Below are 56,982 nucleotides of genomic sequence, written 5' to 3'. Positions count from 1 at the left end.
GGCGTGACCGACGAGCACGTCACCGGCGTACAGCGCGGCGCAGCGGCCCGGGTGCCAGGGCTCGTGCCGGTCCGCGCGGACGTCGAGGGTGACGCCGGCCTCGGCGGCCACCATCCGGGCCGCCTCGACGGCGTCCGCCCAGTCGGCTCCCCTGCCCTTGCCCCACCAGCCGGACGGCTCGAACTCCCCGGCCAGCACGACCCCGACCCGCAGCGGCTGGGCCGGCAGCGCGGACTCGATCGAGGCCAGCTCCTCCGGGCTCGGCCTGCGGTCGACGCCCAGCACGGGGGCGACGGCGGGCGCGTCCGGCGAGGGCCGGTAGACCAGGCCCGTCTCGAACAGCGCCACATCGCCGAAACCCCGGCCCACGTTGCGGACCAGCGTCTTGAGCAGGCCGGGCAGCAGGGTGGTCCGCATCAGCGGCTCGTCCTCGCTGAGCGGATTGGCCAGCCGTACGGCCAGGCGGCGCGCGTCGGCGGCGGGCAGTTGCAGGTTGTCGAAGTCGCGCTCCCCGCTGAACGGGTAGGAGAGGATCTCGACGTAGCCGGCGGCGGCCAGTGAGCGGCCGACCCGGCGGCGCAGGCGCTGGCTCTCGGTGAGACCGGCACCCGCGGGGGCGGCGGGCAGGATCGAGGGCAGGTTCTCGTAGCCCTCCAGCCGGATGACCTCCTCGGCGAGGTCGTTCGGGTCGGTCAGGTCAGGCCGCCACGAGGGTGGGGTGACCACCAACATGTCGTCGCCGGTGACCGCGAGCTTCGCGGCGATCCCGTCGGCGGCGGTGCCGGTCTCGGTGGCGGAGCTCTCGACCGCGCAGCCGACCTGCTCCAGGCGGCGGATCACCGTCTCCCGGTCGTAGACGGTGCCCGCGACCCTGCCGGGGTAGCCGCTCGGGATCGCGACACGGACCGGCTCGACCTCCACCTCGGCGTGGGTGACGCCCGGCTGGATCGTGCCGCCGCCCAGCTCGGCCAGAAGCTGAGCCGCACGCCAGGAGGCGTACAGCGGAAGCTCCCGGTCGACGCCCCGCTCGAAGCGCTTGGATGCCTCGCTGACCAGGTTGTGCCGGCGCGACATGCGCGCGATGCCACTGGCGGAGAAGTGGGCGGCCTCGATCACGATGTCGGTGGAGGCGTCGGAGATCTCGGTGTGCAGGCCGCCCATGGTGCCGGCCATCGAGATCACGCCCGACCCGTCGGTGATCAGGATGTCGTCCGGGTGGAGCTTGCGGACCACGTGGTCGAGTGTCTCCAGCGTCTCGCCGGGCTCGGCCCTGCGCACCACGATCTCACCGGTCAGCCTGGCGGCGTCGAAGGCGTGCAGCGGCTGGCCGAGCTCCAGCATGACGTAGTTGGTGACGTCGACGGCCAGCGAGACCGGGCGCATACCGGCGCGGGTGAGCCGTGCGCGCATCCACAGCGGGCTGCTCGCCGACGGGTCGAACCCGTGGATCTCGCGGAGCACGAAGCGGTCACAGGCCGACGGGTCGGCGATCGAGGCCGGGTAGGCGGAATCTGACGCGACGGGCGGGGAGACGTCCGCCGGGTCGATGAACGCCGAGTCGAAGGCTGCGGCGGCCTCGCGGGCCACACCCCGGATGGAGAGCGCGTAGCCGATGTCCGGGGTGATCTCAAGCTCGATCACGTCGTCGCGCAGGCCGAGCAGCTCGACCACGTCGGCGCCGATCGGAGTGTCCCCGGGCAGCACGAGGATGCCCGGGGAGGACTCGGCCACCCCGAGCTCCGCCTCCGAGCAGATCATGCCGTCCGACAGGCGTCCGTAGGTCTTGCGGGAGGCGATCTCGAACCCGCCGGGCAGCACGGCGCCGGGCAGCGCGACCGGGACACGGTCGCCGGCCTCGAAGTTGGTCGCACCGCAGACGATCTCGCGAGGCGCGGCCTCCCCCACCTCGACCTGGCAGTGGCGGATGGGCTTCTTGAAACCCTCCAGGGTCTCGATGGAGAGCACCTCGCCCACCACGACGTTCTTGATGTCGTGGCCGTAGGAGATGACGGACTCCAGTTTGAGCCCGGCCGCGGTGAGCTTCTCGGCGATCTCGTGCGCCGTGACGGCGGGGAGATCGACGTACTCCCGCAGCCATGAAAGCGAGACCTTCATCAGACCTCCATTCCGAAGGGGAGCGTGAAGCGGACGTCTCCCTCGACCATGTCGCGCATGTCCTCGGCGTTGTGGCGGAACATCAGGGTGCGTTCGACGCCCATGCCGAAGGCGAAGCCGCTGTAGCGGGCGGGGTCGACGCCGCAGGCGATGAGCACCCGCGGGTTGACCATGCCGCAGCCGCCCCACTCGATCCAGCCCTCCGACTTACAGGTGCGGCAGGACGGGTTTCCCGGCACCGCGGAGGCACCGCGGCAGACGAAGCACTTCAGGTCCATCTCGGCCGAGGGCTCGGTGAACGGGAAGTAGTTGGGCCGGAACCGGGTGGTGATGCCCTCACCGAACATGACCTCGGCGAACCGGTCGAGGGTGCCCTTGAGATGGGCCATGGTCAGGCCCTCGTCGATCGCCAGCCCCTCGACCTGGTGGAAGACCGGGGTGTGGGTGGCGTCAAGCTCGTCGGTGCGGAACACCTTACCCGGCGAGATCACGTAGATCGGAAGCTCCCTGCTGAGCAGCGCCCGGATCTGGACGGGAGAGGTCTGGGTGCGCAGCACCTTGCCCGAGTCGACGGACTCCACGAAGAAGGTGTCGTGCTCCGAGCGCGCCGGGTGGTCGGCGGAGATGTTCAACGCGTCGAAGTTGAACCACTCCCCCTCCAGCTCGGGACCCTCCGCCACCTCGTAGCCCATCGCGACGAAGGCGTCGGCTATGCGCTCCTGGAGGGTGGTCAGCGGATGCCTGGCGCCCCGGGAGGCGCGGCCAGAGGGCAGCGTGACGTCGACGGTCTCCTCGACGAGGACCCGCTCGTCGCGCTCGGCCTCCAACTGCGCCTGCCGTTCGGCGAGAGCGTCGGCGACGGCTTTGCGGGCGCCGCCGATACGCTTGCCCGCCTCGGCGCGGGCCGCCGGGGGCAGGGCGCCGATCTCGCGGTTGGCCAGGGCGATCGGTGAGCGGTCACCGGCGTGCGCGAGGCGCACCTGCTTGAGTTCTTCGAGGTCGCGCGCCGCCTTGACGGCGTCGATCGCGTCGGCCTGCATACGCGCCATCTCATCGGCGTGCAGCGGGGTCACCTCGACCGGGTCGTAGTTTGACAAGAGAGAGCTCCGAATCCAGGGCTTGAGCGGCCACGAGTCTAGTCGGGTAAGCCCACCGGGCTGGCATTCACGCTCAGGCGAAGTCAGGGGTGCCGGTGGGCACCATAAATCGAAACTCGGCGCCGCCCTCGGGTCCGCGCTGTACGGAGATGGTGCCACCGTGAGCCTCGATCAGCCCCTTGACGATGAACAGGCCGAGCCCGGTGCCGCCGCGGCGGCGGGCGTTGCCCCGCCAGAACTGCCGGAAGACGCGCGTGACCAGCTCGGGCGGGATGCCCTCTCCCTGGTCACGGACGGACACGGTCACTCCCCATTCGCTCGGTTCGACGACTATTGTCACCGTACCGCGCCCGTGCCGCACCGCGTTTTCCACCAGGTTGGCAAGCACCTGATCGATCTTGTCCTGGTCGAGCCAGGTCTCGGGCAGCTCACCGCGCACCTGGAGCAGGAAGCGGTCGTCCGGCTCACCCGCCGCCACCCGCCCTGCGATGACCTTGGAGATCCTGGCCGGGATGTCGACCACCTGGCGATGGATCTCCAGCCGCCCCGACTCGATACGCGAGACGTCGAGCAGCTCGGTGATCAGCCTGGTCACCCGGTCGGCGTCGGCGTTGACCGTCTCCAGCATGACCAGCTTCTGGTCGTCGGTGAAACGGGTCCACTTGGCCAGCAGGGTCGCGGTGAACCCCTTGACGCTGGTCAGCGGGGAGCGCAGCTCGTGGGCGACCGTGGAGACCAGGTCGGCGCGGCTGCGCTCCAGGCGGGCACGGGCTCCGGTGTCACGCAGCGTGATGACCACCCGGACCACCTCGCCGCCCCGCCGGGGCTCTCGCACCAGCCGGGCGGCCACCAGCATCTCCTGGCCACCGAGGGTGCGCAGCGGCAGCTCGGGCTGGCGGGTGCGGGTGCGCAACCCGCCGTAGGTGTCGAGCCACTTCCACCAGTCGCGCCCGTCGTGGTCGTGGAAGGAGAACACGTCGCGCAGGTGCCGCCCCGCGGCCTGCTCGCGGGTGACCCCGGTCAACCGGGCCGCGGCCCGGTTGACGGTCAGCACGTGGCCGTCTCCATCGGTCACCACGAGGCCGTCGGGAAGCTCGTCGACGTCGATCACAGAAGCGGGATCGGTGCTCCGCTCGCCGGTGTGTTCGCCGTGCACGACCCCGCCTCCTCGACGCTACATGGCCGACAATAGCGGGTTTCCCGCGTCGTACGGCAGCCTCGAGGCGGGGGGCGTCACCTGGCGCCGGGACCGGTGCGCTGAGACCGGGCAGATGCGTACAGACAGACCGCGGCGGCGGTCGCGAGGTTCAGGCTCTCGGCCCGCCCGTAGATCGGAACCCGGACGACGTCGTCGGCCAATCCCAAAATCTCCTCGGGAAGCCCCCAGGCCTCGTTGCCGAAGATCCAGGCCGTCGGGCCGGACAGGTCCATGTCGTCCAGGGTCTGCTTGCCCGCGCCGTCGGCGGCGAGCACCCGCAGCCCGGAACCCTTCAGGTGCTCCACGACCCGGGTCACATGGACACCCGTGGTGACCGGGAGATGGAACAGGCTGCCCGCGCTGGCCCGCACGCACTTGCCGTTGTAGGGATCGACCGAGGCGTCGGTGAAGACCACCGAGTCGGCCCCCGCGGCGTCGGCGGTGCGCAGCACCGTGCCCGCGTTGCCCGGGTCGCGAACGTGGGCGAGCACGGCCACCAGCCTGGCGTCGGAGGTGACGGAGTCGTTCAGGGGCACGTGCACGAAGCGGCACACGGCCAGCAGCCCCTGGGGGGTGACGGTCTGGGCCAGCTCGGCCATGACCTCGCCACTGGCCCGGAAGAGGGGCACCCCCGCGACGGTGGCGGCGGCGATGACGTCGGCGTGGCGCAGCTCGGCCTCGGCGGTGGCGAACAGCTCCACCACGACGCCGTCCAGCGCCAGCGCCTCACGGACCGCCTGTGGCCCCTCTGCCAGGAAGGAGCGGTCTCGGTCCCTGAAGGCCCGCTTGGTCAGCCTCCGCGCGGCCTTGACCCGCGGTGACTTGATATTGGTCAGCTCAGACCCGGCCATGCCCGTCCCCCAAGAATGCGAATGCGGCCCGCAGCGTCATCGCTGCGGACCGCATGGTCGTCAGTGTCTCGCTCAGCCGGCGACCGGCGCGTTCACGTCGGCCGGGAGCGCCTTCTTGGCGGCCTCGACCAGCGTCGCGAACGTGGCGGCGTCGTTGACCGCGAGGTCAGCGAGGATCTTGCGGTCGACCTCGATGGAGGCGAGCCGCAGGCCCTGGATGAGCCTGTTGTAGGTGATGCCGTTCTGGCGGGCAGCGGCGTTGATGCGCTGGATCCAGAGACGGCGGAAGGTGCCCTTGCGGTCCTTGCGGTCGCGGTAGGCGTACGTCATCGAGTGGAGCATCTGCTCCTTGGCCTTGCGGTACAGCCTGGAACGCTGACCCCGATAGCCCTTCGCCCGCTCGAGAACGACCTTGCGCTTCTTCTTGGCGTTGATCGCCCGCTTCACGCGTGCCATGTGTATCTATCTCCCCGGGGGCGGTTACTTAGCGAGCAGCTTCTTGATCTTCTTGGAGTCGGCGTCGGAGAGCACGACCTCGGGCTTGAGACGACGCGTCAAGGTGGACGGCTTGTGCTCGTTGTAGTGCGCACGGTTGGCGCGGCGGCGCACAAGCTTGCCGGAACCCGTGAGCCTGAACCGCTTCTTCGCACCGCTGTGCGTCTTCATCTTCGGCATCTCAGCCGTCTCTCCCTCGATCGTGCCGATGTCCCGGGCCGGTAACCCAAGTCAAGGGCATGCCTGACTACGAGACCGGACCCGGTCTCGACGTGATATCGCGACTACCTGACGATCCAGGCTATGCGAGTTACTCCTGCGGGGCCGCCACCGCTCCGTTGACGGACACCTCGTCGTTGACGTGCGTCTCGTCGCCGGCCGGCGACCTGTCCCCCGAGGGGTTCTCGTCATGCCGCGCCTTGGCCGCCGCCTTCTCGGCCTTGGCCTCAGCCTTCTTCTTGTGCGGGCCGATCACCATGATCATGTTTCGGCCGTCCTGCTTGGGCTGGGACTCGACGAAGCCGAGCTCCGTCACGTCCTCCGCCAGTCGCTGCAGGAGCCGGAAGCCCAGCTCGGGCCGGGACTGCTCCCGACCACGGAACATGATGGTGACCTTGACCTTGTCGCCGGCCTTGAGGAACCGCACCACGTGACCCTTCTTGGTCTCGTAGTCGTGCGGGTCGATCTTCGGCCGGAGCTTGATCTCCTTGATGATGGTGTACGCCTGGTTACGGCGCGCCTCGCGTGCCTTCATCGCGGACTCGTACTTGAACTTGCCGTAGTCCATGAGCTTGCACACTGGCGGGCGAGCCGTTGCCGCGACCTCGACCAGGTCGAGGTCGGCTTCTTGAGCCAGCTTCAAAGCATCGCCGATGGAGACGATGCCCACCTGTTCGCCGTTCGGGCCCACGAGGCGGACCTCGGGCACGCGAATGCGGTCATTGATGCGGGGCTCGGCGCTGATGGGGCCTCCTAGGTTGCGATCCGCGACCTTTCTTACGAAAGGTCGCAACATGCTCGATCGTGCCGGGAAGTCGCAGAACACGCACCCGGTAAAGGCGCGTCGAACGCAAGATGCCCCGCACGTCACGCATGCGGGGCCACATGAACTCGAAGGCTTTATGCCGTTAAGCTCGCCGGAAACCTACCCGGTGTGATCCTGACCTGTCAGCCTTGCGGCCGACGAGGTGGGAGGATGACCTCCGCTTGCGCGTCCAGCAGGAACGCCGGACCGATCGATTAGTTACTCTATCACAACGACACACTCACCCAGAATCATTCCGTTGGAGCGGCACGCCTGACGATCTCGCTCTTCCCCGCCTCGCGCATCGCCTCCACCGGCACGTCCGCGCGGCCGGTCATCATCTCGACCTGCCGGACCGCCTGGTGCAGGAGCATCGGGAAACCCCCGACGACAGTCCCGCCCCGCTCGGCCACCGCCGCCGCCGTCCGGGTGGGCCAGGGTGCGTAGACCACGTCGAAGAGCGCCGGCACGTCCGCCAGCGACTCGGTGAAGCCGTCGGCCGCGCCGGAGGGCAGGGTCGAGACGACCAGGTCGACCCCCAGCGCGGTGTCGAGCTTGTCGAAGGTCTGCACCGTCAGGCTCATGTCCAGCCGCTCGGCCGTCTCGACGGTCTCCGCCGCCCTGGACGGGTCACGGACCACGAGGGTCGCCTCGCCCAGACCCAGCTCGCGCAGGGCGGCCAGCGCGGAGGAGGCCGTCGCGCCCCCGCCGAGGACGGTCGCGGAGGCGGGCAGGGCCACGCCCGCCTCCGCGAGCGCCCGGACGATGCCGTACACGTCGGTGTTGTGCCCGTGCCGGGCGCCGTCGCGCAGGATCACCGTGTTGGCCCCACCCACCTGGAGTGCGAGCTCCGAGACGGTGTCGAGCAGCGGCAGCACGGCCCGCTTGAGCGGCATGGTGAGCGAGAGCCCCGCCCAGTCGGCGTCCAGCCCGTCGAGGAGGCCGGGGAGCCCGGCCTCGTCGCACTCGATCGCCTCGTACCGCCAGTCGTGCAGGCCCATGCCCTCGTAGGCGGCGCGGTGCAGGTACGGGGAGAGCGAGTGGGCGATCGGTGACCCCAGGACCGCCGCTCTCAGCATCCGTTCCCCTTGTTTCTCTCGTACTCGGCCTTGAGCGCGAGGAAGTCCGTCTCCGTCGAGGCGAACTTGGTGATCTGCCGCGCCGGGCAGGTGGTCACGAACCAGACCCAGTCCCCCTTGGTGGGGTTGAGCGCCGCCTGGATGGCGTCGTCTCCCGGGTTGGCGATCGGTCCGGGAGGCAGGCCCTCGAACCTGTAGGTGTTGTAGGGCGAGGAACTCTCAAGATCCTTGTGGGAGGACTCGATGCCGTACTTGTTCAGCCCGTACATCACCGTGCTGTCCATCTCCAGCTTGCGGCGGGGATTGCCGTCGAGCCGGTTGTAGATGACCCGGGCCACCTTGCCCATGTCCTCTTTGGTACCGGACTCGGCCTGGACGATGCTGGCGATCGTCATGATCTCGTGCGGGGTGTGCCCGAGTTCCTTGGCCTTACCCTGCAGGTCGTCCTTCTCCGCCGTCTGGGTGAAGCGGTCGACCAGCGCGACCAGGATGTCGGAGGGCGTCATCTTGGGCCTGATCTCGTAGGTGGCCGGGAAGGCGTAGCCCTCCAGCCTGCCCCTGGCGTAGGACGGCAGGCCGAGCTTCCGGCTGTTCTTGGCCGCCTGCTGGAACTCCCTGAGCGGCTTGCCGGTCTTCTCGGCGAGTTGCTTGAGGGTGTCGCTCAGGCGCAGCCCCTCCTTGAGGGTGACCCTCTCCAGCAGCCGCTTTTCCGGATCGAGAAGCTTGACGGCCTCCGCGGCCGCCATCTGCTTGCGCATGCTGTATTCGCCAGGCTGCAGGGAGGAGCTCTTGCCCGCCTGGGCGACGGCGTTGACGAAGGCTTTGACGCTCTTCACCACGCCCTGCTCCTCCAGGGTCTGGGCGACGTCGGAGGCGTTCTGGCCGTCCTTGATCTCCACGACGACCTCGCCGGACCCAGGTCCGGTGTAGTCGTCCGGGGTCATCACGTCGCGGACCCAGGTGTAGCCGTAGAAGCCGGCGGCACCGATGCCGCCGAACAGCACGATGACCGCGAGCATGGGGGCGAGGAAGCCGCCCCGGTTACGGCGGCGCTTCCTACGCCGGCCGCGCCGGCCACCGGAGTCGCGTCCTGAGGACGCGCGAGATCTTCGGCCCGGCCGACCTTCGTCGTCGGAGCCGACCAGGAAGTCCATATCGAGATCGTTCATAGAGACGCTGGCCAATCTCCCGCTAGGGACGGCCTGGCGTCAAGCGGGTGTGCCAAACCGAAGGAAAGCACCCGGCCAGACCTCCCGGTGTCCCGGGAGTGGTCGTCTGGTTCGCGGGTACGGGGCGCCGCATGCGGCGGAACGGGGGGTGTTCCGCCGGGCATCAACGCTTCCCGAGGTATCTGTTCAGCTCTTCCCGGTATCTCACAAACTCACTCTCTTTGTCAGTGAATTTCGTGATTCTATGCTCCGGATCTGTGGTTACGAACCAGAACCAATCACCTTGATCTGGCCGAAGTGCCGCGATCAACGCCTTCTCCCCGGGGTTCGCGATGGGTCCGGGGGGCAGGCCAGGTCTGCGATAGGTGTTGTACGGAGACCTCACCTCGGTGTCCTTCTCGGACACCTCCAGGGTCCTGCGCCTCTGCGCGTACAGCACCGTGGTGTCCAGTTGAAGTGGCGTTCCTGCCCTGATCCGGTTGTAGATCACTCTAGCGATCTTCGGATAGTCCGGGTCCCGCCCACCCTCCGCCTGGACGATGCTCGCCATCGTGACGGCCTCCAGGGGGGTCAACCGCTTCCTGGCGGCCCGCTCCTTGAGGTCGAGTTGCTCGGCGACCTGTTTGTAACGTTCCACCATCGCGACCAGCACGTCCTGAGCGGTCGTGCCGGGCTCGATCTCGTAGGTGGCGGGGAACAGGAAGCCCTCGGCGTTCCTGGCGTACCGTGGCAGGCCCAGCGCCCGCACGTCGTCCGCGGCTCTGGCCAGGTCGGCCCGGCGCATGCCGGTGCCCTCGGCGAGCCGGTCGAGCAGTTCGGGCAGGCGGAGCCCCTCGGGGACGGTGACCCTGAGCAGCATCCGCGACTCGGGCGTCACCAGCATGCCGAGTGCCGAGCGGGCGTCCATGCCCCTGCGGAGCCTGAAGTGGCCGGGGTGCAGGCTGCCCGTCCTGGCCTGCTCCTCCGCCGCCCTGACGAACGCCCTGGCACTTGCCACCACTCCGGCGTCGGCCAGCGCCAGCCCGATCGCACCGGCACTCGCCCCTTCGGAGATCTCGACGACGACCGTGCCGGACCCCGGCCCCTCGAAGTCGGCGGGCATGAGATAGGGGCGGACCACGACGAGTCCGGCCGCCGTCCCGGCGGCGGTGGCGAGCACCGTCGCCCCGGCCACCAACAGCCATATCGGCCGCGGCCGGCTCACCGAACGGTCCCGCCGCCCGGTGGCGCGACAGGGCTGCCGGGAGGCCTGCCGGTGGCGCGTTCGGCGTCCAGCGCCGCCTGGAGCAGCACGACGGCGGCAGCCTGGTCCACCACACCGCGCTGGTTCTTCGCCTTCACCCCGCTGGCCCGCAGTCCCTGCTGGGCGGTGACGGTGGTCAACCGCTCGTCGAACATCCGCACCGGGACGGGCGCCAGCCGAAGTGCGATCCGGTTCGCGAAGTCACGGGCGACGGCCGCCGCCTGCCCCTCGCGCCCGGAGAGCGAGGTCGGCAGGCCGACCACCACCTCGACGACCTCGTACTCGGCCGCGATCTCCGCGAGCCGGTCGAGGTCGCCCTTGCCACGCCGGACGGTCTCCACCGGCGTGGCCAGCAACCCCGAGGGATCGCTTCTGGCCACGCCGATACGGACCGAGCCGGCATCGACGCCCAGCCGAATGCCGTTTCTCATCATCTCTGTCTCCACCCTCGTACCGGCCACGGCTCGAGAGTGTCGTTCCCCATCAGGTGAGCGTCTGCGTGATCGCCTGCTCGACGGCCGCGAGCGCCTCGTCGATCGCCTCGGGGCGCACACCGCCTCCCTGAGCGACGTCATCCTTACCGCCACCGCCACCTCCGAGTGCCTTCGCGGCGACGCCGACCAGACGGCCGGCCTTCAGGCCGCGGTCGCGTCCCACCTCGTTGACCGCGGCCACGACGACCGGCCGGTCATTGGGGACACCGGCGACGACGACGACCGCAGCGCGGTCGCTCGGGAACCGGCCGCGCACGTCGAGTGCGAGTTTACGCAGATCATCAGGAGATGTTCCATCAGGCGCACGGTGCGTCACAACGGAGACTCCATGCAGATCACGGGCGTTTCCCGCCATCTCCCCCGCACCGGCGAGCGCCTGGGCCGAGCGCAACGTGGCCAGTTCCTTCTCCGCGGAGCGCAACCGGGCGACGATGCCCTCGACGCGTTCGGGGAGCTCTTCCCTGCGCGCCTTGAGCTGCTCCGACAACTGGGCGACGAGCACGCTCTCCTTGGCCAGGAAGCGGAACGCGTCGAGGCCGACCAGGGCCTCCACCCGGCGCACACCCGCACCGATCGAGGCCTCACCCAGCACCTTGACCAGGCCCAGCTGCCCGGAGCTGGCGACGTGGGTGCCACCGCAGAGCTCACGGGAGTACTCACCGACCTCGACGATGCGGACGGTGTCGCCGTATTTCTCACCGAACAGGGCCAGCGCGCCCATCGCGCGGGCCTCGGCCTGGGAGGTGTGGAAGGCGTTGACCCGCAGGTCGTTGATCAGGACCGCGTTGACCTCATCCTCGACGTCGCGCAACACGCTGGGCGACACGGCGCCCGCGGCGGTGAAGTCGAAGCGGAAGCGGCCCGGCGAGTTCTCGGAACCGGCCTGCGCCGCGGTCTCGCCCAGCGCGTTGCGGAAGCCCCGGTGCACCAGGTGGGTGGCGGTGTGGCTGCGGGAGATGGCCCGGCGCCGCTCGACGTCGATCTCGGCCTGGGCCGTCTCGCCCACCCGGATCTCCCCGGTACGGACCTTGCCCCGGTGCACGACGAGGCCGGCGACCGGGGACTGCACGTCCACGATCTCCACCTCGGCCCCGCCGGTGCGGATGAGGCCCTGGTCGGAGAGCTGGCCGCCGCCCTCGGCGTAGAACGGGGTGCGGCTCAGCACGACCTCGACCGCCGTACCCGCGCCCGCCGCGGCGACGGAGGCGCCGTCGACGAGGAGGCCGGCGACCTCGGCCTCGGCCGTCACGTGGTCGTAGCCGAGGAACTCGACCTTGCCGGCCTTCTCCAGGATCTGGCCGAAGACCGAGATGTCGGCGTTGCCGGTCTTCTTGGAGGCGGCGTCGGCCTTGGCCCGGTCGCGCTGCTCCTTCATCAGCCGGCGGAAGCCCTCCTCGTCGACCTGCAGCCCCTGCTCGGAGGCCATCTCCAGGGTCAGGTCGATCGGGAACCCGTAGGTGTCGTGGAGCTGGAAGGCCTGGTCGGCCGCGAGCGTGCCCCGCCCCTTGCGCTTGGTCTCCTCGGCCGCCACGTCGAAGATCGCGGTGCCGGTGCGGAGGGTACCGAGGAAGGACCCCTCCTCCGCGTCGATGACGCCGTGGATCTGCGGGGCGTCGGCCCTGAGCTCCGCGTACTGCTGGCCCATGACATCGACGGTCACCGCGGTGAGCTCGTGCATGTAGCGCTCCTCGCCCGCGCCGAGCAGGCGCAGGTTACGGATGGCACGGCGCAGGATGCGGCGGAGCACGTATCCCCGGCCCTCGTTGGAGGGCAGCACCCCGTCGGCCACGAGCATCACGCCGGTCCTGACGTGGTCGGCGACGACCCGCAGCGAGACGTCGGCGCGCTCGTCGCGGCCGTAACGCGTCTTGGTGAGCTCCGCGGCCCGGTCAAGGATCTTGTACGTGGTGTCGATCTCGTAGATGTTGTCGACGCCCTGCAGGATCGCCGCCATGCGCTCCAGGCCCATGCCCGTGTCGACGCTCTTGGCCGGCAGTTCGCCGACGATGTCGAAGTCCACCTTGCTGCGGACCGCACCGAGCTGGAACTGCATGAAGACGTTGTTCCACACCTCGAGGTAGCGGTTCTCGTCGACGATCGGGCCGCCCTCGCGCCCGTACTCGGCACCGCGGTCGTAGTAGATCTCGCTGCACGGCCCGCCGGGACCCGGCACGCCCATGTGCCAGTAGTTGTCCGCCAGGTCACGGCGCTGGATGCGCTCCAGCGGCACTCCGGCCTTCCTGTGCCAGATGTCGGCGGCCTCGTCGTCGTCGAGGTAGACGGTGACCCAGAGGCGGTCCTCGGGGAAGCCGAACCCGCCCTCGGACTCGGGCTTGGTCAGCAGCTCCCAGGCGAACGGGATCGCCTGCTCCTTGAAGTAGTCGCCGAAGGAGAAGTTTCCGAGCATCTGGAAGAAGCTGGCGTGCCTGGTCGTCTTGCCGACCTCGTCGATGTCGAGGGTCCTGACGACCTTCTGCGCGCTGGTGGCCCGCTTGTAGGGCGGCTTCTGCTGGCCCAGGAAGTAGGGCTTGAAGGGCACCATGCCCGCGTTGACCAGAAGCAGCGTCGGGTCCTCGGCGATGAGGCTGGCCGAGGGCACAACGGTGTGCCCACGCTCCTCGAAGAAGCGCAGGAAGCGGCGGGCGATCTCTGCCGACTCCATGTCAGCGGCCATCCTTTACGTTGGAGTGATAGGGGTTTTCCACAGTGTCGAGCCCGAACCTGGATCGCAACTCGGTTTCCCGCTCGGCCGCCCCCCGCAGGGCGTCCTCCGCGAGATCCCGCGCCTGCTCCAGGACCCCGCCCGCGTTCCGAACGGCCCGGCGGGCCAGGTGGTTCGGGTGCAGTGCCTGAAGCTTACGCATGACCCACAGCGCGCCGAACGCGCCCAGGCCCATGTAGAACAGCCTGCGGATCATCTCCGCCGCCTTTCCAGCGCCTGCGCGGCGGGCCTGGCGCGCCTGCGGGCACCCACGGCCCGGCGGACACCGTGGGTGAGGGCCGCGACCTTGATCAGCGGCCCGGTGACCAGGTTCTGGGTGACGTCGCTGACCTTGGCCACGTGCCCGCTGACCTGCTTGACGTCCCTGGTGATCGCCTCGATGGCGACCAGCTGACGGTTGGTCTCGCCGACGGCGGCCGACACGTCCTCCAGCAGCGGCACGACGCGGTCGCCCAGCTGGGAGACCATCTTGGTGGTCTCGGTGAGCAGGCGGGCCAGCCTGACCATGACGACGGCCATGAAACAGACCAGGATCGCCCAGGCCATCGCGACGATCAGCCCCGCGACCTCTCCTGCGGTAAGCATGTGCGGACCCGTCCCCTCATAGGTGACCCCGGCCATGGTCGGGTGGATTGGCAAAACCCTATCGTGCCCGATATCACTCATCCTCACTTACCGCGCGCGACCGGACCACGCCTTCGGGGCCGGTCGGGCCTTTCGGGGAAGGCCCGCCGCCGAAGGACCCGGGTGCTCTTCGGACCGCACGGAGTTCACGGTGCCTCCGCGCCCACGCCCGGCCCGCCCTCCGTGCCGTACGGGGAGCGCACGGTCCGCGGGCCGTACCCGAAGGCGTCCACGCACAGCTGCGCGAACCGGTCGGCCCCGGGGAGCATGAGGGCCCAGCCGGCCAGCGCCCAGCCGAGGTGGATATGGGGGAGGAGCCGAGGGAGTGGCTGGGGGTTGATCTGGGCATCGTCAACCTCGCCACCGACTCCACGGGTGAGTCCTACAGCGGCAAGGGGGTACGGGCGGTGCGGCGGCGTAACGCCCGCCTACGGGCCCGCCTCCAGGCCAAGGGCACGAAATCCGCCAAGCGGCTGCTGAAGAGGCGCCGCCGTAAGGAGCCGCGGTTCGCCCGCGACGTCAACCACGTCATCTCCAAACAACTGGTCGGCAAGGCCAAAGACACCCGCGCCGGGATCGCCCCGGAAGACATTCAAGGCATTCGGGACCGGGTCACGGTTCGTAAGGCTCAGCGTGCCGACCTGAACTCCTGGGGTTTTCATCAACTGCGCACGTTCGTGACGTACAAGGCCGCCCTGGCCGGGGTGGTCGTACGGCTGGTGGACCCGCGCAACACCTCCCGCACCTGCCCAGGCTGCGGTCACCTCGACAAACGGAACCGTCCTACCCGGGATGGGTTCCGGTGTGTTTCGTGCGGGCTCGCTGGCCCGGCGGACTACTTCGCGGCGATCAACATCGGTCGCCGGGCAGTGCGTCACGCTGCCGACGACGCGGCCTGAACCGTCGAATCCATCGACGGCAAGGAGCTGCAAGCTCGGCCCCCTCGGGGCCGAGAAGCTGACCCATCTCGACGCCGACCGCTCGCGCACCGAGGCCTGTTCAACCTGGCCGGACGGGTCGCCCCACGCGCCAGGCTGCTGACCATGCGCTTCCCGCGCCGGCGCGCCCCGCTCGCGGAGCGGGGCCGCCCGGCCGGGTGAGCCCTCGAGCCGGAGCCGGGCAGGGGGAGCGGGACGACCTGCGAGATCGTACGTGGCGGGGAGCCGGGCGAGCGGTACGGCAGGTCACTCTCCGCGCAGGAAGGTGCGGATCCTGGACCAGCGGTCGGCGAAGCCCGCCTCGGCGCCGTGCCGGGTGGGCCGGTAGTAGCGCCGGTCCCTGAGCTCCTCGGGCGCGTACTCCTGACAGACCAGGCCGTGCTCGAAGTCGTGGGGGTACTTGTAGCCCTTGCCGTGGCCGAGCTTCTTGGCTCCCGGGTAGTGGGCGTCACGCAGATGGTCGGGGACATGGCCGATGTTGCCGCGCCGCACGTCCTCGGAGGCCGCGCCGATGGCATTGATCACCGCGTTGGACTTGGGGGCCAGCGCGCAGTGGATGACCGCCTGGGCCAGGTTGAGCCGCCCCTCCGGCAGGCCGATGAACTCCACCGCCTGGGCCGCGGCCACCGCGACCTGCAGGCAGGTGGGATCGGCCATGCCGACGTCCTCGGAGGCGAAGATGACGATCCTGCGGGCGATGAACCGGGGGTCCTCGCCCGCCTCGACCATCCGGGCGAGGTAGTGCAGCGCGGCGTCGGCGTCGGAGCCCCGCATGCTCTTGATGAAACCGCTGATCACGTCGTAGTGCTGGTCGCCTTGACGGTCGTAGCGCACAGCCGCCTTGTCCACCGCCCGCTCCACCACCTCGACGGTGACCTCGCCGTCGGCGGAGATCAGCGCGGCGGCCTCCAGGTAGGTGAGCGACCTGCGGGCGTCGCCGCCGGCCAGCCGCACCAGATGCTCGGCGGCCTCGGGCGCCAGGCGCACCCTTCCCTCCAGGCCACGCGGGTCGGCGACGGCGCGCTCCAGCACCACCCGGATGTCGTCTTCCGACAGCGACTCCAGGGTCAGCAGCAGCGAGCGCGACAGCAGGGGCGAGATGACGGAGAAGAAGGGGTTCTCCGTGGTGGCGCCGATGAAGGTGACCCAGCGGTTCTCCACGGCGGGCAGCAGGGCGTCCTGCTGCGCCTTGTTGAAACGGTGCACCTCGTCGACGAACAGGACGGTCTGGCGACCGGACATGCCCAGCTCTCGCCGGGCCTGCTCGATGGCCGCGCGGACCTCCTTGACACCCGCCGACACCGCGGAGACCTCCACGAAGCGGCGTTTGGTGACGCCCGCCACCACGTAGGCGAGGGTGGTCTTGCCGGTGCCCGGCGGGCCCCAGAGGAAGAGCGACATCGGCGCCTCGGCCTCGACGAGGCGGCGCAGCGGCGTACCGGAGCCCAGCAGGTGCCGCTGGCCGATCACCTCGTCCAGGCTCCTGGGGCGCATCCGCACCGCCAGGGGCTCCTGGCCGCGATGGGCCTCCTCCGCCGCCGAATCGAACAGGCTGTCCACTCCTGAGACAGTACCGCTGCCCGGCTACGCCTCAGTTCGCCCAGACGGTGACGGCCCCGCTGTGCCCGGCCCGCACCACGTAGTAGAGCGCGACGGCAGCCAGGACCACGGTCAGCGCCGAGACGGCCAGCCCCGCCCGACGGCCGAACCGGTCACCGCGCGAGACGTGGACGAGAGCCAGCGACATCACCCCGAGGGCGAGGGTGACGAGCAGCAGGGGGATGCTGAAGCTCGCGTGCTCGGCTATGCGTTCACCGACCTGCCCGCCAGCGGAGGCGAAACGGCCCTCCTCCAGCGACTCCCCGCTCTCCCGTGCCACGAAGACGCTCACCGGCACTATCGGGGCGAGCCCGACCACCGCCCAGGTGAGCACGGGCCGGGTGCGGGGCAGCAGCGCGTACACGGCGGCGAGCACCGCCAGGAGCGGGGTCAGGACCACGGCGGCGTGGACGACCAGGGGGTGGAGGGGCAGGCCGAGGATCTCGTCGAACATGGAGCGCTCCGGTGGTGCGTGGCTCGTCATCAGCAAGTACGGATCCCACCATGAACGGGTTATGGAGAGTGTGAAGAGATCCCGGTCTTTCCCCTCTGTCCCCATCCGGCGAATTCCGCCACTTACGTGCAGCACACCTTAGGGCCGGTACGCTTTCCGCCAGTCCGTAGTCATGTAACAGTAATCCTGGAGGACATAGCGGTGAGCGCCGAGGACCGCCAGAGCCAGTTGGCTCGGGAGCACAAGGAGCGGCAGGCGAAACGTGCTGGGCAGAAGAGCACGTCGAAGCGGAACGCCGTCATCGGAGCGGTCATCGCGGTGGTCGTCGTCGCGGGAGGCCTGTTCGCCGGGGTGAGGCTCCTCGGTGGTGACGGCAAGGAGGTCCAGGCCGCCGCGACGCCCGATGCGAGCAGCACACCGTCCGAGGACGCCGTCGCGACGCCCGAGCCGAGCATCACGGCCCCCCCGGCCCCCGTGACCTGTTCCTACCGCAAGGACACCAGCGGCAGCCCGATGAAGAACGTGGGCAGGCCGCCGGCCAAGCCCAACCTGAAGTTGAAGACCATGACGATCACCACCAACCACGGTGACATCGTGATCGACCTGGCGACCGCGCAGGCCCCCTGCACGGTCAACTCCTTCGCCTTCCTGGCCAGGAAGCACTTCTTCGACAACACCAAGTGCCACCGCCTGGCCACCCCGGAGAACTCCGGCCTGGGCCTGCTGCAGTGCGGTGACCCGCAGGCCAAGGCCGACGGCAAGAACCCCACCGACGGTCAGGGCAGCTCGGGCTACGTCTACGACAGCGAGAACCTCGGCGGGATCCCGTACACCAGGGGCACGATCGCGGTGGCCCAGGCGATCGACGCCGTCAACCAGAACGGCAGCCAGTTCTGGATCTCGCTGGCCGACGAGACCGACCAGGTGGAGAAGGCCTACACCCCCTTCGGCGTCGTCTCCCAGGGCCTGGAGATCCTCGAAAAGATCTACAAGGGCGGCTGGATCACCAACCCCGACGACATCACCGGCGACGGCGGCTCCAACGCTCCCAAGATCCCGGTGATCATCAAGACCGTACGGCTCTCCTAGCCGGATCCGCGGCGGCCCGCCGCCCGCGAGGCGCCCCGGTGGTCATCCGACCGCCGGGGCGTCTCGCGGTATCACCCCCGTACGACTCGGGGCGAGGCCGCCCGCCCGGGAGCCGGGACGCCGGAGCGGCCGGGTAAGGGACGTGGGGCCGGTGCCGTCCGGGGAAGCCCGGCACCCTCCGCCCGGCCGCGCAGGATGCCCGACAGGCCCGCGGAGAGCACCACCGGGGCCACCTGCCCCAGACACACCGAGGGCCCCCGGAACGTCGTCCGGGGGCCCTCGGTCACTCCTGGTGCGGACCTCGGATCAGGCGTCGGCCTTGGGCCTGCTGTCGACGCCGGCCTCCTTGCGCTGCTCCGCCGTGATCGGGGTGGGCGCGCCGGTCAGCGGGTCGAAGCCCGAGGCCGTCTTCGGGAAGGCGATGACGTCGCGGATGGAGTCACCTCTCGCCAGGAGCATGCAGATCCGGTCCCAGCCGTAGGCGATGCCGCCGTGCGGCGGCGGGCCGTACTTGAACGCCTCCAGCAGGAAGCCGAACTTGTTCTCCGCCTCCTCCTTGGAGATGCCGAGCACGTCGAAGACGCGCTGCTGCATCTCGGCACGGTGGATCCGGATCGAGCCGCCACCGATCTCCATACCGTTGCAGACCATGTCGTAGGCGTAGGCCAGGGCCTCGCCGGGGTGGTCCTGGAAGTTGTCCGCCCACTCGGGCTTGGGACCGGTGAAGGGGTGGTGCACCGCGGTCCAGCCGCCCTCGCCGTCCTCCTCGAACATGGGGGCGTCGACGATCCACAGGAAGTTCCACACCGACTCGTCGATCAGGTCGCAGCGACGGCCGATCTCCAGCCGGGCCGCGCCGAGCAGGTCACGGGAGGCGGAGGCCGCACCGGCCGCGAAGAAGATCGCGTCACCGGGCTCGGCACCCACCTTGGCGGCCAGGCCGGCCGCCTCGGTCTCCGACAGGTTCTTGGCGACGGGCCCGCCGAGCGTGCCGTCCTCCCCGACGAGCACGTAGGCCAGGCCCTTGGCGCCGCGCGACCTGGCCCACTCCTGCCAGCCGTCCAGCTCCTTGCGGGTCTGCGAGCCACCGCCCGGCATGACCACCGCGCCCACGTACGGCGCCTGGAACACGCGGAAGGTGGTGTCGGCGAAGAACTCCGTCATCTCGACGAGCTCCTGGCCGAAGCGCAGGTCGGGCTTGTCGGAGCCGTAGCGGGCCATGGCGTCGCGGTAGGTCATCCGGGGCAGCGGCACCGGCAGGTCGTAGCCGACCGTCTCCTTCCAGATGCGCCCGATCAGCACCTCGCCCAGGGCGATGACGTCGTCCTGGTCCACGAAGGACATCTCGACGTCGATCTGGGTGAACTCCGGCTGCCGGTCGGCGCGCAGGTCCTCGTCGCGGTAGCACTTGGCGAGCTGGTAGTAGCGCTCAAGCCCGGCGACCTGGAGAAGCTGCTTGAACAGCTGGGGCGACTGGGGCAGGGCGTACCAGTTGCCCGGCTGGAGCCGGACCGGGACGAGGAAGTCGCGGGCGCCCTCGGGGGTCGAACGGGTCAGCGTCGGGGTCTCGACGTAGACGAACCCGTGCTCGTTCATCACCTCGTGGGCGAGGTAGGTGGCCTTGGAACGGGTGCGCATGGCGTGCGCGACCTGATGGCGGCGGATGTCGAGGTAGCGGTACTTGAGCCTGGCCTCCTCTGAAATGCCGGCCGCGCCTTCAATGGGGAACGGCAGCGGGGCGGACTCGCTGAGCACCTCGACCTCGGAGGCGACGACCTCGATCGCACCGGTCGGCAGGTCGGGGTTCTCGTTGCCCTCGGGGCGGACCCGCACCTGCCCGACGACCTTGACGCAGTATTCGGCGCGCAGGCCGTGGGCGTCGTCCTCCTCGCGGAAGACCACCTGGGCGGAGCCGGAGGCGTCACGCAGGTCGATGAAGACCACGCCGCCGTGGTCGCGGCGTCGCCCCACCCATCCGGCGAGCGTCACCTGCTGCCCGGCGTGCTCCTCGCGCAGTGATCCCGCTTCGTGCGTGCGGATCATTTGTCCAGTCTCTCCTTCAACGTCGTGACGATCTCAGCGAGTGGTACGGCGGTCTGCTCTCCGCTGACCAGGTCCTTGACCTGCGCGGTCCCCGCGGCGATATCACGCTCGCCGAGGATCACCGCGTGGCTCGCCCCCGAGCGGTCGGCGCCCTTCATGGCGCCCTTGACACCCTTGCCGCCGAACGACATGTCGGCGGCCAGGCCCGCCCGGCGCAACTCGGTGACAAGAAGGAACATCCGGCGGCGCGCCTCCTCACCCAGCGGCACACCGTACACCTGTACGCGCGCCTGTTCGCCGTCGCCCGCGAACAGGCCCTCGGCCTCCATGGCCAGGACCGTACGGTCGACGCCGAGCGCCCAGCCGACGCTGGGCAGGGCGGGACCGCCGAGCATCTCGCTCAGCCCGTCGTAGCGGCCCCCGCCGCCGACCGCGGACTGGGAGCCGAGCCCGTCGTGGACGAACTCGAACGTGGTCCGCGTGTAGTAGTCGAGGCCGCGGACCAGCCGGGGGTCGTCGGTGTAGGCCACGCCGGAGGCGGTCAGCAGCGAGCGGACCTCCTCGTGATAGGCCTTGCACGCCCCGCACAGGTGGTCGACGACCAGCGGCGCGCCGGCCAGCCGCTCCTGCACCTCGGGGCGCTTGTCGTCGAGCACGCGCAGCGGGTTGATCTCGATCCGCTGCCGGGTGGGCTCGTCGAGGTCGAGGCCGCGCAGGAAGTCCTGGAGCGCGGCCCGGTAGACGGGGCGGCACTCCCTGTCACCCAGCGTGTTGATCAGCAGCCGGACCCCGGTGAGCCCCAGCGCGGCGTAGCCGTCGACGGCCAGCAGGATCAGCTCGGCGTCGAGCGCCGGGTCCTCGGAGCCCAGCGCCTCGGCGCCGACCTGCCAGAAGTGGCGGTAGCGGCCCTTCTGCGCCCGCTCGTAGCGGAACTGGCTGCCCGAGTACCAGAGCTTCACCGGAAGCTGCCCGTTGTGCAGGCCGTGCTGGAGGACCGCGCGCACCACCGAGGCGGTGCCCTCCGGGCGCAGCGTGATGGAGCGCCCGCCCTTGTCCTCGAAGGTGTACATCTCCTTGGAGACGATGTCCGTCGACTCACCGACGCCGCGCACGAACAGCGCGGTGTCCTCGAAGACCGGCGTCTCGATGTAGCCGTAACCCGCCCGGCGGGCGGGGGCGGTCAGCGCCTCGCGTACGGCGAGCGCCCGCTCCGAGCGCGGTGGGAGCCAGTCGAAGGTGCCCTTGGGCGCCTGCAAAGTCATTGTTTAAAGTCCCCTGCCGGGGCCGCGGTCGTGCCCGAGACCCGCGGGGCCTGCGCCCGCGGCCTGCTCCGCCTCCGCGAGATACGGATTGGTGGCACGCTCTTGGCCGATCGTGGTCTGTGGTCCGTGGCCGGGCAGCACCACCGTGTCCGCCGGCAGCGGCAGGCACTTGGCCGCCAGGCTGCGCAGGATGGTCGGGTAGTCGCCGCCTGGAAGATCTGTGCGGCCGATGGAGCCGGCGAAGAGCAGGTCGCCCGAGAACAGCACGTCGGGGATCTCCTCGGTGCTGGGCAACCTGAAGGTCACCGACCCCCTGGTATGGCCGGGGGTGTGGTCGACGGTGAGCTCCAGGCCCGCCAGCCGCAGCACCTCGCCGTCCGCGAGCTCGCGCACGTCGTCCGGCTCGGTGAAGGTCAGTCCCCCGAACAGTTGCTGTTTCGCGGACAGCGACATCCCCTTGCCGGGATCGGACAGCAGCGCGCGGTCTTCGGGATGGATCCACGCGGGAACGTCACGCGCGCCGCAGACCGGGACGACCGACCACATGTGGTCGAGGTGCCCGTGGGTGACCAGCACCGCGACCGGTTTGAGCCTGTGCTCGCGCAGCAGGTCATCGAGGTCGCCGACGGCGTTCTGGCCGGGATCGACGACCACGCACTCCTCGCCCGCGGCGGGAGCGACGACGTAACAGTTGGTCTGGAAGGACCCTGCGGGAAAGCCGGCGATGAGCATCTGCCTCAGCTGATCTCGTCAAGAATGCGGATGGGAATGTAACCGAAGGGTACCGGTGCGGGTCGGCGGGCTGCGAACCATTACCCATTGGCCGATACGATTCGCCCACCTCATTAAGTACGACTCGGCACTCGGGAGGGCGAAGCGGTGAGCGGCAGGGAGCGCCAGAAGCAGTTGGCGCGCGAGCACTACGAGCGGCAGACGAAGCGGCGCATCGAACGTGAGGCCAAGGTCGCCAGGGCCAAGCGCATCGCACTCATCGGCACCAGTGTGGTCGGTGTGCTGGCCGTGGCGGGCGTGATCGTCGCGACCAACGTGTTCGGGGGTTCCGACACGACGGCGACCGCCGATCCGGCACCCTCGGGGAACCCCTCTGAGACGGCCTCCGCGGACGCCGGCGCGCAGCCGACGGCCTTCGACGCGGCCGGCGGCACCTGCGGCTACGTCGCCTCGGAAGGCGGCACGACCAAGGACGTGGGCCTGCCTCCGGCGAAGGTCGACAAGACTCCCACGACGATGACCCTGAAGACCAATCAGGGCGACATCGTCATCGAGGTGTCGGCCGACAAGACGCCGTGCACCGTCAACTCCTTCGCCTTCCTGGCGCAGAAGAAGTACTTTGACGGCTCCAAGTGTCACCGGCTGGGCTCCGACCAGTTCCCGATGCTGCAGTGCGGCGACCCGCTGGCCAAGGCCGACGGCAAGAACCCCACCGACGGTCAGGGCGGCCCGGGCTACCGCTTCGTCAACGAGAACCTGGAGGGCGCCAAGTACACGCGCGGCGTCGTGGCCATGGCCAACAGCGGTCCCGACACCAACGGCAGCCAGTTCTTCCTCGTGTACGGCGACGCCCCACTGACGCCGGACTACACACCCTTCGGTACGGTCACCAAGGGCCTGGAGATCCTCGACAAGGTGAACAAGGCGGGCGTCATCACTCCGGGACCTGACGGCACCGGGGCACCGAAGGAAACCCTCGAAATCAAAGACGTGACAATGTCCAGCAAGAGCTGACGTAATACATACAAGGGGCGGTAAGTCCCGAAAGGCTGATGAAAGTGCGGGAGGACACGGTGAGCACCGACCCGTGGGGCCGGGTAGACGACGACGGCACCGTCTACGTACGTACGGCTGAGGGAGAACGGGCCGTCGGGTCCTGGCAGGCCGGCGAACCGGAAGAGGCACTCGCCTACTTCCATCGCAAGTTCGACGAGCTGGCCGGGCAGGTCACCCTGCTCGAACAGCGGGTCCGCGGCACCGATCTGCCGCCCGCCCAGGCGGAGGCGACCATCGTCAAGCTCCGTGAGGCGATCACCGACGCGCACGCGGTCGGTGACCTCGACGCGCTGCTGAACCGCCTCAACACCCTCACGGAGCTGGTCGCCCAGCGCCGGGAGGAGGTCAAGGCCGCTCGCGACGTGGCCAGGGCCGAGGCCAAGGGCGTCAAGGAGCGGATCGTCGCCGAGGCCGAGCGCATCGCCGACGACACCACCCACTGGAAGACCGGTGGCGAGCGGCTGCGCCAGCTGATCGAGGAGTGGAAGGCCGCCGAGCGCATCGACCGGGTGACCGAGGCGGCGCTGTGGAAGCGCCTGTCGGCGGCCCGCACGGCCTTCGCCAAGCGGCGCAAGGCCTATTTCGCGGGGCTGGACGAGCAGCGCGAGGGCGTGCGCTCCACCAAGGAGCGCATCGTGGCCGAGGCCGAGGCGCTGGCCTCGTCCACCGACTGGGGTTCCACCGCGTCGGCCTACCGCGAGCTGATGCAGGAGTGGAAGTCCGCAGGCCGGGCCTCCCGGGAGGTCGAGGACGAGCTCTGGGGCCGTTTCAAGGGCGCCCAGGACCAGTTCTTCCAGGCGCGTTCGGCCGTCTTCGCCGAGCGCGACGCCTCGCTGGCGGCCAACGCCGAGGTCAAGGAGCAACTCCTGACCGAGGCCGAGAAGATCCTCCCGGTCACCGACGCCCGTGCGGCCAGGAGCGCCCTGCGCGGCATCCTGGAGCGCTGGGAGGCCGCGGGCCCGGTCCCGCGCGAGCAGCGCGACCGGCTGGAGGGTGGCCTGCGCAAGATCGACGACGCGGTCCGCAAGGCCGAGGAGGCGGAGTGGAAGCGCTCCAACCCCGAGGCACGCGCCCGCGCCCAGAACACGGTCGACCAGCTGCGCAAGTCGATCGCGCAGTTGGAGGGCCGCCTGGCCAAGGCCAGGGACGCGGGCAGGGACAAGGACGTCAAGGACACCGAGGAGGCCCTGGCCGCCCGCCGTTCCTGGCTGGAGGAGGCCGAGCGCACGCTCGCCGAGTTCTCCTGACCCCTTTCGCGAGCGGCTGACGCGATCTGAAGGACCGACAGGGCCGCGGAGGGCTCCCGACCGGGGAGCGTCCTCCGCGGCCCTGACGTTCGCGACGGGGCGTCGGCGCCTCCCCTGCTCGGAGAATCCGAGGGCGCCCGACGCTCAGGAACCGGCGCCGCTGACCCGGTAGACGTCGTAGACACCCTGGATGTTGCGGACGGCCTTCAGGACGTGACCCAGATGCTTGGGGTCGCCCATCTCGAAGGTGAACTTGCTGATCGCCACCCTGTCCCTGGACGTCGTCACCGACGCCGACAGGATGTTGACGTGCTGGTCGGAGAGCGTGCGGGTCACGTCGGAGAGCAGGCGCGGCCGGTCGAGCGCCTCGACCTGCAGCGCGACCAGGAACACCGAGTCGTCCGCGGCGGACCAGGCGACCTCGACCAGGCGGTCGGGCTCGGACTTGAGCTGATCCATGTTGGGACAGTTGGTGCGGTGCACCGACACGCCATGCCCGCGGGTGACGAAACCGACGATCTCATCGCCGGGCACGGGAGTGCAGCATCGCGACAGGCGGACCCAGACGTCGGAGTCGCCTGCGACGACCACTCCGGCACCGCCACTGCCCCGGGGACGGCCGCGCAGCTTGGTCGGCACGGAGGCCTCGGCGATGTCCTCTTCCGCGCCGTCCACTCCTCCGATGGACGTCACGAGCTTCTGCACGACCGCCTGCGCGGCGATGTGGCCCTCTCCCACGGCCGCGTAGAGCGCGGAGACGTCCGGGTAGCGCAGATCCCTGGCGAGGGCCAGGAGGGACTCTCCGGACATCAGGCGCTGCAGCGGCAGGCCCTGCTTGCGCATGGCGCGGCCGATCGCCTCCTTGCCCGCCTCGATCGCGGTCTCGCGGCGCTCCTTGGAGAACCACTGCCGGATCTTGTTACGGGCCCGTCCCGACTTGACGAACTTCAGCCAGTCACGCGAGGGGCCCGCGTCGGGCGACTTGGAGGTGAAGATCTCCACTGTGTCGCCGTTGCCCAGCCGCGACTCCAGGGGCACCAGGCGGCCGTTGACCCTGGCTCCGATGCAACGGTGCCCCACCTCGGTGTGCACGGCGTAGGCGAAGTCGACGGGCGTCGCGTTCTCGGGCAGGGCGATGACCTGACCCCGGGGCGTGAAGACGTAGACCTCCGAGACCGACAGGTCGAACCTGAGCGACTCCAGGAACTCCCCCGGGTCGGCGGTCTCCTTCTGCCAGTCGAGGAGCTGGCGCAGCCACGCCATGTCGCTGGCGGGCTTCAGCTTCGCCCCCGGAGGACCGGAGGTGGTCATGTCCTCCTTGTACTTCCAGTGCGCCGCCACGCCGTACTCGGCCCTGTGGTGCATCCCGTGGGTGCGGATCTGCAGCTCCACCGGCTTGCCCTCCGGGCCGATGACCGTGGTGTGCAGCGACTGGTACATGTTGAACTTGGGCATCGCGATGTAGTCCTTGAACCGGCCGGGCACCGGGTTCCATCGCGCGTGAATCGTTCCGAGTGCCGCGTAGCAGTCGCGGACCGTGTCGACCAGCACCCGGATGCCGACCAGGTCGTAGATGTCGTCGAAGGCGACGTCCCTGGCGATCATCTTCTGGTAGACGGAGTAGTAGTGCTTGGGGCGGCCCTTGACGGCCGCGCGGATCTTGGCGTCGCGCAGGTCGCCGGAGACCTTCTCGATGACCTCCTGCAGGAACAGGTCCCTGCGCGGGGCCCGTTCCGAGACCATCCGGGCGATCTCGTCGTAGCGCTTGGGGTAGAGCATGGCGAACGCGAGGTCCTCCAGCTCCCACTTGATGGTGTTCATGCCCAGCCGGTGGGCGAGCGGCGCGAAGATCTCCAGCGTCTCGCGGGACTTCTGGTGCCGCTTGTGCTCGGGCAGGTAGCGCATGGTGCGCATGTTGTGCAGCCGGTCGGCGAGCTTGATCACCAGCACCCGGATGTCCCGGGACATCGCCACGACCATCTTGCGTACGGTCTCGGCCTCGGCCGCGGCGCCGAACTTGACCTTGTCGAGCTTGGTGACGCCGTCGACCAGCAGTGCGATGTTGTCGCCGAAGTCCGAGCGCAGCTCGTCCAGGCCGTAGGCGGTGTCCTCGACGGTGTCGTGCAGCAGCGCGGCGCACAGCGTCTCGTCGTCGGTGCCGAGCTCGGCCAGGATCGTCGCCACCGCCAGCGGGTGGGTGATGTACGGGTCACCGCTTTTGCGCTTCTGGTCGCGGTGGTGATAGGCCGCCACGTCGTAGGCGCGCTCGATGAGCCGCAGGTCCGCCTTCGGATGGGTAGCGCGGACCGTGCGGAACAGCGGCTCCAGAACCGGATTCATGCCGCCACCCCATTGCCCCCCAAAACGTGCGAGCCTTCGCCTTACCGCCGGCTTCTCCTCGACGGCTCCGGACATGGCGGAACCGGCGTCGCCTGCTGGGACGGCCATCTCGGGACCGCCACCGTTGGCGGTCGTGTCGGGGACGACCACATCACGGGGCACTCAGACTCCTCACGTTCGAGTCCAGATCCCTCAGTGTATCCAGACGGGGTTGTGTGCTTTTGTCCGCGGGTCGATCAAACGACGACGAGGGAGTGCAACTCGACGTCCGTCAGGCGCTCGCGACCCTTGAGGAAGGCCAGCTCCATGAGCACGGCGAGGCCGACGACCTCGGCACCCGCCTCGCGGACCAGCTCCACCGCCGCGCGCGCCGTCCCTCCCGTGGCGAGCACGTCGTCGACGATGAGGACGCGCTCTCCGGGGGTGAAGGCGTCCCGGTGAACCTCGATGATGGCGGAGCCGTACTCCAGATCGTAGGACGCCTCAAGCGTCTCAGAGGGCAGTTTGCCTTTCTTCCGTACCGGGACGAAGCCCGCGCCCGCCTGGCAGGCGACCGGGGCGGCCAGGATGAACCCCCGCGCCTCGATTCCAACGATCTTGTCCACCTCGTACAGTCCGGCGAGCGCCTTGGTCACCGCGCCGAACGCCACCGGGTCGGCGAGCAGCGGGGTGATGTCCTTGAACATCACCCCGGGCTGCGGGTAGTCGGGCACGTCGCGGATGCGATCGAGGATCAGCCTGCTCAGCTCGGTCATGGTCGGCACTCCTTGGAAAGGGGGAAGGAAAACGCCTCCGCCCCCTGGGCAGGGGGCGGAGGCGCGAACTGCTTCGGAGCTTACTTCTTCTTGCGTTTGTCGCCACCGGCCGCGGCCCCGTTGGCCACGGTGGTGGCCCCGTTGGCGGCACCGTTGGCGGCCCCGTTGGACGCTCCGGCGGTGACCGGCTGGCGCGTCGTCCTGCCCCCGGAGCCACCCCCGTGGGCGGCGAGCCTGCGGGCGATCGCCTGGTAGCGCGGCTCGCGCTCCTTCAGCGTGACCAGCAGTGGCGTCGCGACGCACAGCGAGGAGTAGGTTCCGACGATCATGCCGACGAACAGGGCCAGCGACAGGTCCTTCAGGGTACCGGCGCCGAACAGCGTGGTGCCGATGAAGAGGATCGCCGCGACCGGCAGGATCGCCACCAGGGTGGTGTTCAGCGACCGGATCAGCGTGTGGTTCAGCGCGTTGTTGGCGGCCTCGGTGTAGGTCATCTTGGAGGTCGTGCCGAGCTTGGCGGTGACCTCCTTGATCATGTCGAAGACGACGACGGCGTCGTACAGCGAGTATCCGAGGATCGTCAGGAAGCCCAGCAGGGTCGCCGGGGTGACCTCGAAGCCGGACCAGGCATAGACACCGGCGGTGATCACCAGGTCGTGCAGCAGTGCCACGACGGCCGACAGCGCCATCTTCCACTCGAAGGCCATCGTCAGGTACAGGATGATCGCCAGCATGAAGACGATCAGTCCGATGATGGCCTTGTTGGCCACCTGGCCGCCCCAGGAGGCACCGATCACCTGCAGGTTGACCTCGTTCTGCGGCAGCTTGAACTCGCCCGCCACCGCCTTCTGGACCGCGGTGACCTGCTCGGCCGGGAGGCTCTCCGTGGTGACCCGCCAGCCGTTCTGGGTCGTCTGCGCGATGACCTGGTGCACACCGGCCTCGGTGAACGTGCCGCGCACCTGCTCGATGTTGACGGACGCCGGGGCCTTGAAGGAGAAGACGGACCCGCCCTTGAACTCCACGCCCAGGTTGAGGCCGTTGAAGACCAGACCGGCGATGGAGATCGCCAGCAGGATTACGGAGAGGCTGTACCAGAGCTTCCTGCGGCCGACGAAGTCGACGTTGACCTCGCCCCGGTACAGCCGGCGCGCGATGCCGGACATCAGGCCTCCTGCGGAGCGGACTTGGGAGCGGTGACGGTCTCGCTCATGCGTTCGGCGTCGAGGCCGGAGAGCTTGTGACCCCTGGCGAAGAACTTCAGCCTCGCCAGCATCGCGACGAACGGCTTGGTGAACATGAACACCACCGCGATGTCGATGAGCGTGGTCAGGCCCATCGCGAAGGCGAACCCGGCCACACCGCCGACCGCCAGGAAGTACAGCACCAAGGCGGCGATGAACATGACGGCGTCCGCGATGAGGATCGTCCGCCGGGCCCGGACCCAGGCGACCTCGATCGCCGTACGCAGCGAGCGGCGGCCTTCCTTCATCTCGTCACGGATGCGCTCGAAGTAGACGATGAACGAGTCGGCGGTGATACCGATCGAGACGATCAGGCCGATGATGTGCGGCAGCGAGAGGCGGAAGCCGGCGAACGCGCCGAGCAGCACCACCGACTGGTAGGTCACAACCGACGCCACCAGGAGGCTCAGCACCGAGACGACGCCCAGGCCCCGGTAGTAGAGCATCGAGTAGATCACGACCAGCAGCAGGCCGATCGCGCCCGCGATGAGGCCGCCGCGCAACTGGTCGGCGCCCAGGGTGGAGGAGACCTCGTCGATGGAGCTCTTCTCGAACTTCAGCGGGAGCGCGCCGTACTTGAGCTGGTTGGCCAGCTCGTCGGCGCTCACCTGGGTGAAGTTGCCGGAGATCTGCGCACGGCCGCCGGTGATCGGTTCCTGGATGACCGGCGCGGAGATGACCATGCCGTCGAGGACCATGGCGATCTGGTTGCGGGGGGCCTGCGAGTTGAAGGCGGTGGTGGTGACCTTCGACCACTGGTCGGGGCCCTGGCCCTTGAAGGAGAGCTGGACGAGCCACTCGCCGGTGGTCTGGTCGACGCCTGAGGACGCGCTGTCGATCGAGGTGCCGGTCACGGCCGCCTTGTCGAGGATGAACTTGGTGCTGCCGTCGGTGCTGCAGCCCACGTACTGCTTGTCCGGCGCGTCCTGCGCCCCTCGGTTCGTCTGCTTGGCGCAGTCGAGCGTCTGGAACTCCTTGAGGGCCGCCGGGTCGATCCCGGTGGGGTCGACGCCCGCCATGGGGTCCTCGGCCGCCATCGGCGGGGCCGTCGGCGCGGCGGTGCCGTCACCCGGCTTGGAAGACTGGTCGCCGGGTTGAGCAGGCTCCGTAGAGGACTCGGAGCTTGCTCCTGGGCTTGGTTTGAGCAGTCCCGACGACAGGGCGCGCCCGGCGGGCGAGGTGCTCGTGTCGGGGGCGGCTGTCGCGGCCGGCTTCGGCACCGCGGACTCGGTGGGCTTGGGCGCCCTGGTTCCCTTGCCCCCGGAGGTGGTGGGCGAGGGGGACGGCGTCGGCGGCTGGGTGGCCAGCTCCCCGGGGGGCGGAGGCGATCCGGCCCCGATCGCCAGCACCTGGCGGAACCGCAGTTCCGCAGTGGTGCCGACCAGCTTGACGACTTCCTCCTGGCCAACTCCGGGGACGGAGATGACGATGTTGTCACCGGACTTGGCGACCTCGGCGTCGGAGATGCCGCTGCCGTTCACCCGCTCGCGGATGATGTTCACCGCCAGATCGAGACTCTCCTGGGAGGGAGCGCTTCCGTTCGGGGTGATGGGCTGCAGCGTCACTGTCGTGCCGCCGGCGAGGTCGAGGCCATATTCCGGGGTGTACGCCTTGTTGAGGAGCATCACCCCTCCCATGGCGAGAATGATCGCCAGAAGCACCAGGAGCATGCGCCCCGGTCTGCTCTGGCCGCTGGTCGGTCGGGCCACTGGTCGACTTTCGGTTATAGGGGATTGGTGGTGAACCTACTCACAGTTTCTTGCTCGCCGAGTCGCGCTCTTCGCTCTGCTGCTCGGCGGTCTCCGCGACGTCGTGGTCGACGGCCTTGACATCCTCCTCCACATCGTCGACGGGAACCAGGACACGGCCGATCGCCGCCTTCACCCAGCGAGTCTCCACACCAGGGGCGATCTCCAGGATCACGTCGTCGGCGTCGATGGCCACCACGGTCCCGAAAAGACCCGTCGTGGTCATGACACCGGTGCCCGGCGCGAGGCTGTTCTGCATCTTGGCCTGCTCCTGCTGCCGCTTGCGCTGCGGTCGGATCAGCAGGAAGTAGAAGACCACGACCATGAGAGCGATCATGATCAGGCTTGAATAGTTGCCGCCCACAGGGCCGCTCCCTCTCTTGAGAATGACCGGCGTGAAACCGGACGTCATATACGACCACGCCGCTCAGCACGTCAGCCTACACAGCCAGCCAAGGCTCGGAGTTTAGGCGAGTTGTTAGAAGCGCGGCAACGAAGTCACGATCCGGCACGCAGGGAAGTTCCCATTTCGATACAGTTGTCATCCATCTGTGATCAAGCTTGTACGTCTCCCCTACCGATGCACAACGCTAGATTTGCTCAGCATCATCCCCAAGATCGATGAGGAGCGAGGCGCCGAAGGCGTCCGGCGGGGGCACCAGCCCCAGATGGGTCCAGGCCGCGGCGGTCGCGACCCGGCCACGGGGGGTGCGGGCCAGCAGACCCTGCCGCACCAGGAACGGCTCGGCGACCACCTCGACCGTCTCCGGCTCCTCCCCCACCGCGACCGCCAGCGTCGACAGCCCCACCGGGCCACCGCCGAACTTGCGCAGCAGCGCTCCGAGCACTGCCCGGTCGAGCCTGTCGAGCCCCTCGGCGTCGACCTCGTAGAGGTTGAGCGCGGCGGAGGCGACGTCCCTGGTGACGACGCCTTCCGCGCGCACCTCGGCGAAGTCGCGGACCCTGCGCAGCAGGCGGTTGGCGATGCGGGGCGTGCCCCGCGAGCGGCCGGCGATCTCGGTGGCGGCGTCGCCCGGCAGCGTCACGCCCAGCAGGCGCGAGGAGCGGTGCAGCACCTGCTCCAGCTCGGCGACCCCGTAGAAGTCCATGTGCGCGACGAAGCCGAAGCGGTCACGCAGCGGCGCGGGGAGCATGCCGGCCCTGGTGGTGGCCCCGACCAGGGTGAACGGGGCGATCTCCAGCGGGATCGCGGTCGCCCCCGGCCCCTTGCCCACCACGATGTCGACGCGGAAGTCCTCCATCGCGAGGTAGAGCATCTCCTCGGCGGGCCTGGCCATGCGGTGGATCTCGTCGATGAACAGCACCTCGCCCTCCGAGAGGGTCGACAGGATCGCCGCGAGGTCACCGGCCCGCTCGAGCGCGGGCCCCGAGGTGATCCGGAGCGGCACGGAGAGCTCGGTCGCGATGATCATGGAGAGGGTCGTCTTGCCCAGCCCGGGACCGCCGCTCATCAGCACGTGGTCCGGCGGCCGGTTGCGCCGCAGCGCGCTCTGCAGCACCAGGGACAGCTGCTCGCGCACCCGTGCCTGCCCGATGAACTCCTCCAGCCGCTTGGGCCGCAGCGCCGCCTCGATGTTCCTCTCGTCGCCCTCGGCGTCCGGCGACACCAGATCCCGTTCGAAACTCACGCCGCCCCACCTCTGCTCACCGTACGGCGGAGGCGCCCGCGCTCTTCCCGCCGCGTCTTCCCCGTCGGGCCTCTCATCGCGTGCTCAGCGCGCTGAGTGCCGCCTTGAGCAGCGCCGCCACCTGCGGGGGGCGGCCCTCGGCCAGTTCGGCGTCGGCCCGGGGCGCGACGGCGGCGACCGCCTCGTCCGCGTCCCGTACCGAGTAACCCAGGCCGACCAGGCCGGAGTGGACCTGATCGCGCCAGGCGGGCGCGGCGGCGCGGCCGTTGAGCGCGGCGTTGACCGCCTCCTCAGGCGTGCCGAGCTTGCCCTTGAGGTCGACGATGATCCGCTGGGCGCCCTTCGGGCCCACCCCGGGGACCCTGGTCAGCGCCTTGACGTCGGCGGTGGCCACGGCCATCCTGAGCGCGTTGGGGGTGTGCACGGCCAGCATCGCCAGTGCGACCTTGGGGCCGACCCCGCTGGCCGTCTGCAGCATCTCGAAGATCCCGCGCTCGTCGTCGGTGGCGAAGCCGAACAGCGTCAGCGACTCCTCGCGGACCACCAGCGAGGTGGCCAGCCGGGCCTCCTCGCCCGTTCTGAGCGTCGCCAGCGTGCCCGGCGTGCAGTGCACGAGCACTCCCACCCCGCCCACCTCGACGACCGCCCCGTCGGGGGCGATCGCGGTCACCTGTCCTCGTACCGAGGCGATCACTTCGTGGTTCCTCTCGGGTATCCGGCCCTGCCCCGGCCGCGGAAGTAGGCCGCCGCGCTCGTGCCGGGGCCGCTCGCGGCCTTCGCGGCGGCCTCGGCCAGCCTGCTCTGGGCCCCGCCCCGCCACACGTGGCAGATCGCGAGGGCGAGCGCGTCGGCGGCGTCGGCGGGCTTGGGCATGGCGTCCAGCCGCAGCAGCCGGGTCACCATCGTGCCGACCTGCTGCTTGTCGGCCGTGCCGCTGCCGGTGATCGCCGCCTTGACCTCGGACGGCGTGTGCAGGGCGACCGGCAGCCCCCTGCGGGAGGCGCACAGGATCGCCACGGCGGAGGCCTGCGCGGTGCCCATCACGGTCCTGAGGTTGTGCTGGGCGAAGACCCGCTCCACGGCCACCGCGTCGGGTTCGAGCTCGTCGAGCCACTGCTCTATGCCGGTCTCGATCGCCACCAGCCGGGCGCCGATCTCGTCGTCGGCGGGGGTGCGGACCACTCCGACCTTGACCAGGCTCAGCGGCGCGCCCGGCCTCCCCTCGACGGCGCCGAGCCCGCATCGGGTAAGCCCGGGATCGACCCCCATGACCCGCAGTTCGGGCAACCGCACCGGCACGCCTCCGCTCGCCGAACACCTGTTCGGTGCCAGACTCTACCGCCTGAGAGCACGTCGCGCACGGCCCTCGCGGGGCCCGCGGGAAGTGTCAGCGGCGGTCGAGCACGTGGGACACGGCGAAGGCGGTCACCGCCCGGAGTTCCGCGGCGGGGACGCCGAAGCGCGAGATCACGCGTCGAGCTTCTCCATGACCTCGTCGGAGACGTCGAAGTTGGCCCAGACGTTCTGTACGTCGTCACTGTCCTCAAGGGCGTCGATCAGCCTGAAGACCTTGCGGGCGCCGTCCTCGTCGAGCGGGACGTTCATCGTCGGCATGAAGCCGGACTCGGCCGAGTCGTAGTCGATCCCGGCCTCCTGCAGGGCCTTGCGGACCGGGACGAGGTCGGTGGCCTCGGAGACGACCTCGAACTGGTCGCCCAGGTCGTTGACCTCCTCGGCGCCCGCGTCGAGGACCGCGGTCAGCACGTCGTCCTCACCCAGCTCGCCCTTGGGGACGAGCACGACGCCCTTGCGGTTGAACATGTAGGACACCGAGCCCGGGTCGGCCAGCGAGCCACCGTTGCGGGTCAGCGCGACACGGACCTCGGAGGCCGCGCGGTTGCGGTTGTCGGTGAGGCACTCGATCAGCACCGCGACGCCGCCGGGGGCGTAGCCCTCGTACATGATGGTCTGCCAGTCGGCGCCGCCGGCCTCCAGGCCGCCGCCGCGCTTGCGGGCGCGCTCGATGTTGTCGATCGGAACCGAGCTCTTGCGCGCCTTGGTGATGGCGTCGTACAGCGTCGGGTTGCCGTCCGGATCGGGGCCGCCCGTCCGTGCCGCGACCTCGATGTTCTTGATGAGCTTGGCGAACAGCTTGCCGCGCTTGGAATCAAGCGCCGCCTTCTTGTGCTTCGTCGTCGCCCATTTGGAGTGGCCGGACATCCCCTAGAGCTCCCTCACCATCTCAGCGAAATATGAATGCACACCAACATCCCCGGTAATCTCCGGGTGGAAGGATGTGGCGAGCAGCGGTCCTTGACGGACCGCGACGATCCTATCTCCAGGTTCGGCCAACGCCAGCACTTCGACCCCCGAACCCACGGATTCCACCCAGGGCGCGCGGATGAAGACCGCCCGCATGGCACCGCGGCCGGCGAAGTCGATGTCGGCCTCGAAGGAGTCGACCTGGCGGCCGAAGGCGTTGCGCCGAACGACCATGTCGATGCCGCCGATCGTCTGCTGGCCCTCGACGCCGCCCTCGATCCGGTCCGCCAGCATGATCATGCCGGCGCAGGAGCCATAGGCGGGCATCCCGGCCTTGATCCGCATCCGGAGCGGTTCGAGCAGCTCAAAGGTCTCGGCGAGCTTCCACATCGTGGTGGACTCGCCGCCCGGGATGACGAGGCCGTCGACCGCCTCCAGTTCGTGAGGGCGCCGTACGGCGACCGCTCTGGCACCCACCGCCTCCAGCGAGCGCACGTGCTCGCGCACGTCGCCTTGAAGCGCGAACACGCCGATCGTCGGGACGATGGTCACCGATGGTCCTTCCCCTGGAAAAGAAACGTCCCTTTCAGGGTATGGCCACCCCACGGATCACCCCAAACTGGTTCATAACCAGCCCTGGGCCTTCCTGGACGGCCCTTCTAGCGCCGGAGAGGCGGCCTCCCGCAAGGAGGCCGCCTCTCCGCCGGTTTCCCTGAGTTCCGCTACCAGCCGCGCTCGGCCAGCCGGTGCGGGGCCGGGATGTCGTCGACGTTGATGCCGACCATGGCCTCGCCCAGGCCGCGGGAGACCTTCGCGATGACGTCGGGGTCGTCGTGGAAGGTGGTGGCCTTGACGATCGCGGCGGCGCGCTCGGCGGGGTTGCCGGACTTGAAGATGCCCGAGCCGACGAACACGCCCTCGGCGCCGAGCTGCATCATCATCGCGGCGTCGGCCGGGGTGGCGATGCCACCGGCGGTGAACAGCACCACCGGCAGCTTGCCGGTCTTGGCGACCTCGGCGACCAGCTCGTACGGCGCCTGGAGCTCCTTGGCCGCGACATAGAGCTCGTCGGCGGGCAGCGAGGCCAGGCGCTTGATCTCGCCCCTGATCTTGCGCATGTGGGTGGTGGCGTTGGAGACGTCGCCGGTGCCCGCCTCGCCCTTGGAACGGATCATCGCCGCGCCCTCGGTGATGCGGCGCAGCGCCTCGCCCAGGTTGGTCGCGCCACAGACGAAGGGCACCGTGAACTGCCACTTGTCGATGTGGTTGGCGTAGTCGGCCGGGGTGAGCACCTCGGACTCGTCGACGTAGTCGACGCCAAGCGACTGGAGCACCCGAGCCTCGACGAAGTGGCCGATGCGGGCCTTGGCCATGACCGGGATCGAGACGGCGGCGATGATGCCGTCGATCATGTCGGGGTCGCTCATCCTGGAGACGCCGCCCTGGGCGCGGATGTCGGCGGGTACCCGTTCGAGGGCCATGACGGCCACGGCACCGGCGTCTTCGGCGATCTTGGCCTGCTCGGCGTTGACGACGTCCATGATGACGCCGCCCTTGAGCATCTCTGCCATGCCGCGCTTGACCCGGGCGGTTCCGGTGACGGTGGTATCGCTGACTTCGGGCGTGCTGCTGGACACGGTCTCTACCTCACGACGGCTGCGGATCACGGGCCGCCCGCGCTGGACGGCCACTACGCTTCCATCGTAGGCGCTGGGCAGGATGCCCCCTACACGCCGTCTTGTCGTTCTTAGAAGATCCTCTTGAACATGATGTAGGACTTGCGCGTCAGGGAATGACGGGTTTGGCGGAGGCCAGCGCGATCCAGACCTGACCGGGGGCGAAGTTCATCGGCTCACCCGCCTCCGTGGTGAAGACGGTGCCGTCCTTCTCCGTCTCCCGTGACCAGCGGGCCTTGAACGCCTGCCCGTCGCGGAGCACGATCGCCCTGCCCTTGCCCGTGCTGTGCACCAGCGGCGTGTAGCTCTGGTTCTTGTCGTGAAACTCCGAGCGCTCCGTCTTGGTGTACTGCACGACGATCGTGGGCGCGCCGAGCTGGCCGCCCTCGGCCGCCATGTCCTTCTTGCCGTCCTGCCAGATCAGCCACTTGCCCGCCGCCTGCGACCAGGCGAAGGTGAAACGGGCCGCCGGGTACTTCACGCTGTACGCCTTCCGCGGCACGCCGCCCTCGGGGGCGTCGCCGAAGGTGAATCCGATGTCCTTGGACCTGCTCGCCTTGGGCGCCTCGGTCAGCAGCTGCCTGGTGTTGGCGAACAGGTTGTAGGGGGCGAAGCGTCCTTCCTGGCGGAAGTAGGCGCCCGGCGCCCGGCTGTCGGAGACGTCGAACAGCGGCGCCTCGGCGATGAAGGGGAGCATCTTGGTCTGCGCGCCCGAGTAGGCGAAGGCGGGCCTGCCGAACTGCGGGACGATGTGCAGGTCGGAGATGCGGGCGCTGCGGACCGGGCCGATCTTGGCCGGGATCTTCGAGGAGAAGATCGCCATCAGCCGGGTCAGGCCCGCCTCGACCTGCTCTATGTAGACGATGTCCGCGCTTTTGAGGCCGAGCTGCGGCTTGCCCGCCGAGGTGTTCTCGATCTTCGCCGCGAGCACCGGCCTGCGGGCCGCGCCCGGCAGGCCGGTGAAGGGGTGCGTCGGCTCGGGCGTGGGGGTCGGCGCCGCACTCGGCTCACCGGCCACCGGATTGCCCGCCGACGCGGGCTTGTCGGAGGAACAGGCCGCGACCGGCGCGAGAACCGCGACTCCCGCCAGCGTGACGGCGATCATCCGAGAAACCCGCACGATTCATCTCCTCAAGTCAGCCACTTAGCCACTCGGCCACGAACCGCCAAGAGCCTACCGGTGTCCGACTTGTCAGTTACTCCAGTTTATGTGTGGCTTATTCGGCGGCCAGGGCCTTCGGCGGCGCATCGTCGATCTCGAAGAAGCCCGGATACTCGGTGTGCCCGGCCAGCCGCAGCGTGCGGGCCAGCCAGCGGCGTTGCGCCGCGCGGGTCACGCCCACCGCGTTGTTGTAGAACCGGCGGGAGTAGAGGACCTTGGCCACCGCGGCCCCCAGCTCCTCCAGCAGGTCGGAACCTGCCGGAGTGTCGGCCAGCCGGTCACGGAAGCGCTCCTGGTCGACGACGGCTCGCAGGGTGCGCGACAGGTCGCTCTCGGCGTGCTCACGCTCCTCGGGACCCGCCGTACGGGCCTCGTGGGCGGCCGCGGCCAGCACCAGGCTCGTCGCCGGGTCCAGCAGCCGGGAGGCGGCCAACTCCAGGCTGACGGCGGTCCGCCGCACCAGGGCGGCGTCCAGGGACTCACGGGCCAGCTCCAGCCGGATGTGCAGCCGGTCGAGCCTGCCCGCCCGCCAGGAGATGTAGACGGCGCAGAGCACCACGATCGCGCCCACCACCAGGATCAGCGTGGTCGTCACAGCGTGTCGTTCCCCTCGGCCCAGGCCCTGCTCGCCACTGTGCCCTCGGCGTCCCCTGCGCCCTCGGCGCCCTCGGCGTCCTCCTCGACCCCGGCCGTACTCGCCACCGTCTCGTAGACCCGCAGGACGTCACGGGCGACCGTCGACCAGTCGTACTTCCGCACGGCGGCGCGGGCCTCCTGCGACAGCTTGGCCCGGCGCACGGGGTCGTCGAGCAGCTCGGCGGCCCGGCGGGCGAGCGAGGTGGCGTCGCCCGTCTCGAACAGCGCTCCCGCCTGGCCGTCGTCGAGCACCTTGCGGAAGGCCGGGATGTCGCTCGCCAGGATCGCCGCGCCGGCCGACATCGCCTCGGTCAGCACGATGCCGAAGCTCTCACCCCCCAGGTTGGGCGCGCAGAAGACGTCGACCGTGTGGTAGGCACGCACCTTGTCCTCCTCGCTGACCATGCCGAGCAGGCCGATCCGGTCGTGGAGGGCGGCCGGGACGCGCTCCAGCACCTCGGCGGCGTCACCCGGCCCGGCCAGGAGCAGGCGCAGCGCCGGCCGCTCGGCGGCCAGCAGGACGAACGCCTCCAGCAGCACCGGCAGGCCCTTGCGCGGCTCGTCCATCCTGCCGAGAAAGCCGATCACCTCGCCCTCGTCCCAGCCGGGCAGCGGCTCGCCCTCGGCGTAGCGGCCGACCGTCACCCCGTTGGGGATGAGCACGGCGTCACCGCCCATGAACTCGACCAGGGTCTTCCTGGCCGCGTCGGACACCGCGATCCGGCCGGTGATCTTCTCCAGCGCGCTCATCAGCACCGAGGCCGTGACCGAGAAGGACCGGGAGTTACCGTACGAGGCGTGGAAGGTGGCCACGATCGGCCCCCTGGCCACCCAGCAGGCGAGCAGCCCCAGCGAGGGGATGGCCGGTTCGTGCACGTGCAGCACGTCGAAGGCGCCCTCGCGCACCCAGCGGCGCACCCGGTTCGCCGACAGGAACCCGAACGACATCCTGGCCACCGACCCGTTGAAGGGCACCGGAATCGCGCGGCCCGCCGAGGTCACGTACGGGGGCAGCGGGGCGTTGTCCGCGGCGGGGGCGATCACCGAGACGTGGTGGCCTTCCTCCATGAGCGCCTCCGCGAGATCGCGGATGTGCACCTGGACTCCGCCCGGCACGTCCCAGGTGTAGGGGCAGACGATGCCGATCCTCATCCCCTGGGCTCCAGGTCCTCGAGCCAGAGGCGCTGGAGCATGTGCCAGTCCTCGGGGTGCTCGGCGATGCCCTTCTCGAAGACGCCCGCGAGGCTCTGCGTGACGACGGCCACCTTCTCCTTCCTGGTGCCCTCGGCCGGGACCGCGATCTCCTCGTGGAACTGCAGGCCCCAGCCGGTCCCCTGGAAGTAGGGGATCGCCGGGATGAGGGCGGCCCCGGTGTGCACGGCCAGCAGGCCGGGGCCGGCGGGCATCCGCGTGGCCGAGCCGAAGAACTGCACCTCGACACCGTTCGCGGTCAGGTCGCGCTCGGCGGGCAGGGCGACCGGGAGCCCGGCGCGCAGGCGCTGCGCCAGGGTGCCGAAGGTGTGACCGTCACCACCGGTGAGCGGCAGCACCTCCATGCCCAGCCCCTCGCGGAAGGCGGTGTAGCGATGGAACAGCGACTCGGGTTTGAGCCGCTCGGCGACCGTGGTGAAGGGATGTCCCGTCCCGGCGAACCAGGCGCCCGCCTGGTCCCAGTTGCCCATGTGCGGCAGGGCGAGGACCACGCCGCGCCCGGCGGCGAGGTTGTCGTAGACGGGCTCCGCCCCGATCACGTGCATCCGGGAGACGAGTTCGGCGACGGGGATCGAGGGCAGCCGGAAAACCTCGTGGAAGTAGCGGAAGTAGGAGCGCATGCCGTCGCGGCTGAGCTCCCGGATCGCCGGGTCGCCCGGCGAGGTGCCCTTGACCCTGGCGAGGTTGGCCTCCAGCCTGAGCACCGACTTTCCCCGGTGCCTCCACAGCCGGTCGGCGGCGGCGCGGAAGGCCCAGGCGGTGAACCGCTCGGGCAGGCGGGGCACGATCCTCCATCCGGCGCCGAACGCGGCCGCGACGAGACGGTCCTGGGGGGAGGGCTTGTCTGTCATCGATTTTCCGATCAGCGGAGGGGCCGGGGCGAGGTGGAGACGGCCTGCCGGCGCACGTGCAGCAGGCGCTGGCCGACCGTGACCGCGCTGGCCGCGGCGAGCAGCCAGAGCCCCGCGGCCAGGATGTACGGCACACCGAGGCCGCCGAGGCCGGCCGAGACCAGACCCACCACCAGGCGCTCCGGCCGCTCGGCGAGACCGACGTCGCACGTCATGCCCAGCGCCTCCGCCCTGGCCTTGACGTAGGACACCACCGCTCCGGCGACGAGGCAGAACAGCGCGACCCCCGCCAGCGTCCGCTGATCGCTCACGATGAACCAGAACACCAGCCCGGAGAAGATTCCCGCGTCGCCGACCCTGTCGAGCGTGGAGTCGAGGAAGGCGCCCCAGGTGCTTCCCACGCCCGTCATCCTGGCCATGACCCCGTCGAGGAGGTCGGCCAGCACGAAGAAGGTGATCACCATCGTGCCCACGAACAGCTGGCCCCGGGGGTAGAAGAACAGCGCGGCGGCGACGGTGCCGAGCGTGCCCACGGCGGTGACCGCGTTGGGGCTGATCCCGCGGCGGGTGAGTGCCCTGCCCAGCGGGGTCAAGACTCGGGTGACGGCGGGGCGCAGAAGTTTCAGCATCGCGCTCCGATCGTAGGCCACCCGGCCTGAGAGCGCGCATCGGCGAGCCGTGTGACAAGGCGTTGCCGTCACGGCGAGAGCTCTCCGGAGGAGGCTCGGACACCTAGCGATCAGACTTCCCGCTCGCAATAGGATCGCCCCACCCCTCTTGTGATATTCGCCACATGGGTATTTGGTGAACACACCGCGTCCATGCGGTGTATGGACGCGGCAGCGGATCCCGGGGGTGGGCCCCACCAGGCCGCGCCCCTTCGGCAACGACGCGGGAGGCGATGTGGCGGAGAGAGCAACCGGCGGAACAGCGGGAGCCGCGGGGAGGGCACCCACGGTCGATCAGCCGGACAAGATAAGAAACGTCGTGCTGGTCGGCCATTCCGGTGCCGGGAAGACAACGCTCGTGGAGGCGTTGCTGGCCGCGACCAAGACCATCCAGCGGCCCGGCCGGGTCGAGGACGGCACGACGGCCAGCGACTTCGACGAGGTCGAGGTGCGCCAGCAGCGCTCGGTGAATCTCACCGTGGCCCCCGTGATCCACAACGACATCAAGATCAACCTGCTGGACACGCCCGGCTACGCCGACTTCGCCGGCGACCTGCGCGCCGGGTTGCGCGCGGCCGACGCGGCGCTGTTCGTCGTCTCGGCCGTCGAGGGCGTGGACGGCCTGACCAGGATGCTCTGGGAGGAGTGCGCGGCGGTCGGGATGCCCCGCGCGGTCGTGATCACCAAGATCGACCACCAGCGGGCGAACTTCGAGGACGTCCTCGCCGCCTGCCAGGAGGCCTTCGGCGACGGCGTCTCGCCGCTGTACCTGCCGGTGGTGACCAACGGCAGGGTGAACGGCCTGATCGGGCTGCTGAGCCAGAAGTTCTACAACTACGCGACCGGCACCAGGACGGAGAACTCCCCAGGCCCGGCCTACGCCGACCAGATCGAGATCTACCGGGGCACCCTGATCGAGGGCATCATCCAGGAGAGCGAGGACGAGTCCCTGATGGACCGTTACCTCTCCGGCGAGGAGATCGACACCAAGGCCCTCATCGGGGACCTGGAGAAGGCCGTCGCGCGCGGCGGCTTCTACCCGGTGCTGGCCGCGGGGACCGGCGTGGGCGCGCTGGAGGTCCTGGAGCTCATCACCCAGGGCTTCCCATCGCCACCCGAGCACCCGATGCCGGAGATCACCTCGATCGACGGCCGGCCCGTCGCCGGTATCACCTGTGACCCCGACGGGCCGCTGGTCGCGGAGATCGTCAAGACGACCAGCGATCCGTACGTGGGCCGGATCAGCTTGGTGCGGGTCTTCTCCGGCACGCTGCGCCCCGACATGACGGTGCACGTCTCGGGGCACGGCCTGGCCGACCGCGGGCATGAGGACCACGACGTGGACGAGCGCATCGGGGCGCTCTCCTCGCCGCTGGGCAAGCTCCAGCGGACGACCGCCAAGTGCGTGGCCGGGGACATCGCGGCGGTGGCCAAACTGTCACGCGCGGAGACCGGCGACACCCTGTCGGACCGGGAGAACCCGCTGGTGATGAAGGCCTGGACGATGCCGGAGCCGCTGCTGCCGGTGGCGATCCAGCCCAAGTCCAAGGCCGATGACGACAAGCTGAGCCAGGCGCTGCAGCGGCTGGTCGCCGAGGACCCGACACTCCGGCTGGAGCACAACCCCGAGACCCGCCAGCTCGTGCTGTGGTGTATGGGCGAGGCCCACACCGACGTGCTGCTGGAGCGGCTGAGCAGGCGGCACGGTGTGGAGGTGGAGAAGATCGAGCTGCGGGTGCCGCTCAGGGAGACCTTCGGCGGCCGCTGCCAGGCCCTGGGCCGCAACGTCAAGCAGACCGGCGGCCACGGCCAGTTCGCCGTCTGCCACCTGGAGGTCGAGCCCCTGCCGTCCGGCGGCGGCTTCGAGTTCGTGGACAAGATCGTCGGCGGCGTGGTGCCGCGCCAGTTCATCCCCTCGGTGGAGAAGGGCGTACGCACCCAGATGCAGCGCGGGGTCCTCGCCGGCTACCCCATGGTGGACGTGCGGGTGACGCTGTACGACGGCAAGGCCCACTCGGTCGACTCCTCCGACATGGCCTTCCAGATCGCCGGGGCGCTCGCGCTGAAGGAGGCCGCGACCAAGGTGCCCACGCTGCTGCTCGAACCCGTCGACGAGGTGTCCGTGCTGGTCTCCGACGAGCACGTGGGCGCGGTGATGTCCGACCTGTCCTCGCGCAGGGGCCGCGTGCTCGGCACGGAGCCGGTGGGGGTGGGACGTACCCTGGTCAGGGCCGAGGTGCCCGAGCTGGAGATCACCCGGTACTCGATCGATCTGAGATCCATGTCACACGGCACGGGGACGTTCCAGCGGGTCTTCCTGCGCTACGAGCCGCTCCCGTCACATCTGGTGGAGAAGGTCACCGGCTGATCGGGCGATGAGGCGTGTGCCCGGCGGCACGTCGCCACCAGGTGGACACACCCCATCGGACACACGCCTCCCAGCACGCACTCGCATAACAAAATCATCACGGAACGATTTCTTTTTTCCGGCCAGAGCACACCGGTCCAGGTGCCAGACTTGGGAACCATGCGAAACGGACGCCCTCTTCTGGCCGCTGCCGCCCTCGCCGTTCTGACCACGGGTGCCGCATACACCTTCGGCCCCGACACCGCGCCGGCCCGGCCCAAGGGCGCCAAGAGCTCGGCGGTCTCGGCCGAAACGGCGGGAGCGACGACCTCCACCTCGGCACAGTGCCCGGTGGATGTGAGGTACCCCAAGCGGCAGTTGCGCGGGGTGTGGATCGCCACGGTCAAGAACATCGACTGGCCCTCGCGGACCGGCCTGTCCACCGCCCGGCAGCAGGCGGAGTACGTCAGGATCCTCGACAACGCGGTCAAGCGGCGGTTCAACGCGGTGTTCGTCCAGATCCGCCCGGCCTCCGACGCGCTGTACAGGTCGAACCTGGAGCCGTGGTCGCAGTATCTGACCGGCACCGCGGGCAAGGACCCCGGCTGGGACCCGCTGCCCTTCCTCGTCGCCGAGGCCCATCGGCGCGGCCTGGAGTTCCACGCGTGGTTCAACCCCTACCGCGCCTCCCCCGACGGCGACCTGTCCAGACTGCCCGCGAACCACCCCGCCCGGGTCCACCCCGAGTGGATCGTCAAGCACGGCGGCCAGGCCTACTACAACCCCGGCCTGCCCGCGGTCCGCGACCACGTCACCAAGGTCGTCAAGGACGTGGTGACCCGCTACGACGTCGACGGGGTCCACTTCGACGACTACTTCTACCCCTATCCCTCCGGGAACGCGAGGTTCGCCGACGACGCCGCCTTCGCCAAGTACGGCAAGGGCGCCAAGCTCGCCGACTGGCGCCGCGCCAACGTCAACAAACTGATCGCGCAGGTCGACAGGGCGGTGCACGAGGTCAGGAACAACGTGAAGTTCGGCGTCAGCCCGTTCGGGATCTGGCGCAACAAGTCCGAGGATCCCACCGGCTCGGCCACCGGCGGCATGTCGGCGTACGACTCCATCTACGCCGATGCCCGCCACTGGATCCGCAAGGGCACCGTCGACTACGTCATACCGCAGCTCTACTGGCCGCGCGGCTTCAAGGCCGCCGACTACGACGTGCTGATGCCCTGGTGGGCGAACGAGGTCAAGGGCACCGACGTGCACCTCTACATCGGCCAGGCCCTGTACCGGGTCGGCGCCACCGACACCCCCGCCTGGACCAGGCCCGGCGAACTGCCCTCCCACCTCACTCAGAACCGCAAGCACAAGCAGGTCTCCGGCGACGTCTACTTCAGCGCCAAGCAGCTGTCCACCGACCCTCTGGGCGTACTGGACCGCATCGTCAAGAGCCACTACCCGCGCCCGGCGCTGCTGCCGCTGATCAAGGACCGCGGCGGGCAGGCCCCGGCCAAGCCCGCGGACCTGCGGCTCCAGGGCACCTCGCTCAGCTGGAAGAGCTCCCCGGAGGCCCGCTCGTACGCGGTCTACCGGATCGCCTCCGGCAAGCCAGGCGAGTGCGCCACCGCCGACGCCCGCAACCTGGTCGCGGTCGTGCCCGCGGTGAACGGCGACCGCCAGACCTTCACCACGACGGGCGGCGGCACCTACCTGGTCACCGCCCTGGACCGCCTGCAGAACGAGAGCGCCCCCACCGGGAGCTGACCGGACACGCCCACGCCCTCTCGGACACGCGTCCGTGCCGACGTGGGCGCGCCGTGGGACGGGCAGGGCGCGGCGGTGAGCGCCCGGGTACCCCGCGGCCTGCCTCCGGACTCGCCGCGCCCCCGGCCACCCCCGGATTCGCTGGACCCGTGACACGATCTTCCCCTACGGTGCGAGCACCTGGCAGAAGCTAAAGGGGAGGTCGTCGGTGAAGCGGACGCTTTTCGCGTTTGCGCTGGTCCTGGGATTGCTGTGGCCAGGTGTCGCGCAGTCCGCCACGCGGGTGGACGGGCGGGTGGTGCTGATCGGCATTCCTGGCCTGCAGTGGAGCGACCTCAGCCCCGGCGGCACCCCGAATCTGTGGCGGCTGGCCACGCAGAGCGCGATCGGCTCGCTGTCGGTCCGCGCGGTGGGCCGGGTGACCTGTCCCTATGACGGCTGGCTGACGATCTCGGCCGGGGTGAGGTCCGCGGTCGGCTACGGCTGCGGGCTTCCCCCGCTGCCCGAGGCCGACAAAACGGGTGCCGTCATCCCCGGCTACGGATACCTGCGCGACGTCGCCGGGCAGCGCAACGCGGGCGCCCTCGGCGAGGCCGTGCATGCCGCCGGGGAGTGCACACTGGCGATCGGCCCGGGGGCCGCGCTGGCACTGGCCGACAGATCGGGCAGGGTCGACGTGTACGCTCCCTCCCCCGCGCAGATCCGCTCGGGCGTGCTCACCAGGTGTCGTGTGATCGCCGTCGACATCGACGATCTGATCAGGCCCTACATCACCGACGGACGGCTGCCCAAGGTCGAGGAGCGGCTCACCCCGCAGCAGCGGGCGGCGGCGCTGCGCCTGGCCGACGCCAAGGCCGGAGCGGTGCTGAGCGTGCTGCCCAAGGATGCGCGAGTGCTGCTGGCGGGCCTGTCCGACCACGGCGCCGACCCGCACCTTCGGGTTGCCATGATGCGCGACGGAGACCTCTCCGGCCGCTTCCTGGGAGCGGCCTCCACCCACCGCGACGACATCACGATCCTGCCGGACGTCACCGCGACGGTGCTCTCCCTGACCGGCGTCGAGGCACCGCCGGGCGTGGTCGGGCTCCCCTGGCAGGCGAGCGAGAGGCAGACCGGCACCACCGAGGCCGCACGGGCCGACCTGGAGAGGGCCGACGTGGCCGGGCAGACGATCAGGAACGTGGGCGGCGTCTTCTTCACCTCGGTCGCCGTGCTGCAGGTCGCCTTCTACCTGACCGCGTTCCTGCTGTTGCGCCGCGGGCGCGGGCTGAGGCGCATGCGCGTGGCCGCGGTGGCACTGGCCTCGGTGCCCGCCTCGACATACCTGGTGAACCTCACCCCCTGGCAGGACGCGCGTACACCGCTGCTCGCACTGGTCGGCGGGATCGCCGGATGCACCCTGCTGCTGGCCACGCTGGCGCTGGCGGGGCCATGGCGGCGCGCACCGCTCGGACCACCGGCGGTGGTGGCGGGGGTGACCGCGGCGGTGCTCGCGGGCGACCTGCTGACCGGGACGACCCTGCAGCTCAACAGCGTGATGGGCTACAGCGCCGTGGTCGGGGCCCGCTACTACGGCCTGGGCAACATCCCGTTCGCGCTCTTCGCCACCTCGGTGCTGCTGCTGACCGCCACGATCGCGCACCGGCTGACGCGCGGAGGCCACACGGGTGCGGCGGTCACCGCCGTGGCGGTGCTGGGCGGCTTCGCGATGATCCTGGGCGGCTGGCCGGGCGTGGGCAGCGACTTCGGCGGCGTGATCGCGTTCGTACCGGGGATCGCGGTGACCGCGCTGCTGATCGCGGGCAGGCGGGTCTCGATCGTCAAGCTGGGCGCGTTCTGCGTGGCGGGCGGCGTCACCGTGATGGGCATCGCCTACCTCGACTACCTGCGCCCGCCTGCTTTCCAGACGCACCTGGGGCGCTTCGTCGGCCAGGTGCTCACCGGCGAGGCCACCGAGGTGATCGGCCGCAAGCTCGGCGCGATGCTGGGCACGCTGCTCAGCCCCAACCTGATGCCGGTCGTGATCGCCGCGACGGCGTTCCTCGTCTACGCGCTGCTACGGCCGGAGCAGGCGACCGCGGGGGTGCTGCCCGCCGCGTTCGCGCACTCCCCCGCGCTGCGGGCCGGGTTGATCGGCACCCTGGTCAGCGGGGTGGTCGGCATGCTGGTCAACGACTCGGGCGCCGCGGTGCTCTCCATGGCACTGGCGCTCGCCGTGCCGCTGACACTGTCGGTGGGCATCAGGACCTTGGGCGGAGCCTCGCGCTACGACGAGGCGGGCCAGGAGCCGGCGAGCAGTTCCCTTGTGTCACGCAGCAGCTGAGGAAGCACCCTGGTCTGGCCGACGACGGGCATGAAGTTGGTGTCGCCGCCCCAGCGGGGCACCACGTGCTGGTGAAGGTGGGCGGCGATCCCGGCGCCCGCCACACCTCCCAGGTTCATGCCCACGTTGAAACCCTGCGCGCCGCTGGCCTTGCGCAGGGCGACCAGCGCCCGTTTGGTGAAGTCGGCGAGCTCGGTGGTCTCGGTCTCGTCCAGGTCCGCGTAGTCCGGCACGTGGCGGTAGGGGCAGACCATCAGATGGCCGGAGTTGTACGGGTAGAGGTTGAGCAGCGCGAAGACCGCGTCACCTCGGGCGACGATCAGGCCGTCCTCGTCGCTCATCTGGGGGATCTCGCAGAACGGGCAGCCGTCCTCGGGACCCGAACCCGTCGGTTTGCTGGCCCCCTTGATGTAGGCCATCCGGTGCGGAGTCCAGAGTCTCTGGAACGCGTCCGGTGTTCCCGCTCCGTACTGCGCCTCCGGCTCGTTGCTCATGGTCGCCAGCATATTGCCAAGCCGATTCCCTCGGTCTGGCGCCTCCCCCGCCGGGGCACCGGAATCGGCCGGTATCCGGCGGCTGGACGGGATCCCGATCTATATCTCACCGTATTAACGGACGAATGCCGCAAATTTCCGGCAGAATCCCCCAGCAAGACCACCGACAGCCGAGGAGTACCCATGACCGACGTCTCCGTCGAGGAGCCGACCGAGGAGAGCGTGTCTCCCGCCGAGACCGGCGGCAGGCCCACCCGCCCGTTCTCCCTCAGCCTGTCCCTGTCCGCCGACACGGAGCCGCCGGCATCCTCCACGAGCGAGCCCGTCCTGGCGGTGGTCGAGACGATCACCCCGGCACCGGACGAGGTGCCCTCCCCTTCCCCGGCCGTGACGGCGATCGTGTCTCCCGTCTCTCCGCTGACTCCCCCGGCCCCGGTCACCCCGGTGTCCTCGGCCGTGGTGAAGGGCCGGATCAAGGTGGCGGACGAGGTGGTGGAGAAGGTCGCGGCCCTCGCCACCCTTGAGGTCACGGGCGTCGCCGAGCTGGGGGGCGAAACCGCCCACGCGGTGGAGCCGGTGCGTGAGCGGGCCGGCATCGGTGCCAGGCGCGGCCCTCGGGGCGTCAGCGCCCATGTGCAGGACCGTACGGCCGCGGTGGACGTGTCGATCGTGGCGGAGTACGGGCACGTGGTGATGGACGTGGCCAACGAGGTGAAGACCAACGTGGCCCGGACCATCAGCCGGATGCTTGGCATGCGGGTCGTCGAGGTCAACGTCGACGTGGAGGACGTCCGCCTGCCGGGCGAGATCCGGCCCGAGGCACCCGCCGAGCCCGCGAAGCACGACTAGGGACGCCTGGCGGGGCCTGGCCCCGCCAAAGGAACGGGTCCGGCCCCCGAGGGGAAGCCGGACCCGGAACGCCTCGGAGAAGGCTCAGACCTGGAGACGGCGCTCGATCGCGTCGACGATCTCGGTGATCGCCTCGTCGACCGGGACCCCGTTCTTCTGCTCGCCGTTGCGGAAGCGGAAGGAGACAGCGCCGTTGGCGATGTCGTCGTCGCCCGCCAGGAGCATGAAGGGCACCTTGGACTTCTGCGCGTTGCGGATCTTCTTCTGCATCCGGTCGTCGGAGGCGTCGACCTCGATCCTGATGCCCCGCTCGCGGGCCTTCTTGGCGACGTCCTGAAGGTAGGGCACGTGTGCCTCGGCGATCGGGATGCCGACCACCTGGACCGGCGCGAGCCAGGGGGGGAACGCGCCCGCGTAGTGCTCGACCAGGACGCCGAAGAAGCGCTCGATCGAGCCGAACAGCGCCCGGTGGATCTTGACGGGACGCTGCCGGGTGCCGTCCGCGGCCTGGTACTCGAGCTCGAAGAGCTCGGGCAGGTTGAAGTCCAGCTGGATGGTCGACATCTGCCAGGTGCGGCCGATGGCGTCGCGGGCCTGAACGGAGATCTTCGGACCGTAGAAGGCGGCGCCCCCGGGGTCGAGGACGAGCTCCAGCTTCTCGGACTCGGCGACCTCGCGCAGCGTCTCGGTCGCCTCCTCCCACACCTCGTCGGGACCGACGAACTTCTCCGGGTCCTTGGTCGACAGCTCCAGGTAGAAGTCGTCGAGCCCGTAGTCGCGGAGCAGGTCGAGCACGAAGCGCAGCAGCGACTTGAGCTCGTCGCGCATCTGCTCGTGAGTGCAGTAGATGTGCGCGTCGTCCTGCGTCATGCCGCGCACGCGGGTCAGGCCGTGGATGACGCCGGACTTCTCGTAGCGGTAGACCGTGCCGAACTCGAACAGCCGCAGCGGCAGCTCCCGGTAGGAACGCCCGCGGGACCTGAAGATCAGGTTGTGCATCGGGCAGTTCATCGGCTTGAGGTAGTACTCCGCCCCCTCCAGCTCCATGGCCGGGAACATCCCGTCCTTGTACCAGTCGAGGTGGCCGGAGATCTCGTAGAGCTTGCTCTTGGTGATGTGCGGGGTGTTGACGAAGGAGTAGCCCGCCTCCTCGTGCCGCTTGCGCGAGTAGTCCTCCATGACGCGGCGGATCACGCCGCCCTTGGGGTGGAAGACCGGCAGGCCGGAGCCCAGCTCGTCGGGGAAGGAGAACAGGTCGAGCTCGGCGCCCAGCTTGCGGTGATCCCGCTTCTCGGCCTCCTCCAGCAGGTGGAGGTACTCATCCTGCTTCTCGCGCGACTCCCAGGCGGTGCCGTAGATCCGCTGGAGCTGCGGGTTCTTCTCGCTGCCCCGCCAGTAGGCGCCGCCGGTGCGCATCAGCTTGAACGCCGGGATGGACCGGGTGGTCGGCACGTGGGGGCCGCGGCACAGGTCCTTCCAGCACAGCTCGCCGGTCTTGGGGTCGAGGTTGTCGTAGATGGTGAGCTCGGCACCGCCCACCTCGACGCTCTCCTCGTCGGCGACCCCGCCCTTGAGGCCGATCAGCTCCAGCTTGTACGGCTCGGCGGCGAGTTCCTCGGCCGCCTGGTCGTCGGAGACGGGCCTGCGGGAGAAGAGCTGGCCCTGCTTGACGATCTCGCGCATGCGCTTCTCGATGCGCTTGAGGTCGTCGGGGGTGAAGGGGTTCTTGACGTCGAAGTCGTAGTAGAAACCGTTCTCGACCGGCGGGCCGATGCCCAGCCTGGCCTCGGGGAAGATCTCCTGAACGGCCTGGGCCATGACGTGCGCGGTGGAGTGGCGGACGATGGCGCGCCCGTCGGGGCTGGCCGCCTCGACCGGTTCGATCACGTCGCCCTCGGCCACCGGGGCCGCGAGGTCCTTCAGCTCGCCGCCCACGCGGGCGGCGACCACGGAGCGGCCGTCCGCCTCCAGCGCCTCCCCGTACGTCGTGCCTCCCGCCACCACACGCGCGGCTCCGGCGAGGGTGATACGAAGTTCTGGCACGGCCGACACGGTTGCTCCCTGGGAGACGTCGATGGATGGTCCGAAATCGATGCTACCGGTGTCGGCGACGCGATTTCTCAGGCGTCGCGGCTCCGGCGGTAGCCCAGCGAGGTCAGCTCGGCCCGGGTCCCGCGAAAGACGTTGCGATCCAGCGGCTTGTGCGAGTGCTGGTGAATGGTCCACCTCCGCCACGGGCTGGGCACCTGCGGCCTGCCCCGGGGCGCGTCGGGCGCGGCGATCCACAGCGGGTAGGTCTCCAGCCCGGCGCAGTTGCCGTTCTGCGCGAACGCCTGGAACGTGTAGACCACCGGCTTCACCCCGGCCAGCGCGATGATCGCCTGACACCAGCTGCGGGCGAACCGCGCCACCCTGGCGGCGGGCAGGTGGTCGTTGGTCTCCAGGTCGAGGGCGAGCAGATCGCCCCTGCGCAGCCCTCCGGCCCGCTGCACGATCTTCAGGAAGTGCACCGCCTGCACCTCGGGGTCGCCCGCGGGGCGGGCGAAGTGGTAGGCGCCGCAGACGATCCAGCTCTCGCGCATGCCGTTCCAGTTGGTGCCGAACCACTTGTCGGTGAAGGTGCTCCCCTCGCTCGCCTTGGCGAAGGCGAAGGAGACCCCGCCCTTCGCCTGCGCGCCCCAGTTGACGGCGCCCTGCCAGTTCGACACGTCGATCCCCTGCAGCATGGCGGCCACGCTAACCGGCGGGCACTGCGGGCACACGCCCGACGCTCCCTCGGCATACTGCCGTTGCGACCGCTTTGGCTAGGCTTGGTCGGTGTGAACGCAGCAGCTCAGATCTCCGGCGCGTACGCGACCGGCATCGCGACCATAACTTCCGGCGGGACCGTGCTCGACACGTGGTTCCCGTCCCCGCAGCTGGGCGAGCCCTCCGCTCCGGGCACCAGCCGGCTGAGCGCGCAGGAGGCCGCCCAGGAGCTCGGCTCCGAGGTCGCCGCGCTGCTCGGCGTGGACGAGGACCGCGGCGTGGAGGTGGTCGCGGTGCGGACTCAGATCACCAAGCTGTCGGAGGCCCCGGCCGACACCTACGACGTCTACCTGCGCCTGCACCTGCTGTCGGCACGCCTCGTCCAGCCGCACGGCCTGAACCTGGACGGGCTGTTCGGCCTGCTCGGCAACGTGGTGTGGACCAACCACGGTCCGTGCGCCGTCGAGGGCTTCGAGCGGGTACGGCTCCGCCTGCGCGCCCGCGGCCAGGTGACCGTCTACGGCGTGGACAAGTTCCCCAGGATGGTCGACTACGTGGTGCCCAGCGGCGTCCGGATCGCCGAGGCCGACCGGGTCCGTCTCGGCGCGCACCTGGCGAGCGGCACGACCGTGATGCACGAGGGCTTCGTCAACTTCAACGCCGGGACGCTCGGCGGCTCCATGGTCGAGGGCCGTATCTCGGCGGGCGTCGTCGTGGGCGACGGCTCCGACGTCGGCGGCGGCGCCTCGATCATGGGCACCCTGTCCGGCGGCGGCAAGCAGGTCATCTCCATCGGGCAGCGCTGCCTGCTGGGCGCCAACAGCGGCATCGGCATCTCCCTCGGTGACGACTGCGTCGTGGAGGCGGGCCTCTACGTCACCGCCGGGACCAAGGTGGCCCTGCCCGAGGGTCAGGTGGTCAAGGCGGCCGAGCTCTCCGGCGCCTCCGGCCTGCTGTTCCGCCGCAACTCCACCTCGGGAGCCGTCGAGGTCGTGCCCCGCCAGGGGACGGGCGTGGAGCTCAACAGCATCCTGCACGCCAACGACTGATCAGCGGCACGCCGCCGCGCTCGCGGGGGTGTTCCGGAGGCCGTGGGGCCCGCGGATGCTCGTCCCCGGGTCTCCCGGCTGGCAGGGTGGCCTTTCACGGACCTCACCCCGATGCGGGCGCCTCCGGCCTCCTGCCCGGATCTCGGGACCGAGGTCCTGGCGCTGGAAGGATTCAGATGACCGGTCAGGAGATGGCGGACGACGGGAGCGGCGCGACGGCGGCGGCCCGGTGGCTGACGGGGCTGTTCGCGCCGCAGGTGCTGGTCATCGGGCTGCCCCCGGTCGTCGGCCTGGTGGCCGACGGGTGGCGGGGCGGGGCATGGGGCCTGGTGGCCTCAGCCCTGTGCGGCGGCATTCCCGCCCTGGTGATCCTGGCCGGGGTCCGTTCCGGACGCCTGGACTCCCACCATCTGGTCGACCGGGCGAGCCGGACCAGGCCGCTGCTGGTGGCGGTCGCGGCGGTGGTCGTCGCGCTGGTGCTGCTGATCTCCCTCGGCGCGCCGCGTCTGCTGGTGGCCACGGTCACCGCGATGCTGGCCGCGCTCGCGGTGACGGTCCCGATCACTCTCAAGTGGAAGATCTCCTTCCACGCGGCCGTGTCCGCGGGCACCGTGGTGGTGCTGGCCCACGTGCTGCCCGCGGCGCCCACCCTGGTCGTGGGCGCGCTGGTGGTGGCGACGGTGTGCTGGGCGCGGGTCCGGCTCACCCACCACACCCCCGCCCAGGTCGCCGCCGGGGCCGTGACCGGTGCCGGCACGGCCTGGGCGGCCCTGAGCGCCTTCGGCGTCTGAGCGGGGCGGGTGCGGGGGCGACGCGTCAGAGAAGGCTCTTGAGGAACTCCCTCGTCCGGGTGCCGGGAGAGTACTCGGCGGCGACGAAGTCGGTGACCCCCGCCTTGGCGAGCGCCTCGATCCGCGCCGACACCTCGTCCTCGTCTCCGACGATCGCCACGTCGGCCGGGCCCGCGGCCCCCTCCCGATCCAGCATCGCCCGGTAGGACGGCAGCTGGCCGTAGATCTCGAACCGCTCCGCGGCCAGCGCCCTGGCCGCCTCGGCGTCGTCGGTGACGCAGATGGGCAGCGCGCACACGATCCTCGGCCCGGGGCGCCCCGCGGCCCGCGCGGCCTCGGTGACGGCGGGCGCCACATGCTCGGCCACGGTCCGGGGACCGGTCATCCACAGCACGGTGCCGTCGGCCGTCTCCCCGGCCAGCCTGAGCATCCTGGGGGCCAGCGCGGCGATGAGCACGGGCATGTCCCTCGGTCCCGGTGTGCTCAGCCCGAGCTGTCCGGTGAGGGTCTCCCCCTGGAAGGACGCGTTCTCCCCGCGTACCAGCGGCATCAGGATCGACAGGTACTCGCGCATGTGCCGGGCGGGCCGCTCGAAGCCGATGCCGTACATGCTCTCGATCACCAGCTGGTGCGAGAGCCCGATGCCGAGCGTGAGCCGCCCGTCGAGGGCGGCGTTGACCGTGAGCGCCTGCTGGGCGAGGGCCGCCGGGTGGCGCGGGTAGGTCGGGACGACGGCGGTGCCGAGTTCGATCCCGGGCACCTGGTTTCCGGCCACGGCGAGCGCGGTCAGCGCGTCGAGGCCGAAGATGTGGGACATCCAGGCGGAGGAGAAGCCGTCGTCGGCCGCGCGGGCGATGCGCTCCCGCAGCTTGCCGAGCACGTCCGGCTCTTTGGGTTCGTTGAGCAACAGTCCGAATCGCATCGCTACCGAACTCCGTTCTAGTGGTTCCGCCCAGTGTAGATCGACGACGGCGACCACACACGGATATACCGGCACGCGGGCCACATGGCGGGGGCGGTCACGGGAGCTCGGTGAACCGCTCCACCTGCTCTATCTTGCCCGCGATGACGATCACGTCGCCGTAGCTCAGCACCGTTCCGGAGTCGGCGTAGGTGAACTCGTCGTACTGGCCCTTGACGCAGACCACCGTCACGCCGTACTTGCGCCGCAGGTTGGACTCGCCCAGGGGCACGCCGACGTACTCGCGGGGCGGCCGGGTCTTGACCACCGCGTAGTCGCCGTCCACCTCCATGTAGTCGAGCATCCGCCCGTTGAGCAGGTGGGCCAGCCGCTCCCCCATGTCGTGCTCGGGGAGGATCACGTGGTGGGCGCCGACCCGCTCCAGGATGCGGCCGTGCTCGCGGCTGATCGCCTTGGCCCAGACGTCCTCGATCTCCAGTTCGACGAGCAGGGAGGTGGTGAGGATGCTGGACTCCAGGTCGGTGCCGATGGCGACCACCGCCCGGTAGAAGTCGGGCACTCCGATCTGGCGCAGCGCCTCGATGTCCGTGGAGTCTGCGACGACGACGTGGGTGAGCTTCCCCGCCAGGCTCTGCACCACCTTGGGGCGGCTGTCGATGGCCAGCACCTCGGTTCCCCGCCGGGAGAGCTCGAGTGCGAGGGAACCGCCGAAGCGGCCGAGCCCGACGACCACCACGGGGTCGTTCCTTCTGTCAGGCAACGATCGTCCTCTTTCGGGAGTCCGCAGCCGCGGGGGGCCGTCAACGCGAGGAGCCCGGAGGTGGACGACAGCCTCCAGGCCCCTACCTGCGTGTCATTGGGGCGCTGAGGCCCGGATTCCGCCCGATTCTACCTCAGGGGAAGGCCAGGAGACCTTCCTCGCTTCCCGTGGAATCGGGGCCGGAGCCGGTACCGGCGAGGGTGTCGAGGACCTGCTGGCCGTACTTGGCCAGCTTGTTCTCCCCGACCCCGCTCACCGTGCCCAGCTCGGCCAGGGACGAGGGGGACCGGGTCGCGATCTCGCGCAGGGTCGCGTCGTGGAAGATCACGTACGCGGGCACCCCCTGCTCCTTCGCGGTGGCTCCGCGCCAGGCGCGGAGCAGTTCGAACACCGGCACCGCCTCCTCGGGCAGCTCGACGGGCTCGGCCCGGCGCGAGGAGGAGGTCTTCGCAGCCTTGGCGGGCCGGGCCGCCATCGTAGGCTCGCGCCGCAGCGGGACCTGGCGCCGGCGCCCCAGCACCTCCGCGCTCGCCTCGGTCAGCACCAGCGTGCCGTAGTCCCCCTCGACGGCCAGCAGCCCCTGCGCCAGCAGCTGGCGCACCACACCACGCCACTCGGCCTCGCCCAGCTCCGTGCCGATGCCGAACACCGTCAGGCCGTCGTGGTCGTGCTGGATGACCTTGGCCGTCTTCTTCCCGAGCAGGATGTCGATGATCTGGCCCGCGCCGAACTTCTGGCGGCGCTCGCGCATCAGCCGGAACACCGTCGACAGGACCTTCTGCGCGGCGACCGTGCCGTCCCAGGACTCGGGCGGCGACAGGCAGGTGTCACAGTTGCCGCAGGCGGCGGCCTGCTGGCCGAAGTAGGCGAGCAGCAGCACGCGGCGGCACTCGACCGCCTCGCACAGGGCGAGCATGGCGTCCAGGTGGGTGGCCAGGCGGCGACGGTGGGCGTCGTCACCCTCCGAGGTGTCGATCATCTTGCGCTGCTGCACGACGTCCTGGAGGCCGTAGGCGAGCCAGGCGGTGGAGGGCAGGCCGTCGCGCCCCGCCCTGCCGGTCTCCTGGTAGTAGCCCTCGATGGACTTGGGCAGGTCGAGGTGGGCGACGAACCGCACGTCGGGCTTGTCGATGCCCATGCCGAACGCGATCGTGGCGACCATGACGAGGCCGTCCTCGCGCAGGAAGCGTGCCTGGTTGGCGGCGCGGGTGCGGGCGTCGAGGCCCGCGTGGTAGGGCAGCGCCTGGATACCGTTCTCCACCAGGAACTCGGCGATCTTCTCGACCGAGTTGCGCGACAGGCAGTAGACGATGCCCGCGTCCCCGGCGTGCTCGGCGCGGAGCAGGTCGAGCAGCTGCCGCTTCGGCTCGTTCTTGGGAGCGATGCGGTACTGGATGTTGGGCCGGTCGAAGCTCGCCACGAAGTGGCGGGCCTCCTCCAGGCTGAGCCTGGAGGCGATCTCGGCGTGGGTGGCCCTGGTGGCCGTGGCGGTCAGCGCGACGCGCGGCACGTCGGGCCAGCGCTCGTGCAGCGCGGACAGGGCGAGGTAGTCGGGCCGGAAGTCGTGCCCCCACTGGGCCACGCAGTGCGCCTCGTCGATGGCGAACAGCGAGATCGTCCCGCTGTCGAGCAGGCGCAGCGTCGCGTCGACCCGCAGCCGCTCCGGCGCCAGGTAGAGCAGGTCCAGCTCACCGGAGAGGAAGGCCGACTCGACCTGGCGACGCTCCTCGAACTCCTGGGTGGAGTTGAGGAACCCGGCCCGCACGCCGAGCGCCGTCAGGGCGTCGACCTGGTCCTGCATGAGCGCGATGAGCGGCGAGATCACCACCCCCGTGCCCTTCCGCACGAGCGCGGGGATCTGGTAGCACAGCGACTTGCCGCCCCCCGTCGGCATGAGCACCAGGGCGTCGCCGCCGGCCACCACGTGATCGATGATCTCCTGCTGGCCCTCCCGGAACGAGTCGTAGCCGAAGACGCGCTGCAGGACCCGCGACGCGTCGCTCACCTCGGGGTCGTTCTCGGGGAAAGACATCGGGTCATTGTACGAGGCACCCCCGACAGCCGGGGGCGAACCGGCCACAAGGCCGGAGGACGGCGAAGGTGCCGCCGGGAGGGACGCCCCCGTGGGCCGCTGTAGGGCTCGTCTGCCTTGTCTACGCATTCGCGCGCGAGGATCGGCCCGCGTTCATCGCCGCATC

The 56,982-nt window shown here is 69.9% G+C and carries 52 protein-coding genes (1 of these 52 only partly in view); 10 read left to right on the top strand and 42 right to left on the bottom strand.

The window, feature by feature from the left end; all coding sequences use genetic code 11:
• From pheT to ABZU75_RS14145, 15 genes are all read right to left on the bottom strand, one after another.
• Positions 1-2,115, bottom strand: partial view of a phenylalanine--tRNA ligase subunit beta gene (pheT, locus tag ABZU75_RS14215; protein WP_355553685.1) — the 5' portion only. 411 nt of this gene lie to the left of the window's left edge; only the first 2,115 of its 2,526 coding nucleotides appear in the window; its start codon is at positions 2,113-2,115; its stop codon lies beyond the left edge, outside the window.
• Positions 2,115-3,164: a phenylalanine--tRNA ligase subunit alpha gene (gene pheS, locus ABZU75_RS14210; protein ID WP_350956993.1), complete on the bottom strand. Its 1,050-nt coding sequence runs from the start codon at positions 3,162-3,164 to the stop codon at positions 2,115-2,117. Before pheS ends, pheT begins: the two co-directional genes overlap by 1 nt.
• A 121-nt stretch (positions 3,165-3,285) precedes the next feature.
• The gene (locus ABZU75_RS14205) at positions 3,286-4,368 is read right to left on the bottom strand and encodes an ATP-binding protein (RefSeq protein ID WP_343966367.1); all 1,083 of its coding nucleotides are present in this window, start codon (positions 4,366-4,368) and stop codon (positions 3,286-3,288) included.
• A gap of 77 nt (positions 4,369-4,445) precedes the next feature.
• A complete protein-coding gene (locus ABZU75_RS14200; protein ID WP_355553680.1) occupies positions 4,446-5,261 on the bottom strand; it encodes an RNA methyltransferase in 816 nt (271 codons plus the stop codon).
• A 72-nt stretch (positions 5,262-5,333) separates the two neighbouring features.
• Positions 5,334-5,717, bottom strand: coding sequence for a 50S ribosomal protein L20 (gene rplT / locus ABZU75_RS14195; protein ID WP_012892552.1), 384 nt, complete (start codon positions 5,715-5,717; stop codon positions 5,334-5,336).
• 24 nt (positions 5,718-5,741) lie between these two features.
• Entirely contained in the window at positions 5,742-5,936 is a 195-nt protein-coding gene (gene rpmI / locus ABZU75_RS14190; protein ID WP_030920046.1) for a 50S ribosomal protein L35, read from the bottom strand.
• Between the two features lie 130 nt (positions 5,937-6,066).
• Positions 6,067-6,771 carry a translation initiation factor IF-3 gene (gene infC / locus ABZU75_RS14185; RefSeq protein ID WP_355553676.1) on the bottom strand — a complete coding sequence of 235 codons (705 nt, stop codon included), beginning with the start codon at positions 6,769-6,771 and terminating at the stop codon, positions 6,067-6,069.
• 260 nt (positions 6,772-7,031) lie between these two features.
• A complete protein-coding gene (locus ABZU75_RS14180) occupies positions 7,032-7,856 on the bottom strand; it encodes a shikimate dehydrogenase (protein WP_355553722.1) in 825 nt (274 codons plus the stop codon).
• On the bottom strand, positions 7,853-9,028 hold the full coding sequence (mltG, locus tag ABZU75_RS14175) for an endolytic transglycosylase MltG (protein ID WP_355553673.1): 1,176 nt from the start codon (positions 9,026-9,028) through the stop codon (positions 7,853-7,855). The genes ABZU75_RS14180 and mltG (ABZU75_RS14175) overlap by 4 nt, the downstream gene beginning before the upstream one ends.
• Before the next feature lie 163 nt (positions 9,029-9,191).
• Entirely contained in the window at positions 9,192-10,232 is a 1,041-nt protein-coding gene (mltG, locus tag ABZU75_RS14170; RefSeq protein WP_355553669.1) for an endolytic transglycosylase MltG, read from the bottom strand.
• Positions 10,229-10,702, bottom strand: a complete 474-nt coding sequence (ruvX, locus tag ABZU75_RS14165; protein ID WP_355553719.1) for a Holliday junction resolvase RuvX — start codon at positions 10,700-10,702, stop codon at positions 10,229-10,231. The genes mltG (ABZU75_RS14170) and ruvX overlap by 4 nt, the downstream gene beginning before the upstream one ends.
• 52 nt (positions 10,703-10,754) lie before the next feature.
• On the bottom strand, positions 10,755-13,427 hold the full coding sequence (gene alaS, locus ABZU75_RS14160) for an alanine--tRNA ligase (RefSeq protein WP_355553666.1): 2,673 nt from the start codon (positions 13,425-13,427) through the stop codon (positions 10,755-10,757).
• A gap of 1 nt (position 13,428) precedes the next feature.
• A complete protein-coding gene (locus ABZU75_RS14155; RefSeq protein ID WP_350927308.1) occupies positions 13,429-13,683 on the bottom strand; it encodes a hypothetical protein in 255 nt (84 codons plus the stop codon).
• Positions 13,680-14,072 carry a DUF948 domain-containing protein gene (locus ABZU75_RS14150; RefSeq protein WP_030920026.1) on the bottom strand — a complete coding sequence of 131 codons (393 nt, stop codon included), beginning with the start codon at positions 14,070-14,072 and terminating at the stop codon, positions 13,680-13,682. Before ABZU75_RS14150 ends, ABZU75_RS14155 begins: the two co-directional genes overlap by 4 nt.
• A 185-nt stretch (positions 14,073-14,257) precedes the next feature.
• Positions 14,258-14,380, bottom strand: coding sequence for a hypothetical protein (locus ABZU75_RS14145; protein ID WP_355553661.1), 123 nt, complete (start codon positions 14,378-14,380; stop codon positions 14,258-14,260).
• Positions 14,381-14,416: 36 nt separating this feature from the next.
• Here ABZU75_RS14145 and ABZU75_RS14140 point away from each other — a divergent pair, with 36 nt between their 5' ends.
• Positions 14,417-15,010: a transposase gene (locus ABZU75_RS14140; RefSeq protein WP_355553659.1), complete on the top strand. Its 594-nt coding sequence runs from the start codon at positions 14,417-14,419 to the stop codon at positions 15,008-15,010.
• 285 nt (positions 15,011-15,295) lie between these two features.
• On the opposite strand, the gene ABZU75_RS14135 is transcribed toward ABZU75_RS14140, so the two are convergent.
• The gene (locus tag ABZU75_RS14135) at positions 15,296-16,609 is read right to left on the bottom strand and encodes a replication-associated recombination protein A (protein WP_355553656.1); all 1,314 of its coding nucleotides are present in this window, start codon (positions 16,607-16,609) and stop codon (positions 15,296-15,298) included.
• Positions 16,610-16,640: 31 nt separating this feature from the next.
• Positions 16,641-17,102: a hypothetical protein gene (locus tag ABZU75_RS14130; RefSeq protein ID WP_350927296.1), complete on the bottom strand. Its 462-nt coding sequence runs from the start codon at positions 17,100-17,102 to the stop codon at positions 16,641-16,643.
• A 201-nt stretch (positions 17,103-17,303) separates the two neighbouring features.
• Here ABZU75_RS14130 and ABZU75_RS14125 point away from each other — a divergent pair, with 201 nt between their 5' ends.
• Positions 17,304-18,191: a peptidylprolyl isomerase gene (locus ABZU75_RS14125; RefSeq protein ID WP_355553652.1), complete on the top strand. Its 888-nt coding sequence runs from the start codon at positions 17,304-17,306 to the stop codon at positions 18,189-18,191.
• A 306-nt stretch (positions 18,192-18,497) separates the two neighbouring features.
• On the opposite strand, the gene aspS is transcribed toward ABZU75_RS14125, so the two are convergent.
• Genes aspS through ABZU75_RS14110 form a run of 3 tightly spaced genes read right to left on the bottom strand, consistent with a single transcriptional unit; the run spans position 18,498 to position 22,228 of the window.
• Positions 18,498-20,234 carry an aspartate--tRNA ligase gene (gene aspS, locus ABZU75_RS14120; RefSeq protein ID WP_355553649.1) on the bottom strand — a complete coding sequence of 579 codons (1,737 nt, stop codon included), beginning with the start codon at positions 20,232-20,234 and terminating at the stop codon, positions 18,498-18,500.
• On the bottom strand, positions 20,231-21,496 hold the full coding sequence (gene hisS, locus ABZU75_RS14115; RefSeq protein WP_355553646.1) for a histidine--tRNA ligase: 1,266 nt from the start codon (positions 21,494-21,496) through the stop codon (positions 20,231-20,233). The genes aspS and hisS overlap by 4 nt, the downstream gene beginning before the upstream one ends.
• A gap of 3 nt (positions 21,497-21,499) precedes the next feature.
• Positions 21,500-22,228, bottom strand: coding sequence for an MBL fold metallo-hydrolase (locus tag ABZU75_RS14110; RefSeq protein ID WP_355553643.1), 729 nt, complete (start codon positions 22,226-22,228; stop codon positions 21,500-21,502).
• A 147-nt stretch (positions 22,229-22,375) separates the two neighbouring features.
• Between ABZU75_RS14110 and ABZU75_RS14105 the strand changes: the two genes are divergently transcribed.
• Positions 22,376-23,242 carry a peptidylprolyl isomerase gene (locus ABZU75_RS14105; RefSeq protein WP_355553640.1) on the top strand — a complete coding sequence of 289 codons (867 nt, stop codon included), beginning with the start codon at positions 22,376-22,378 and terminating at the stop codon, positions 23,240-23,242.
• Between the two features lie 38 nt (positions 23,243-23,280).
• On the top strand, positions 23,281-24,531 hold the full coding sequence (locus ABZU75_RS14100; protein ID WP_355553637.1) for a DUF349 domain-containing protein: 1,251 nt from the start codon (positions 23,281-23,283) through the stop codon (positions 24,529-24,531).
• A 144-nt stretch (positions 24,532-24,675) separates the two neighbouring features.
• Here ABZU75_RS14100 and ABZU75_RS14095 read toward each other — a convergent pair whose 3' ends face one another.
• From ABZU75_RS14095 to pgsA, 16 genes are all read right to left on the bottom strand, one after another.
• Positions 24,676-26,871, bottom strand: a complete 2,196-nt coding sequence (locus ABZU75_RS14095) for a bifunctional (p)ppGpp synthetase/guanosine-3',5'-bis(diphosphate) 3'-pyrophosphohydrolase (RefSeq protein WP_350927282.1) — start codon at positions 26,869-26,871, stop codon at positions 24,676-24,678.
• 236 nt (positions 26,872-27,107) lie between these two features.
• The gene (locus ABZU75_RS14090; protein ID WP_355553633.1) at positions 27,108-27,626 is read right to left on the bottom strand and encodes an adenine phosphoribosyltransferase; all 519 of its coding nucleotides are present in this window, start codon (positions 27,624-27,626) and stop codon (positions 27,108-27,110) included.
• Between the two features lie 80 nt (positions 27,627-27,706).
• The gene (secF, locus tag ABZU75_RS14085; protein WP_355553630.1) at positions 27,707-28,792 is read right to left on the bottom strand and encodes a protein translocase subunit SecF; all 1,086 of its coding nucleotides are present in this window, start codon (positions 28,790-28,792) and stop codon (positions 27,707-27,709) included.
• The gene (gene secD / locus ABZU75_RS14080) at positions 28,792-30,540 is read right to left on the bottom strand and encodes a protein translocase subunit SecD (protein WP_355553627.1); all 1,749 of its coding nucleotides are present in this window, start codon (positions 30,538-30,540) and stop codon (positions 28,792-28,794) included. Before secD ends, secF begins: the two co-directional genes overlap by 1 nt.
• Positions 30,541-30,619: 79 nt before the next feature.
• Positions 30,620-30,982 (bottom strand): preprotein translocase subunit YajC, encoded by a 363-nt coding sequence (gene yajC / locus ABZU75_RS14075; protein ID WP_355553624.1) that lies wholly within the window; start codon positions 30,980-30,982, stop codon positions 30,620-30,622.
• A 226-nt stretch (positions 30,983-31,208) separates the two neighbouring features.
• The gene (gene ruvB / locus ABZU75_RS14070) at positions 31,209-32,267 is read right to left on the bottom strand and encodes a Holliday junction branch migration DNA helicase RuvB (protein ID WP_355553621.1); all 1,059 of its coding nucleotides are present in this window, start codon (positions 32,265-32,267) and stop codon (positions 31,209-31,211) included.
• Between the two features lie 73 nt (positions 32,268-32,340).
• Positions 32,341-32,961: a Holliday junction branch migration protein RuvA gene (ruvA, locus tag ABZU75_RS14065; RefSeq protein WP_355553618.1), complete on the bottom strand. Its 621-nt coding sequence runs from the start codon at positions 32,959-32,961 to the stop codon at positions 32,341-32,343.
• Positions 32,958-33,545 (bottom strand): crossover junction endodeoxyribonuclease RuvC, encoded by a 588-nt coding sequence (gene ruvC / locus ABZU75_RS14060; protein WP_350927351.1) that lies wholly within the window; start codon positions 33,543-33,545, stop codon positions 32,958-32,960. Before ruvC ends, ruvA begins: the two co-directional genes overlap by 4 nt.
• 189 nt (positions 33,546-33,734) lie before the next feature.
• The gene (locus ABZU75_RS14055; RefSeq protein WP_326638806.1) at positions 33,735-34,487 is read right to left on the bottom strand and encodes a YebC/PmpR family DNA-binding transcriptional regulator; all 753 of its coding nucleotides are present in this window, start codon (positions 34,485-34,487) and stop codon (positions 33,735-33,737) included.
• Between the two features lie 3 nt (positions 34,488-34,490).
• Positions 34,491-35,081, bottom strand: coding sequence for a pyridoxal 5'-phosphate synthase glutaminase subunit PdxT (gene pdxT / locus ABZU75_RS14050; protein ID WP_350927268.1), 591 nt, complete (start codon positions 35,079-35,081; stop codon positions 34,491-34,493).
• A 170-nt stretch (positions 35,082-35,251) separates the two neighbouring features.
• Positions 35,252-36,166: a pyridoxal 5'-phosphate synthase lyase subunit PdxS gene (gene pdxS / locus ABZU75_RS14045; protein WP_355553613.1), complete on the bottom strand. Its 915-nt coding sequence runs from the start codon at positions 36,164-36,166 to the stop codon at positions 35,252-35,254.
• Positions 36,167-36,314: 148 nt separating this feature from the next.
• A complete protein-coding gene (locus tag ABZU75_RS14040) occupies positions 36,315-37,325 on the bottom strand; it encodes a DUF3048 domain-containing protein (protein ID WP_355553610.1) in 1,011 nt (336 codons plus the stop codon).
• A gap of 97 nt (positions 37,326-37,422) precedes the next feature.
• Positions 37,423-37,962: a hypothetical protein gene (locus ABZU75_RS14035; protein ID WP_355553607.1), complete on the bottom strand. Its 540-nt coding sequence runs from the start codon at positions 37,960-37,962 to the stop codon at positions 37,423-37,425.
• Positions 37,959-39,155, bottom strand: a complete 1,197-nt coding sequence (locus ABZU75_RS14030; RefSeq protein ID WP_355553604.1) for a glycosyltransferase family 4 protein — start codon at positions 39,153-39,155, stop codon at positions 37,959-37,961. The genes ABZU75_RS14035 and ABZU75_RS14030 overlap by 4 nt, the downstream gene beginning before the upstream one ends.
• Positions 39,152-40,066 carry a phosphatidylinositol mannoside acyltransferase gene (locus ABZU75_RS14025; RefSeq protein ID WP_355553601.1) on the bottom strand — a complete coding sequence of 305 codons (915 nt, stop codon included), beginning with the start codon at positions 40,064-40,066 and terminating at the stop codon, positions 39,152-39,154. Before ABZU75_RS14025 ends, ABZU75_RS14030 begins: the two co-directional genes overlap by 4 nt.
• A gap of 11 nt (positions 40,067-40,077) precedes the next feature.
• The gene (gene pgsA / locus ABZU75_RS14020) at positions 40,078-40,695 is read right to left on the bottom strand and encodes a phosphatidylinositol phosphate synthase (RefSeq protein ID WP_355553598.1); all 618 of its coding nucleotides are present in this window, start codon (positions 40,693-40,695) and stop codon (positions 40,078-40,080) included.
• Positions 40,696-40,969: 274 nt separating this feature from the next.
• Between pgsA and ABZU75_RS14015 the strand changes: the two genes are divergently transcribed.
• The 3 genes from ABZU75_RS14015 to ABZU75_RS14005 all read left to right on the top strand — a co-directional run bounded on the left by ABZU75_RS14015 (position 40,970) and on the right by ABZU75_RS14005 (position 47,171).
• Complete coding sequence (locus ABZU75_RS14015; protein WP_355553595.1) at positions 40,970-43,102, top strand: elongation factor G-like protein EF-G2; 2,133 nt, start codon at positions 40,970-40,972, stop codon at positions 43,100-43,102.
• A 159-nt stretch (positions 43,103-43,261) separates the two neighbouring features.
• Positions 43,262-44,848 carry a family 10 glycosylhydrolase gene (locus ABZU75_RS14010; RefSeq protein ID WP_355553592.1) on the top strand — a complete coding sequence of 529 codons (1,587 nt, stop codon included), beginning with the start codon at positions 43,262-43,264 and terminating at the stop codon, positions 44,846-44,848.
• Between the two features lie 208 nt (positions 44,849-45,056).
• Entirely contained in the window at positions 45,057-47,171 is a 2,115-nt protein-coding gene (locus tag ABZU75_RS14005; protein ID WP_355553589.1) for a hypothetical protein, read from the top strand.
• Here ABZU75_RS14005 and ABZU75_RS14000 read toward each other — a convergent pair.
• Positions 47,114-47,665, bottom strand: coding sequence for an HIT domain-containing protein (locus ABZU75_RS14000; protein ID WP_350927251.1), 552 nt, complete (start codon positions 47,663-47,665; stop codon positions 47,114-47,116). The genes ABZU75_RS14005 and ABZU75_RS14000 overlap by 58 nt on opposite strands.
• A 183-nt stretch (positions 47,666-47,848) precedes the next feature.
• Between ABZU75_RS14000 and ABZU75_RS13995 the strand changes: the two genes are divergently transcribed.
• Positions 47,849-48,514: an Asp23/Gls24 family envelope stress response protein gene (locus ABZU75_RS13995; protein WP_355553585.1), complete on the top strand. Its 666-nt coding sequence runs from the start codon at positions 47,849-47,851 to the stop codon at positions 48,512-48,514.
• 84 nt (positions 48,515-48,598) lie between these two features.
• On the opposite strand, the gene thrS is transcribed toward ABZU75_RS13995, so the two are convergent.
• Positions 48,599-50,566 (bottom strand): threonine--tRNA ligase, encoded by a 1,968-nt coding sequence (thrS, locus tag ABZU75_RS13990; protein WP_355553582.1) that lies wholly within the window; start codon positions 50,564-50,566, stop codon positions 48,599-48,601.
• 68 nt (positions 50,567-50,634) lie between these two features.
• The gene (locus ABZU75_RS13985; protein ID WP_355553579.1) at positions 50,635-51,240 is read right to left on the bottom strand and encodes a glycoside hydrolase family 25 protein; all 606 of its coding nucleotides are present in this window, start codon (positions 51,238-51,240) and stop codon (positions 50,635-50,637) included.
• A gap of 93 nt (positions 51,241-51,333) precedes the next feature.
• Between ABZU75_RS13985 and dapD the strand changes: the two genes are divergently transcribed.
• Together dapD and ABZU75_RS13975 are read left to right on the top strand one after the other, a co-directional pair.
• The gene (gene dapD / locus ABZU75_RS13980; RefSeq protein ID WP_355553576.1) at positions 51,334-52,311 is read left to right on the top strand and encodes a 2,3,4,5-tetrahydropyridine-2,6-dicarboxylate N-succinyltransferase; all 978 of its coding nucleotides are present in this window, start codon (positions 51,334-51,336) and stop codon (positions 52,309-52,311) included.
• A 176-nt stretch (positions 52,312-52,487) separates the two neighbouring features.
• Positions 52,488-53,102, top strand: a complete 615-nt coding sequence (locus ABZU75_RS13975; RefSeq protein ID WP_355553573.1) for a hypothetical protein — start codon at positions 52,488-52,490, stop codon at positions 53,100-53,102.
• 25 nt (positions 53,103-53,127) lie between these two features.
• Here the strand turns inward: ABZU75_RS13975 and ABZU75_RS13970 are convergent, their stop codons facing one another.
• The 3 genes from ABZU75_RS13970 to recQ all read right to left on the bottom strand — a co-directional run bounded on the left by ABZU75_RS13970 (position 53,128) and on the right by recQ (position 56,816).
• Positions 53,128-54,024 (bottom strand): LLM class F420-dependent oxidoreductase, encoded by an 897-nt coding sequence (locus tag ABZU75_RS13970; RefSeq protein WP_355553570.1) that lies wholly within the window; start codon positions 54,022-54,024, stop codon positions 53,128-53,130.
• 97 nt (positions 54,025-54,121) lie between these two features.
• Entirely contained in the window at positions 54,122-54,784 is a 663-nt protein-coding gene (locus ABZU75_RS13965) for a TrkA family potassium uptake protein (RefSeq protein WP_350927237.1), read from the bottom strand.
• Positions 54,785-54,917: 133 nt separating this feature from the next.
• On the bottom strand, positions 54,918-56,816 hold the full coding sequence (recQ, locus tag ABZU75_RS13960) for a DNA helicase RecQ (protein ID WP_355553565.1): 1,899 nt from the start codon (positions 56,814-56,816) through the stop codon (positions 54,918-54,920).
• Between the last annotated feature and the right edge of the window lie 166 nt (positions 56,817-56,982).

The organism is Streptosporangium sp. NPDC005286, from assembly GCF_040607515.1.
GTDB lineage: Bacteria > Actinomycetota > Actinomycetes > Streptosporangiales > Streptosporangiaceae > Streptosporangium.
The sequence above is the reverse complement of the archived record's forward strand: the minus strand, read 5'-3'. Positions and strand labels throughout refer to the sequence as shown.

Excerpts from the sequence above, each read along its gene's own strand:
- pheS (WP_350956993.1), bottom strand. The coding sequence starts at position 3,164 with ATGGCGCGTATGCAGGCCGACGCGATCGACGCCGTCAAGGCGGCGCGC.
- ABZU75_RS14200 (WP_355553680.1), bottom strand. The coding sequence starts at position 5,261 with ATGGCCGGGTCTGAGCTGACCAATATCAAGTCACCGCGGGTCAAGGCC.
- rplT (WP_012892552.1), bottom strand. The coding sequence starts at position 5,717 with ATGGCACGCGTGAAGCGGGCGATCAACGCCAAGAAGAAGCGCAAGGTC.
- rpmI (WP_030920046.1), bottom strand. The coding sequence starts at position 5,936 with ATGCCGAAGATGAAGACGCACAGCGGTGCGAAGAAGCGGTTCAGGCTC.
- infC (WP_355553676.1), bottom strand. The coding sequence starts at position 6,771 with ATGTTGCGACCTTTCGTAAGAAAGGTCGCGGATCGCAACCTAGGAGGC.
- mltG (WP_355553673.1), bottom strand. The coding sequence starts at position 9,028 with ATGAACGATCTCGATATGGACTTCCTGGTCGGCTCCGACGACGAAGGT.
- ruvX (WP_355553719.1), bottom strand. The coding sequence starts at position 10,702 with ATGAGAAACGGCATTCGGCTGGGCGTCGATGCCGGCTCGGTCCGTATC.
- alaS (WP_355553666.1), bottom strand. The coding sequence starts at position 13,427 with ATGGAGTCGGCAGAGATCGCCCGCCGCTTCCTGCGCTTCTTCGAGGAG.
- ABZU75_RS14155 (WP_350927308.1), bottom strand. The coding sequence starts at position 13,683 with ATGATCCGCAGGCTGTTCTACATGGGCCTGGGCGCGTTCGGCGCGCTG.
- ABZU75_RS14150 (WP_030920026.1), bottom strand. The coding sequence starts at position 14,072 with ATGCTTACCGCAGGAGAGGTCGCGGGGCTGATCGTCGCGATGGCCTGG.
- ABZU75_RS14145 (WP_355553661.1), bottom strand. The coding sequence starts at position 14,380 with ATGCTCCCCGGGGCCGACCGGTTCGCGCAGCTGTGCGTGGACGCCTTC.
- ABZU75_RS14140 (WP_355553659.1), top strand. The coding sequence starts at position 14,417 with ATGGGGGAGGAGCCGAGGGAGTGGCTGGGGGTTGATCTGGGCATCGTC.
- ABZU75_RS14130 (WP_350927296.1), bottom strand. The coding sequence starts at position 17,102 with ATGTTCGACGAGATCCTCGGCCTGCCCCTCCACCCCCTGGTCGTCCAC.
- aspS (WP_355553649.1), bottom strand. The coding sequence starts at position 20,234 with ATGATCCGCACGCACGAAGCGGGATCACTGCGCGAGGAGCACGCCGGG.
- hisS (WP_355553646.1), bottom strand. The coding sequence starts at position 21,496 with ATGACTTTGCAGGCGCCCAAGGGCACCTTCGACTGGCTCCCACCGCGC.
- ABZU75_RS14110 (WP_355553643.1), bottom strand. The coding sequence starts at position 22,228 with ATGCTCATCGCCGGCTTTCCCGCAGGGTCCTTCCAGACCAACTGTTAC.
- ABZU75_RS14100 (WP_355553637.1), top strand. The coding sequence starts at position 23,281 with ATGAAAGTGCGGGAGGACACGGTGAGCACCGACCCGTGGGGCCGGGTA.
- ABZU75_RS14095 (WP_350927282.1), bottom strand. The coding sequence starts at position 26,871 with ATGAATCCGGTTCTGGAGCCGCTGTTCCGCACGGTCCGCGCTACCCAT.
- ABZU75_RS14090 (WP_355553633.1), bottom strand. The coding sequence starts at position 27,626 with ATGACCGAGCTGAGCAGGCTGATCCTCGATCGCATCCGCGACGTGCCC.
- secF (WP_355553630.1), bottom strand. The coding sequence starts at position 28,792 with ATGTCCGGCATCGCGCGCCGGCTGTACCGGGGCGAGGTCAACGTCGAC.
- secD (WP_355553627.1), bottom strand. The coding sequence starts at position 30,540 with ATGCTCCTGGTGCTTCTGGCGATCATTCTCGCCATGGGAGGGGTGATG.
- ABZU75_RS14055 (WP_326638806.1), bottom strand. The coding sequence starts at position 34,487 with ATGTCCGGCCACTCCAAATGGGCGACGACGAAGCACAAGAAGGCGGCG.
- ABZU75_RS14030 (WP_355553604.1), bottom strand. The coding sequence starts at position 39,155 with ATGAGGATCGGCATCGTCTGCCCCTACACCTGGGACGTGCCGGGCGGA.
- ABZU75_RS14025 (WP_355553601.1), bottom strand. The coding sequence starts at position 40,066 with ATGACAGACAAGCCCTCCCCCCAGGACCGTCTCGTCGCGGCCGCGTTC.
- pgsA (WP_355553598.1), bottom strand. The coding sequence starts at position 40,695 with ATGCTGAAACTTCTGCGCCCCGCCGTCACCCGAGTCTTGACCCCGCTG.
- ABZU75_RS14010 (WP_355553592.1), top strand. The coding sequence starts at position 43,262 with ATGCGAAACGGACGCCCTCTTCTGGCCGCTGCCGCCCTCGCCGTTCTG.
- ABZU75_RS14000 (WP_350927251.1), bottom strand. The coding sequence starts at position 47,665 with ATGAGCAACGAGCCGGAGGCGCAGTACGGAGCGGGAACACCGGACGCG.
- ABZU75_RS13995 (WP_355553585.1), top strand. The coding sequence starts at position 47,849 with ATGACCGACGTCTCCGTCGAGGAGCCGACCGAGGAGAGCGTGTCTCCC.
- ABZU75_RS13985 (WP_355553579.1), bottom strand. The coding sequence starts at position 51,240 with ATGCTGCAGGGGATCGACGTGTCGAACTGGCAGGGCGCCGTCAACTGG.
- ABZU75_RS13975 (WP_355553573.1), top strand. The coding sequence starts at position 52,488 with ATGACCGGTCAGGAGATGGCGGACGACGGGAGCGGCGCGACGGCGGCG.
- ABZU75_RS13970 (WP_355553570.1), bottom strand. The coding sequence starts at position 54,024 with ATGCGATTCGGACTGTTGCTCAACGAACCCAAAGAGCCGGACGTGCTC.
- recQ (WP_355553565.1), bottom strand. The coding sequence starts at position 56,816 with ATGTCTTTCCCCGAGAACGACCCCGAGGTGAGCGACGCGTCGCGGGTC.